The sequence below is a fragment of the Rhodococcus phenolicus genome (genome assembly GCF_001646785.1).
Taxonomy (GTDB): domain Bacteria; phylum Actinomycetota; class Actinomycetes; order Mycobacteriales; family Mycobacteriaceae; genus Rhodococcus; species Rhodococcus phenolicus.
In genome coordinates, this window is record NZ_LRRH01000058.1 from 1 (window position 1) to 56,273 (window position 56,273).

A 56,273-nucleotide genomic window follows, 5' to 3' on the forward strand; every position below is an offset into this window, starting at 1 on the left:
TTCGACGGCGACTGCATCACGAACTCCCGAGCGATGCGCCCGTCGCGCAGCAGATCCCGTCCCGGCTCGGACAGGTCGACGATGATCTGCCTGCCGTCGGTCGGATGCGGTGTCCGCTCCACCAGCACCGAGAGATCGTTGTAGCGCATGCGATGACGCGCGTCATCGACGGTGGCTGGACCTTCTCACGCGCTGCAAGTGCCCCGGGGGTCATCGCTCCTTCCTGACTCAGCGTCGACATGGCCGACAGCTGGGTCAGGGACACTCGCGAATCGGTGCGTCTCCCCCGCAAATGACGCGTCAGGCGCACGACGGCCAGGGCGAGATCGCCCGCCAGTGCGCGTGTTTCCGATGTCATGGCGAGCACAATACGTTATGGGATGGAAACTACCGACATATGTCTAGGTGAGAACACTGGTGATGGGATCCACCACGAAATATGCGGTGAACAGTGCTGCTACCACCCACATCAGCGGATGAAGCGTGCGGATCTTCCCGCTCGCCGCGTGCAGCACCACCCAGGTGATGAAGCCGACGCCGATGCCGTTGGCGATCGAATAGGTGAACGGCATCACCACGATCGTCAGGAATGCCGGCAGCGCGACCTCGAACTTGCTGAAATCGATGTCCCGGACCTGCCCGATCATCAGGGCGCCCACGACGATCAGGGCGGGGGCGGCAGCTTCGATCGGAACCATCTCGTACAGCGGTGTCAGGAACATCGCGGCGAGGAACAGCACACCGGTGACGACGTTCGCCAGGCCGGTGCGGGCGCCGTCGGCGATACCCGAGGCCGACTCCACGAACACGGTGTTCGACGACGAGGACGCTGCGCCACCGACGATGGCGCCGGTGCCCTCCACCACGAGCGCACGGCCCACGTTCGGCAGGTTGCCGTCCTTGTCGACGAGGCCGGCTTCCTTGCCCAGGCCGGTCATCGTGCCCATCGCGTCGAAGAAGTTGGCGAGCACCAGGGTGAAGACGAGCAGCGTCGCGGCGATCACGCCGATCCGGGTGAAGGCGCCGAACAGGTCGACGTTTCCGACCAGGCTCAGATCGGGCATGCCGGCGATCTGGCCGGGCACCTCGGGGGTGCTCAGGTTCCAGCCCTTCGGGTTGGTGCCCATCGACGGTCCGACATCCGTGATCGCCTGGACGATCGCGGCGACCACCGTGGTGATCACGATGCCGATGAGCAGGCCGCCGCGTACCTTGCGCACGACCAGCACACCCATCAGCAGGACACCGAAGACGAACACCGCGGTGGGCCACGACGCGATCGAGCCGTCGATGCCGAGACCGACGGGCACGGTGGTGCCGGCGGCGTCGGGGATGCGGCGGACGAAGCCGGCGTCGACGAGGCCGATGAACGCAATGAACGCGCCGATGCCCGCAGCGATGGCCGATTTCAGTTCCGGGGGAATCGCATTGAACACCGCGGTCCGGAATCCGGTGAGCGCCAGGATCACGATGATGATGCCGTCGATGACCACCAGGCCCATCGCCTCGGGCCAGGTGACCTGCGGCGCGATGGACACCGCGAGCAGGCTGTTGATGCCCAGGCCCGCCGCGAGCGCGAACGGATAGTTGGCGATGATGCCGAACACGATGCTCATCAGACCGGCGACCAGTGCCGTGACCGCGGCGACCTGGTTGATCGGCAGGATGTTGCCGAGCACATCGACCTTGGCGGTGGCGTCGTCGGCCGAGAAGCTACCGAGGATCAGCGGATTGAGCACCACGATGTAGGCCATCGCGACGAAGGTGACGACACCGCCGCGAACCTCCCGGGACACCGTCGAACCCCGTTCGGTGATCTTGAAATAGGTGTCCAGCAATCCGGTGCCTACGGCCATGTCGAATATCCGCTCCGAAGAAAGTCTGCTCGAGTCGCAACCGGGAGATTATTGCAAGGGGGAACTACTAGTCTGCAAATTGTGAAACACGCAGACGACGTCGCGGCGCAGGTCCGACGGCTCGCCGACCCCCGCCCCGCGCTCACCGTCGGCACCCTGGCGTGGGTCGTCGCGACGGTCGTCGTTCTCGTCGCCGGGGACCGATGGTCGGCCGCGCTGCCGGTGTGCGTGGCCGGAATCATCGTGGGGCTGCTGGGTTCTGCGCTCTTCCTCGTTCAGCGCCGCGCGGCACGCCGCGGTCACCGCGGGGCGCAGGTCGGCCTGAACTGACGGTCCCGGGCGCACGCTCTTCGCGTCAGCGACGGATCCGCACCCGCGTGACCAACCACACCCACAGGAGGGCCCACAGCGAGCCGAGGATCCAGCCGGCGACGACGTCGGTCAGCCAGTGCGCCGCGAGATAGACGCGGGACAGCCCGACGGCCACGGTGTAGCAGGCGAGACCGGCGTAGAGCACCGCGCGCCACGGGCCCTGCGGCCGCGTGGACCGGGCGAGTACGGCAGCGAGGGCGACCGCCAGGACCGCGGACATCATCGCGTGACCGGACGGGAACGAATGCGTCGACAGGTCCACCAGCCGCTCCGGCAGCGGCGGCCGGGCGCGGGCGAACAGCAGTTTGAGCAGACTCATGACCGGCCAGCCGGTGAGCACGGCACCGGCGACGAGCAACGCGTCCTGCGGCCGGGACGCGCGCAGCAACAGCAGTGTCGCGACGGTCGCGAGGATCGTGACTCCAGCGGTGCCGCCGGTGTGGGTGACGACGGTCACCGCGGTCGTGAGCGCGGGTTCACGGATGCCGAGCATCCAGTCGAGCACCGCGACGTCGACGGTCACGTCCCCGCCCCGCCGCTCGCGACAGCGGCGGTGAATCCGGCGGAAGTGCAGTGGGTGGTGCCCGATCGGTCCACCCACCACGGCACGTCCCGCTCCCCCGTCACCGCGCCCGAACAGCGCACGACGAGACGCTCGTGCACGGTGAGCGGCCCGCGCGGCAGCGGCACCCCCGCGGTCGCGGCGGCGAGCACGGCCAGCGGTTCCCGCGACCATTCGGTGACGCGGCCCGGACCGGTCGGGTCGGCGGACACCGAGTCGGACGCCGTTGCGAGGTCGAGCAGTTCGGCCAGGGCGCCCGCCGTGGCCGTGGAGCCGATCACGATCCGGTCCGCGGGGATCACCGCGGCGAACCAGGGACGGTCCGGAACCAGCGCGTCGGTCGCGTCGACGACGGTGCCGGCGATGCTGCGCACCGCGTCCGGCAGATCCAGTTCACCGGCGTCGAGGACCCCCGAGGCGTAGGCGCCGGCGAGGGCGCTGTGCGCGGAGGCGACCACCGCGGGCGCCGGATGACGGTCGGGGTCCGCGAGACGCTCGAGCAGCACCGCGGCCAGTGTCGTGCTGTCGACGACCGCGTCGGCCAGGCACGCGCGCAGGCGTTCGGAGTCGGGGTGCGGGCACGGGTCGAGCAGGCCGGCGAAGGTCACGTCGTCGGGCGCGCGCAACCGGCCCAGCGGCTGATCGTCGAGGACGGCGTAGGTGCGCAGCCACCACGCGGTGTAGCCGTCGCGGTCGGCGAGCGCCTCGGCGGTGTCGGGGTCGGCGGCGAGCAAGGCCAGGGCCTGCGGCCACCGGCTCTCGTCGACGAGGTCGAGGTCGCGGACCGCGACGAGGGTGTCCGGGTCGGTGTCGACCGTCGCCCACCACTGTTCCTCGTCGGGCAGGTCGTGGTCCGGTCCGGTGGGGAGTTCGGCGCGCAGCACGCTGAAACCCCAGCCGACGCCGATCGCCCGCAACGAGTCGGGTCCGTAGCGGTCCGCCAGTTCGGAATCCACTGTCCTGAAAGGTGATTCGTCCACCAGAACGGATGAGAGCGGCGCACCGGGCAGGAGCAGTTCGTCGGCCGGAACCAGCTCACCGTCGGTGTCGGGCAGCAGCAGCGCACCGAGATCACGGGGCACCGCACCACCCGGAACGTGCCCGGCCAGCCGCAGCACCGTGTCCGCGAGTTCGGCGGCGGCGTCGTGGTCGTCGGGGTCGACGCCCTCGACCGCGGCGGACAACGCGGGATCCGACAGCAGGTCGACAGCGGTGACGGTGCCCGCCCCGAGGCGCGCGAGCAACGGATGCGCGGCGTCCGGGTGCACCAACCGCACCCACGGCAGCACGAGCGGAGCGTCCACCCCGAGATCGGTCCCGAGCACGGTGGTGCGCGGACCGGTGACGAGACGCCCGTCCGACAGCGGCACCGGGATCGACGCGAGTTCCTCCGCGACCACCGAATCCACGACGAGCGGTTCCAGCGCGTCGTACAGCCGACGCCACCACTGCGGGTCGCGGTCCAGGCCGGTGAGCAGTTCGGCGACACGGGCCGGACCGATGCGGTGCACGTCCACGGCGCCGAGCGCGGCGGCATACCGCGGGCCGCACAGCGCGGGCGCGACGAGACCCGGCACCACGTCGGCGAGCGCCTCCGCCAGTTCGTCGGTGAGGCCGTCGAGCGCCGTCGCCCGTTCGGGCACCAGGTCGTCGCCGCCGTTCGCGGCGGGCAGCCACGGATGGGTGCGCAGCTCCGCGAGCACGGCCTCCCGGAGCAGCCCGTCGGTCTCGCTGCGCGCGAATCCGGGAACCGGGACCACCGCGATCCGCTGACCGGCAGGCAGCGCCGCGGCGAAGCCGGCGTAACCGTCGGCGATCCGGTCGAGCCGGGCGCCGGGCAGCAGCCGCCGCCGGTCGGGCTGCATCGGGACGTCGGCGACGACGAGGACCGGCAGCGACAGTTCTTCGTCGGATCGGGTGGGGGCACGCAGCACGTCGTCGCCGACGGGCGTGATCTCCCCGGTGCCGGCGACGGGAATCAACCATCGGGCATGCGGCCCTCCGCCTTCCCACCAGCGGCGACCGGCAGCGGTGATCTCGTGGAGACCGTTCCCGAGATCCGTGCGGGTGCGGGTGAGCTCGTCGTCGCCGATGGTGATCGAGCCGAGGGCAGGCAGTTCCAGGAGCAGGTCCGCGGCCTCGTCGCGGAAGCCGCCGAGCAGAGCCCGCGCGTCGACGTCGGGCCGCAATCGCACCACGATCTCGGTGTCGAAGCCCGGCAGCGGCGGTTCGGCGGCAGGCCACGCCAGCCGCAACACCGGCACCCCGGACCGCGGCGGCGCCAGAGCGTGCTCGCGCAGGACCGTGCGGGTGCGTTCACCGGAGAAGCGGATCGACCCGCTCCGGGACCGGATCTCGATGTCGTCGGAGACGGCGAGGACGGCGGTGAAGCCGACACCGAAGCGTCCGACCCCTCCGGTCTTCGCGGACGCCCGCAGCGCCGTCAGTGCCTGCACACCGGGTTCGTCCAGCGGGGCACCGGTGTTCGCGACGTGCAATCCGTCGTCACCGATCCACACCCGCATCGCACCGGTGGTGCCCGCGCGGGAAGCGGCGTCGGCGGCGTTCTGCGCGAGTTCGGTGAGGACGCGGTCGCGGTAACCGGCACGGACGAGATCCGATTCGGTGGCGGTGTCCTCCCGCAGCCGGGTCGGCGACGACTGCCACGCGAGCAGCGTCCCGTCCCGCAGCGCCGCGGTGCCGAACGGGTCCGCGGGGTCGGCCGGGGTCACGTCAGTCGGTCTGTTCCGGCCGGCCGGTCTCGTCGGTCGCCGGGGCGGCGGTCTCGTCCCCGGCCGGCTCCGGGCGGGTGACCGTGACGATCTCCACCGCCGCGTCGTCGTATGCGTCGAACCGGGGCGAGCCCGCACCGGTCGGAAGTGTCGTGTCCGAGTGGGCGCCGCAGCCGTACTGCGCGTGCACGACGTGCCCGTCCGCGGCGAATTCGTTTCCGCACACCCCGAACGCGGCGTGCAACGACCCCGAGAGCGGCAGATAGAAGCCACAGAGCAGACACGTCGACGGGGCGGCCTTGGCCATCTCGCTGTCCGGTCCGTATTCGTCGAACCAGCGCTGGGCCGCGTCGAGGCGACCCTCCAGGCTCATGACCTGCCGTCGGCCGAGACCGATCTCGAGCGCGGTGTCGTCGACCTCGGGGTCGCCGGACTCGACATATCCGGGCACCAGACGCGGATCGCCGGAGACGGGGGCCAGCAGGTCGCCCGGGCCGAGGTCGCCGGGACGGATCCGCTCGTTCCACGGAAGCCAGTCGGGTGCGATCAGCGCGTCGGGTCCGGGCAGCAGCACCAGTTCGCTGACCGTGACGTGATCCGATTCCGGTGCGGCCGCCACGACGACCGCCCACTGCCAGCCGCGATAGCCGGGCAGTTCGGCGACGAACCGGTGGGTGGCCGCGCAGTCGTCGTCGCCGGTCACGCCCAGATGCGCGCCGATCCCGCCTTCGCCGAGCTCGTCGAGAGCCGCGCGGGCGACATCGACCGCATCGGCGAGGACGGGTCGCACAGCCGCGGCGGCCGAGGATTCCGCGCTGGGGGCATCAGCAGAAGACACAGCACTCACGGTGCCCATTCTGCCGCACCCGGGCGGGAGCGTGGCCCTTGGCTGCCGAGACGGGGTCGGTCAACTGCGATGATGGCGTCCGTGCGAGTGCGACAGGACGGCAGACTCCCCCGACCGATCCGGCCGGCCGCGGTCCTCGCCACGACCGTCGCGGCGCTCACCACCGGGGTCCTCACCGCGTGCGCCGACCGGCCCGTCGCCGACCCCGGGCCACCCGCCGAGGAACTGCGCGTCGAGGTCGTCGCGACCCGGCCGCACGACCCGGCCGCGTTCACGCAGGGTCTCGAGATCTCCGACGGCGAACTGCTCGAGGGGACGGGCCGGGAGGGCCGGTCGTATCTGTCGGCGCGGGCGCTCGACACCGGCGCCGAGCGCACCCGGGTGCCGGTTCCCGACGAGATGTTCGGCGAGGGCATCACCGTCGCCGGAGACACCGTGTGGCAGTTGACCTGGAAGGACGGCGTGGCCATCGCCCGCGACCGCGACACGCTCGCGCCCCGCGACCTCGTCGACTACGACGGTCAGGGCTGGGGTCTGTGCGCGGACGGGAACCGCTTGGTCATGAGCGACGGTTCGTCGACCCTCACCTTCCGCGACCCGGTGACCTTCGACGTGCTCGGCACCGCGACCGTGCGCGCGAACGGTCGCGAGGTCGACAATCTCAACGAACTCGAATGCGCCGAGGACGGCTCCGTCTACGCGAACGTGTGGAAGACCGACCGGATCGTCCGCATCGACCCGGATTCGGGCCGGGTCACCGCGACCGTCGACGCCGGGGCGCTCCGCGACGAACTCACCGACGAGCAGCGCGAGGGCATCGACGTTCTCAACGGGATCGCGCAGGTGCCGGGAACCGACCGGTTCCTCGTCACCGGCAAGTACTGGCCGACGATGTTCGAGGTGCGTTTCGTACCGTGAGCACTTCGTGTCCCATCCCACGCGGGTACCTGTCTGCACCACCGGAGGCCCGTGGGGAAGAATCGAAGACGTGACCGATCCGGACGAGCGCCGACCCGCCGACCCGGCGCGCGGCCGTGCCGACGCCGACGGCGGCGACCGCCGCTCGGCTCCGCGCTCCTCGCGTTCCGCCCGGCACGACCCCGCCGCGGACCATCCCGGCTACCGCAACTATCCGCCCCCGCGGCACACCGCTGCCCGGCGCACACCGTTGCCGCCGCTGCACCCGCTCGACGGGAACCGCAAACCACGCGACGACGCACGCGCGGCCACGGAGTCCGATGCGCCGCGTGCCCCGCGGATGCCCCGGAAGCTGACCGTCACCCGGGTCGCGGCGCTGCGCAGCCGGGAACTGACGAACAAGGGCATCGCCACGTTCCGGCGGGCGGCCAACGCGGACGGTGCCGACAAGTCCGGTCTGACCGCGCTGATGTACGCGACGATGGCGAACTTCGCGAGCGACGCCGCGATCGCAGTGGCACTGGCGAACACCTTGTTCTTCTCGGCCGCGACCGGTGAGGACAAGACGAAGGTCGCGCTGTATCTGCTCATCACGATCGCACCGTTCGCGATCATCGCACCGCTGATCGGCCCGCTGCTGGACCGGCTGCAGCACGGCCGGCGGCTGGCGCTGGCGGCGTCGTTCGCGTTGCGGAGCGTCCTCGCGGTGGTGCTCGTGTTCAATTTCGACAGTTGGGGGCTGTATCCCGCCGCGCTGGCGATGATGGTGCTGAGCAAATCGTTCTCGGTGCTGAAATCGGCGGTGACGCCCCGGGTGCTGCCACCGGAGATCGATCTGGTGCGGGTCAATTCCCGCCTGACCGTGTTCGGCCTGGTCGGCGGCACGCTGGGTGCCGGTGCGGTCGCTGCTGCCGCGGCGTGGCTGTTCGGTTCGTCGGGTGCGTTGTGGTTGTGCGCCGGGATCACCGCGTTCGGCGCGTACCTGAGCATGCGGATCCCGGCGTGGGTGGAGGTCACCGAGGGCGAGGTCCCGGCGACGCTGTCGTATCACGGGTCCGAGGCGCGCACCGAGGCCATCGACACCCGGACCGAGGTGATCGCCACACCGGGCACGCGTCGCCGTCAGCCGCTGGGCCGCGCCGTCGTCACCGGATTGTGGGGCAACGGCACGATCCGGGTGCTCACCGGTTTCCTCACCTTGTTCATCGCGTTCGTCGCCAAGTCCAAGACCGAGCACGACCCGCTCGTGCAGGCGGCGATGCTGGGGCTCGTCGGGGCGGCCGCGGCGATCGGAAACTTCGCCGGCAACGCCACCGGAGCCCGGCTGGCGCTGGGCCGTCCCGCCCTCATCGTCGTCCGCTGTACCGCGGCGGTGGTGATCGTCTCGGCCATCGTCGCCGCGACCGACAACATCTTCGCAGCGGCCGCTGCGGCGCTGGTCGCGGCGTGTGCCAGCGCCCTGGCGAAGGTGTCGCTGGACGCGTCGCTGCAGCAGGACCTGCCGGAGGAATCGATCGCGTCCGGGTTCGGACGTTCGGAGACGGTGCTCCAGCTGAGCTGGGTGGTCGGCGGCGCGCTGGGCGTGCTGTTGCCGCCCGAGTACTGGATCGGCTTCGGCGTCGTCACGGTGGTACTGGTTCTGGGACTGACCCAGACGATCCTGACCTACCGTGGGAAGACGTTGTTGCCCGGACTCGGTGGCAAACGACCCGAGCACGCAGATCCAGAGACCACCGACCGGCGCACCTCGCGCGCCGGCGGACACACGAGCAGGAACGGAATTCAATGACGCTGCAGGCCCGGACGAAGAAGATCATCGCGCTCATCGCGGTGGTCCTGTTGCTCGTGGCGGGTGGTCTCGCCGCGGTGGTGTGGAAGCTCGTCGACTCGGCCGAGCCGAAGCTTCCGACGGTCACCGCGTTCGCACGCGGCACGAGCGTGACGGTCGAGCCGACCCAGCACTGCAACCTCTACCTGGAGGACTGCATCGAGAATCCGCTGGGCATGCTCGACGTTCCGGCCGGATACCCGCTGCAGTTGTCGTTGCCGTCCGAGATCGCCGATGCGCCCTGGCGCCTGATCGTCGTCTACGGCGATCCCAAGACGGGCGAGACGTTCGTGGACGGCCGCCTCTTCGCTCCCGGTGAGCAGCGCGCGGTCACCGTGCCGTCCGACCCGGAGATCCAGCTGCTCGGCGTCGAGATCCAGTTGCCGTCGGCCGTGCAGGACGAGACGGGCACCGCGATCGCCCACGCGGTCTGGGCCGTGCAGACGTACTGACCCCCATCCGCGACGAGGGCCTCCGGTGGATCACCGGAGGCCCTCGTCGCGGGTGCGGTGGCGAAAGTCAGGAATCGAGCTCGCGGGCGACGGCGCGCAGGACCTCGGAGATGCGCTGGGCTGCCTTGCGTTCCGGGTACCGTCCGCGCCGCAGGTCGGGCTGCACCGACGTGTCGAGCAGCGTGATCACGTCTTCGATCATGCTCGCCAGGTCCTCGGGATTGCGGCGCTCACGGTCCGGGGTGTGCTCGCGGCGGCCACCCTTCTGCCGCAGGGTGGGCTGTTCGAGCAGCTTCACGCTCAGGGCCTGCGGGCCGCGTCGGCCGACGGCCATGCCGAACTCGACTCGCTGCCCCGGCTTGAGGGCCTCCACTCCGTCCGGGAGCGCGGACGCCCGGACGTAGACGTCCTCGCCCTCCTCCTGGGACAGGAAGCCGAAGCCCTTCTCGACGTCGTACCACTTCACCTTGCCGCTTGGCACCGCGTTCACCTGCTCCTCGACAGCTGTACCCCACCGGGCACCCGTGGATATGCAAAACAACGCGCCCCGCAATCGGGTGCGGGACGCGTAGACGGCGCCAGTGTACCTCGATTCGGGGCCGGGCAGCCCGTGCGACCGTCCCGTACCGGCATCGACGCACTACCGTGGACGACGTGGGTACTTCCGATTCCTCTACGGGGCCGAGCAACGGCCTGCTCAAAGCTGCGCTGGTGTGCTTCGCCGTCGGTATCGTCGCAGTTGTCGCAATTTTCCTGACCCCGGTGGTCACGGACGGCAAACCCGGTCTGGTGCTGTACCTGCTGACCGCGGCCTGGCCGCTGGGCTTCCTGCTGGCGATCATGTTCGCGCTGCGGTCCGGCCGTCGCGCACGTGGAGGTGGATCGTGAGATTACTGCTCAACGTCATCTGGCTGATCTTCGGCGGGTTGTGGCTGGCCCTCGGGTATCTCGTCGCCGGCATCGTGTGCTGCGTGCTGATCGTGACGATTCCCTTCGGCATCGCCGCCTTCCGCATCGGCCTGTACGCACTCTGGCCGTTCGGCAAGACAGTGGTGGACAAGCCGACGGCCGGCGTCGGTTCGATGATCGGGAACGTGATCTGGGTGATCATCGCGGGAGTGTGGCTGGCGATCGGGCACATCGTGACCGCGGTCGCGATGGCCATCACGATCATCGGGATTCCGCTCGCCGTCGCGAACCTGAAGATGGTTCCGATCTCGCTGATGCCGCTCGGCAAGGACATCGTCCCCGTCGGTTCACACCCGTAACATCTGTGACGTTCGTCACATCACGACGCTATAACGTTCCGGCTTCGAACGGACTCGGTGCGACGAGACAGCGCGCTACCTGCGGGTTCGCGCAGACTCTCGCCGAGGTCACGGCATCGCCGTAAACGATCGCGCGTTATCAATTGGTGACACTCCGCCCCCCGACCCGTTACCGTCGAATCCGGTCGGACTGGTCCGGCCAACCCGGTTCCGCCGCGCCAAATCCTGTCCCGCGGAGCCGGAACCCCGACGAACGATCCAGGGGACAGGAAACGGGGGACCCACACGGTCTCCCAGGGAGCGGAAGTTCCCAGGAGGCACCCGGGCCGACGCACCAGCAACGGCCCTTGGGGTGAAGCCGAATCGCTCCCCAGCGGGAACGACGCGGCCGGGCTACCTCTTCAGCCCGAACCCGACAGCTGACCTCGTAGGCGCGTGCGGAGAGGAAACCGGAGCAATGAGCGGACGCCATCGCAAACCCACCAACACCGGCCGTACCGTCGCGAAGTTCGCGCTGACCAGCGCGGTTCTCGGCGTCACCGGTGTCGCTTTCAGCGGCACCGCCAACGCTGCCCCCGACTCCGACTGGGACCGCCTCGCGCAGTGCGAGTCCGGCGGCAACTGGGGCATCAACACCGGCAACGGCTACCAGGGTGGCCTGCAGTTCTCGCCGAGCACCTGGAACGCCTACGGCGGCCAGCAGTACGCACCGACCGCGCACCAGGCCAGCCGCGACCAGCAGATCGCCGTCGCCGAGCGCGTCCTCGAAGGCCAGGGATGGGGCGCATGGCCGTCCTGCTCCTCGAGCCTCGGTCTGAGCAGCGCACCGTCGCAGCGTTCGATGCCGACGTCCGGCACCCTCGCGGACACGGTCGAGACGCAGGAACAGGCCGTTCCCGAGGCAGCGCCGACGCTGCAGGAGAACATCCCGTTCCTTGCGCCGCAGAGCGCCAAGGCGGGCTTCGCTCAGGGCATCGACGCGCTCCGCGCCGCCGGTATCCCCGTCGATCAGGTCCTGGTCGACCAGGTCACGGCCATCCTGCCGAACTGACCCGAAACACAGAGAAGGGGCCCCGCACCGGATTCCGGTGCGGGGCCCCTTCTCTGTGTCGTCTCTGTGTCCCGGTTTCCCGGGATCCGAAGAATCAGCGGTTGATGATGGTGTGGGGGTGCGTGTACGGGAGGGAATCGACCGGAACCGGGAATTCCGTCTCCTCACCGTAGGGAGAGAGCGGACCCGAACGCGTGGAGGACAACTCGGTGACGGCGAGATCGCCGTCGACGAGCTCCGGCCACCCGCGATCAACGTACTGGTTCTTCGAAGTGTGAGCCATGCGCTCATTTTGGCAGGTGAGTTCGCGGTGGGCCACCTCAGGTCTCTAATCTGGGTCCGATGACCTCCACCACCTCATCCGGGCCGGACGCCGGGCCCCCGTCACTCGCCCGGTGGCTGGCCGGACGTCGCGATTCCGACCTCGCCGCGCTCCTGCGCGCCCGGCCGGACCTGGTGGTGCCGCCACCGGCCACCATGGCCGTCCTGGCCAACCGCGCCCAGCAACGGGCATCGGTCTTCCGGGCCGCCGACGAGCTGACCACCGGCGACTTCGGCGTGATCGAAGCGCTTGCCCGGCTCGGTGCCGCCGAGACACCCGTGACGCGTCGCGCGCTGCTGGACCTGCTCTCCGGACGCACCACCGCGAAGAACGTCGACCGCACCCTCGACCGGCTGCGCACCCTCCTGCTCGTGTGGGGTCCCGCCGACCGGCTGTCGCTCGTCCCGGCCGCCACCGAAACCGTGCCCTGGCGCATCGCCCGCAGCACCGCGTCGGATCTGCCGGACGACGCCGCGCTCGCGACGATGATCGACGACCTCGATGCCGCCCGCCGCGGCATCCTCGACACCCTGGCACGCACCTCCCCCGTCGGCCGCACCAAGGACGCCGCGGCGGACGCACCCGCCGACCGCCCGGTGCAGCAGCTGATCGCGTCCGGGCTGCTGATCCGGCTCGACGACGAGACCGTCGAACTGCCCCACCGGGTAGGCCAACACCTGCGCGGGGAGGCGCCGTTCGATCCGGCCGCGCTCGTGCCCCCGGCCCCGATACCGGCCACACACACCGTCGCCGACGTCAACGCGACCGCCGCGGGCGCCGCGCTCGAACTGCTGCGGCACGCCGAGGAACTGATCGACGCCCTCGGTTCCGTCCCGGCCCCTGCCCTCAAATCCGGGGGCCTCGGCGTCCGCGAACTGCGCCGGCTCGCCAAGACCGTCGGCATCGACGAAACCCACGCGGCACTGCTCGTGGAGGTGCTCGCCGCGGCCGGACTGATCGCGCGCGGCCTGCCCGACCCGCCGCCACCGACCGATGTCGACGACTACTGGGCACCGACGACATCCGCCGACGGCTGGTCGAAGGCCACCACGGGACACCGGTGGGCGGTCCTGGCCGGTGCGTGGCTCGACTCCCCCCGCAGGCCGTGGCTCGTCGGCCGGCGCGACCAGAACGACAAACCGATCGCCGCGCTGTCCGAGGAGGTGCAATCCCCGCCCGCCGTCCGCGACCGGCGGCTCCTGCTCGAACTGCTCGCCGAGACACCCGGTTCCTCACCCGATGCGGGACAGGCACGTGCGGCACTCGCGTGGCGGCGACCGCGGTGGGCGGGACGGCTCGGCTCCGACGCGGTCGCGGAGACGCTGCGGGAGGCAACCGCACTCGCCGTCGTCGCGCACGGGTCGATCGCCTCCCCCGGAAAGGCACTGCTGCACGGCGGGGACGCCGAAGCCGAGATGGCCGCCGTGTTGCCGCAGCCGGTGGACTACGTTCTGGTGCAGGCCGACCTGACCGTGGTCGCGCCCGGACCGCTGGTACCCGACCTCGCCGCTCGGGTCGCGCTCGTCGCCGACGTCGAGTCGGCGGGAGCGGCGACCGTGTACCGCATCGGGGAGGCCAGCGTGCGGCGGGCACTGGATGCCGGTGCCGGGGCCGGCGACCTGCACGCCCTGTTCGCCGCGCATTCGCGGACGCCGGTGCCGCAGTCCCTGACCTATCTCATCGACGACGTCGCGCGCCGGCACGGGCGGTTACGGACCGGCGTCGCATCGTCGTTCGTGCGGTCCGACGACCCGGCGCTGCTCGCCGAGGTCCTCGCCGCTCCGGTGGCCGAGCGGCTGGCGCTGCGGGCGCTGGCACCGACGGTCGCGATCTCCCAGGCCCCGCTCGCCGAGGTGCTGCAGGAGCTGCGCGCGGCGGGGTTCTCCCCCGCCGGCGAGGATTCGACGGGTGCGGTGCTCGACCTGCGGCCACCCGGCGCCCGGGTGGCGGTGCCCCGCGCCCGCGCCCGCTATGCCGGTCCGGTCGCGCCGTCCGGCGATCAGCTCGACACCCTGGTGCGCACCCTCCGCGCCGGTGACCGGGCCGCGACCGCGCCGGCGTCGACGTCGGTGCAGGCCGACGGCAGCCGGACCGGTGGCGCCGCCACGATGGCGCTGCTGCAACTCGCCGTGCACAGCAAACGCAGTGTCACCCTGGGGTACGTCGACGCCCAGGGCGTGGCCACCCGGCGCATCGTCGACCCGGTCGCGGTGAGCGGTGGCGCGCTCGAGGCGTTCGATCCAGCGGCGGGCACGGTGCGCAGCTTCGTGCTGCACCGGGTCACGTCCGTCGCACTGGTCGACTGACCCGGGTTCCCACGTCCTGGTCCGCGGACCGCTCGCTCCTCGCGGTCACGTTCACCATCGTCGCGTTCACGGCGGCATTGCCGGTGAAGGTGTCGGTGACCGCGGGGTCGTGCAGCAGGTTGACGTTGGCGCCGGGATGTGCGGCGGCTGTGGACCAGCCGACACCCTTCTCGTCGTGACCCCAACCGTGCGGGATCGCGACGGTGCCGGCCCGGATCTCGTCGCTGACCTCGACGGGCACCACGATGCTGCCGATCCGGGAGCGCACGGTCACCGGCTGGCCGTGGACGAGCGACCGGGCCGCGGCGTCGTCGGGATGCATCAGGACCGTGCACCGGTCGCGGCCCTTGACCATCGTCGGAATGTTGTGCAGCCACGAGTTGTTCGACCGCAGGTGGCGGCGTCCGATCAGGCGGAGGTCGAATTCGGTTTCCCGCGAGTCGTTCTCGGTCTCGGCGAGCAGGCGACGTGTCTCGTCGACGAACTCCGGCGGCGCCACGTGCACCCGGCCGTCCCGGGTGGCCACCAGGGACCGGAGGCGTGGCTGCAGCGGCCCGAGGTCGATTCCCCCGCGGGTGCGCCGGATGCGTCCGAGGGTCAACCCCCGGCGCCCGCGGCGCAGCACACCGTGCGGACCGGTCAGGACACCGAGCGCACCCAGCCGCAGTGGGCCGAGCCGATCGAACACGGCGCGGAGTGGACGAGTCAGCTGCGCCCGCAACGGAAGCGGAAGCACCTCCAGGGTCAGGCGCGAGAGGATCTGCCAGTCCTCGAGCGTGTCCGGCGGTGGCTCGAACACCCGGGCGTTGAACCGTGCGTTGTTGCGGACGGAGAAGACCGGGAACAGGAAGTCGAACTCCTCCCGCTCGAGGTGGGACACCGGCGGAAGAATCAGGTCGGCGTGCCGGGACGTCTCGGTGAGGTACATGTCGACCGCGACGAAGAAGTCGAGACTGTCGAGGGCCTCGTCGAGACGACCGCCCTGCGGGGTGGACAGCACCGGGTTCCCGGCGTAGGTGACCAATGCCCGGACAGGACCGGCGGAATCCGCTGCGTCACCGAGCATCTCGTCGGCCAACCCCACCACCGGCAGTTCCGTCCGGAACGAGGCGTGCTCGCCGGTGCGGCTCCTCCACCGGCCGTGCCCGGAGCCGAGCCGCCGTACGAGACGGGCCGCGTCGATCGGGGGCGTCGCATACATCTGGCCGCCCGGCCGGTCGAGATTTCCGGTCACGGCGTTGAGGGTGTTCACCAGCCAATGGGTGAGGGTGCCGGTGACCTGATGGCAGACACCGATACGGGCGTACGCGACCGCGGACCGTGCGGCGGCGTGGTCGCGGGCCAGGCGCACGATCGTGTCCGCGTCCACCCCGGCACGAGGCGCCATCGCCTCGGGCGTGCAGGGTGCGACCAGCTCGGCGAGTTCCTCCGTACCGGCCAGCGGCACAGTGCCCGCTGCCGGGCCGGTGCCGTCGGCAAGGATCGTGTGCAGCATGCCGAGCAGCAGGTACGGATCGCCGCCCGGACGCACCGCGACGTGCTCGTCCGCCAGCCGCGCCGTCTCGGTGCGCCGCGGGTCGACGACGACCACGGAGCCACCGCGGCGGCGGATCGCGGCGATGCGCCCGCGGGCGTCGGGCATCGTGGTGACCGAGCCGTTGGACACCGCCGGGTTGGCTCCGAGGATCAACAGACGGTCGGTGCGGTCGACGTCCGCGATCGGCATCAGCACGTTCGAACCGAACATCTTCCACGCCGCGAATTCCTGTGGGAACTGATCGATCGAGGACGCCGAGTAGAACTTCCGGGTGAGGAGGGCGACACGCAGCGCGATGCCGTAGACGACCGACGAGCTGTGCGCGGCCGGGTTGCCCAGGTACATCGCGATCGCGTCGCGACCGTGCCGTCGCCGGACGGCGCGCAGCCGGTTCCCGGCGAGCGCGAACGCCTCGTCCCAGCCGATCTCCTCGAAGCCGTCCCCGACGCGGCGCATCGGGCGACGCAGCCGGTCCGGGTCGTGGTGCAGGTCCGCGAGCGCCGTGGCCTTCGGGCAGATGTAGCCGTGCGAGAGCACGTCGTCCGGGTCACCCTCGATGCGGGTGACCCTGTCCCGGTCGACGGTGACGAGGATTCCGCAGTGCGCCTCACACAGAGTGCACTGACGGGCGACGGTACGTGTGGACACGGCGGCCCCCTCCGCGGTCATGTGCGAAACCTAGCACCGACTCGGGTCGCTCGTGAGCGATCGGCGCCGAGGACGCCCACATGACACTCGCGACCGAGCCGCGATCCGCCGACCGGCGATCCCGGAAGCGTCGCGACATCGATGCAGGTGGACGCGCCGCGGCCGCGAACCGGATGCGCATCCGGTCGACGGATCAGCCGAGGGCGGCGGCGGCCCGGGTCACGGCGTCGACGACGAACTGGTTCTCCGGCCGCGGCAGTCCGTAGTGACCGCGCAGCGTCGTCTCCGTGTAGTCGGTGCGCAGCAGACCGCGCTGTTGCAGGATCGGCACCACCAGATCGACGAACTTCTCGAGTCCCGACGGCAGGACGGCCGGCATGATGTTGAATCCGTCCGCGGCGCCGGAGCGGAACCAGTGTTCGATGGTGTCGGCGACCTGCACGGGCGTCCCCGCGAACGTGCGGTGTCCGCGGCCGCCGCCGAGCCTGGCGATGAGCTGCCGGACGGTGAGTCTCTCCCGGCGCGCGAGCTGCACGATCAGGGTGTACCGGCTCTTGGCGCCTTCGATCTCGTCCTCGGACGGCAGATCCTCGGGCAGTTCCGAATCGAGGTCGAGTTCGTCGACGGTGAGCCTGAACCGCTCGGCGAGCTGGCGGTGCGCGTACTCGGGTGAGATGAGCTGCGCCAGTTGGTCGTCGAGGGCACGGGCCTGCTCCTCTGTGTCTCCGATGACGGGAACGATGCCGGGCAGGATCAGCACCTTGTCCGGGTCGCGGCCGACCTTCGCGACGCGATCCTTGACATCGTCGTAGAAGGCTCGACCCTCCTTGAACGTCGGTTGCGCGGTGAAGATCGCCTCCGCGTACAGCGCGGCGAAGTCCTTGCCGTCCTCCGACGACCCCGCCTGTACGAGCAGCGGGTGGCCCTGCGGCGGACGCGGCACGTTCAGTGCGCCCTCCACCTTGAAGAACTCACCCTCGTGCCGGATCGGATGGACCTTCGACGAATCGGTGTGGATCGCCGCGTCCTTGTCCGCGACGATCGCGTCGTCCTCCCAGCTGTCCCACAGCTTCGTCGAGACCTCCACGAACTCGGCGGCGCGTTGGTACCGGGTCTTGTGCGCGGGCACCCCGTCGAGGCCGAAGTTGCGGGCGGCGTCGTCCCCCGCGGTGGTGACGATGTTCCACCCGGCCCGGCCTCCGCTGACGTAGTCGAGCGAGGCGAACCGTCGCGCCAGGTTGTAGGGATCGTTGTAGCTGGTCGACGCCGTGCCGATCAGGCCGATCCGCGAGGTGGCGGCGGCGATGGCGGTGAGGACGATCGTCGGTTCGAGTTTGGCGGACGGGCGACGTTCGGGGTTCGTGAACAGCACGGGGCTGTCGGCCAGGAACACCGAGTCGAACCTGCCGCGTTCGGCGATGCGGGCCAGTTCGATGTAGTGCCCGATGTCGAGGTTGGCGACCGGGTCGCTCTCCGGCAGCCGCCACGCCGCCTCGTGGTGACCGACGGGCATCAGGAATGCGTTGAGGTGCAGCTTCTTCGTCATGCAGGAACCTCCTGGTTCTCGAGAACACCGAGCGCCGCAAGCAGGCGATCACGATATTCGGGGACGTCGGGATGGCGCGTGGTGCGCGGATGCGGAAGGTCGATCGCGAGGTCGAGACCGATGCGGCCCTCGTCCAGGACGACGACGCGGTCGGCGAGGACGATCGCCTCGTCCACGTCGTGGGTCACCAGCAGCACGGTCGGCCGGTGGCGTTCGCACAGTTCGCGGAGCAGGCCGTGCATCTTGATGCGGGTGAGGGCGTCGAGGGCGCCGAACGGCTCGTCGGCGAGCAGCAGCTGGGGGTCCTTCACCAGTGAGCGAGCCAGTGCGGCACGCTGGGCTTCGCCTCCGGAAAGCTCTGCGGGCCACGCTCGTTCACGTCCGTTCAGTCCGACCTCCCGCAGCGCGAGCCGTCCGCGCGCCTTCGCGTCGATCGTCCGGTCGCCGAGAATCACGTTGTCGAGTATCCGTTTCCACGGCAGCAGCCGGGAGTCCTGGAACACCACGGAGATTCGTTCGGGCACGAGGATGTCACCGGACCCGTCGACGTCGTCGTCGAGATCCGCGACCGCGCGCAGAAGCGTGGACTTGCCGGAGCCGCTGCGGCCGAGCAGCGCGACGAACTGGCCGTCGGGGATCTCGAGGTCGAGCCGGTCCAGGACGACACGCTCTCCGAACCGCCGGACCAGACCGGAGATCCGCAGGCCCGATTCCACCGACCCGGGCACGCCTACTTGCTGAGTCCGCGTCGCCATGAGAGGGCCTTCCTTTCGAGTGTGCGGACGATGAGATCGGTGACGAAACCGAAGGTCGCGTAGATGAGCAGACCGACCATGATGACGTCGACCTGGCCGTAGTTCTGCGCCTGGTACATCATGTAGCCGAGGCCGCTCGTGGCGTTGATCTGCTCGAGGACCACGAGCGCGAGCCAGGAGATGTTGACGGACAGGCGAAGTCCCGTGAAGAACCCAGGGAGGGAGCCCGGGAACACGACCTCGCGGATGAACTGGAGTCGATTCAGCCCCGCGACCTGTGCCAGCTCGACGAATCTGTTGTCGATTCCCTGAAGGGCTGCAACGAGATTGATGTAGATCGGAACGAACACTCCGAGCGCGATCGTGACGACCTTGAAGCTCTCGCCGATCCCGAGCCACAGGATGAGCAGCGGGATGAGCCCGAGGGTCGGGATGGCGCGTTTGACCTGGACGGTACCGTCGATGAACGCGTCTCCGATGCGGGTCAGCCCGGCCAGCAACGCGAGGATCACCCCGACGACGAGGCCGACCGCGAATCCCGAGGCGGCCCGCGTGAGCGAGGTGACGATGTCGGCGGCGAGCGTGCCGTCGGTCCACAGCCGGACGAGGGTGCTCAGAACCGTCCACGGTGCGGGTAGCACCCGCGGATCGACGATGCCGGTCCCGGACACGACCGACCACACGGCGAGGACGGCGAGGGGTCCGACGAACGACGCGCCCCGGAATCGTCTGCCCGGTCCGAGCCGTCGGCGAGCGGTGGCGCGCGAGCGGACCTGCGGGGCCCGGGAAACCGCGGTGGGTACGATGCCCGGCGGTGTGGTGGTGGCGATGTCGACCATGGTCAGCTCCGGTAGGTTTCGGCGACGGCTGCGGCGGCGAGCGACTCGAAGCGCCGGTCGAACAGTGCGGAGACGTCGAGCGCGTCGACGAATCCGCCTTCGGCGAGGAGATCGGCGGTTTCCTGCTCCCACGCGATCGCCTCGTCCCAGCTCGCCGGGAAGTGCGGAAGGCCGGTGAGGTCGACGATCGCACGACCCTCCTCGGCGACGAGGTTCTGCGATTGGACGTAGTACTTCTGGACCCATTCCTCGGGGTTCTCCGAATACCAGACGGTCGACTGTGCCCAGAGCGGGATGTAGGCGGCGATCGCGGCGGCCTTGGCCGGGTCCTCGAGTACCTCCGTCGGCGCCCACAGCACGGTGAGCAGGTCGACGACATCGGTCTCGATCGCGCGGGCACCGTCGGCCGCGTACTGATCGAGATACTTGGGAACCTGCAGGGTGGTCAGCGGCGCGATGTCGACCTGGCCGGCCTGCAGCGAGGTGAGGAACTGCGGTGTGGTGAGCGGGACGAGTTCGACTTCGCCGTAGTCGATTCCGGCCTGCTTCAACTGGCGCAGCACGACCACGCCCTGGGCCTGACCTTGCGAGAAGGCGATCTTCTTGCCACGGAAATCCTCGACGGAGGCGATGTCGCTTCCGGGTTTCGTCGCGAATCGCAGTGTCGGCGTGTGCTTCTCCTGGACGGCGACGATCTTGGCGTCGTAGCCCTGGTAGGCGGCCTGGATCGGCGGGATCCCCGCGTTGGATGCGAGTTCGAGGGACTTCGCCCGGAACGCGTTGATCACGTCGGGACCGGCGCTGACGTTCGCCCACTCGGGCACCGTGAACGGCAGCCGGTCGATCAGTCCGGACAGTTCGAGCGCGAGCTTCTGCGCGCCGTTCGGTGCGGCGACCTTCAGTGCGGTGCCCGGTGGCACCTCGGTGGGGAGCGGGTCGGCCGCGGTCAGCACGGGTCCTGCGGAAGCACCGGGCGAGCATGCCGCCAGCGCGCCGAGAACCGCAGTGCCCAGCAGAGATTTGACGAACAGTCTCCGGTCGATGGTGGTGGACAATCTGTTTCCTTCGGGTCGTGTCGATGGTGGGGCGCCCACGATCGGTCCGATAGGTGTGGGCGATCTCGGGCGCGACGGCCGTGCCGGATCGGCGAATTCCCCTGCCCGCACCGGGGCGGTGCGAAGGGCAGCGGTTCGACGGCGAGAATGCACCGGACCGCGCTGCTACGTCAGCGACAACAACAACGGAACGCGAACACGTTGCGCTGCAGCACTCCTCGAACGGACTCGGCCTCGATGTCGATCACCCGTTCATACTTTCCGTCCGCCGGGGTCCGCGTCAACATTGCGTCGTCCCGAATTAAGTCGGGGCTCATGATCCGTGCCACACAACCGAATTCGGAGAGGCAGGCAGGAGGTCACACCGATGCTCCGGCCAGCTCCCGAACCGTCGCAACGGGATACCGATACAACTCGCCGAGGATCACCGCACCAGCCGATACCGGGAGGGAGAGACCGGGAAAACTGCTGGCCACCAATATTTCCGCGGTGCCCCGTGGTACCGACGACGATGCGGCGAAGCCGGCTCGTGCCGCATCCAGACAGCCCGGAACCTGGTTGACGCCGCGTTCGCACACCACGATCACCTCCGGGTCGAGCAGGTCCGCCAGTCGCGCGACCGCGCGACCGACCTGGAATGCGCGATGGATCAGCAGTTCACGGGCAGGCCCGTGCTCGGCGAGGGCGAGGCGCAGCAGATCGTCGAACACCGGGCGGTCCACGATGCCGCGGAGCATCGCTTCTCGCAGCACCGCGCGGTCGGACAGGGTCGCCTCGAAACATCCGACGCGTCCGCATCCGCAGACGACGTCGCTGTCGACCGGTTGGTGTGCGATGGCCCCGGCGGCGGCACGAGGACCTTGGTGCACGTCGTCGCCGGTTGCGAATGCCGCATCGACGACGTTGCCGACGAACAGCAGGGCAACACTGTCACGGGTGCGGCGTTCCCCGAACAACCGCTCGGCCTCGATGAGCGCGCGGGCGTGCGAGTCGATCCTCACCGCCAGGCCCGTGCGTCGTTCCAGTTCGTCGCGCACACGCACGCCGGCCCAGCCGGGCAGGGGGTGGTCGACGATCGTCCCGGACGCCGAATCGACCCACCCTCCGGCCGCGAATCCGACACCGAGCAGTCGGGCGCCACCGCGGTCGGCCGCCAGTGCCAGCAGCTGCACGGCCGCACGGTCGAGGACTGCGGCGGGGTCGCCGGTGTGCGCGAGGCGCGCGCGGGCTTCGACCTCGCCGCGCACATTGAGCAGCGCGACGGTGGTGTGGGTGTACGCGAGATGGATGCCGGCGACCAGGAACCTGCCGGTGTCCAGGTCGATCGGTACGTGGGGCCGGCCCAGCCCGGTCGGCCCCGCGACCTCCGGCAACTCCCGGATCAGCCCGCACTCGACCAGGTCCGTGCTCGCCGTGCTGACCGTGGCGGGCGACAGCCCGGTGCGCCGCGCGACGGTGCTCCGGGCGATCGGCCCGTCGTCGAGGACCGCGCGCAGCACGACACCGCCGCTGCCGGCGCGCCGAGCGGGATTCGGCACCGTCGCGGACCGCGTCATGGCTTTCCCTCCCCGTGCAGCCGGCCGTCTCGGGTGACGACGCTATCGATCCGTTCGGAACCGGACCACACATCGAACCCCTGTGAACTTAAGTCCGCGCTTGCCGGGGACGTCCGACCTTCCTGCCGCGTCGAGGTTTCCCGTTCCGGTGAATTCCGGCGATTTCGCAGCGACTGGCTTTTTCCTGCGAATCGGCTATGGTCGGGTCCTGTCGGGTTGTTCGAACCCCTTTTTCGAGAGGAAAAAAATGGCCGACAAGGGCAAGGCGCTGAAGAAGCCGACACAGTCCATCAAGGAAAGGCGCGCGGAAAAGCGCCGCAAGCAGACGAACGAGGGCGAATTCGTGACGAGGCGCAAGTCGAACTGACCCGCCGGGACACGCCGTGACCATCTCCGCCACGGAACTCCTCGACCGCCTGTACGAGCAGTTCACAGCCATGTCGAACGACGCGGGCGACGGCGGTTCGTCGTCCGCGTTCGTTCACGGCCGCCGGGCCGCCCTCGCCCACGCCCGGCTGTTCGTCCTCGACCAGCAGGCGGTCGAATCCACCACAACGGTGTGATTTCCGGAGAAACCCACCGAATTCGCGAACGATACGAAACAGGAAGCACACGTGAAAAGGACGCTGTCGGCACTGGATAAAATTCAGGACAGGCTCGAGAACGAATTGGATCGCTCCCCCGCAATGTCGGAAAAAGACGCGGGTTACCGGTCCGGAATTTCCGAGGCACTGGTGTGCGTGATGGAGGTGCGCCGCTCGCTCTCGGGCTGAGACGGATCACCGACGCCGGGCACAGAGGTACCGGGGCGGCGGCGCGCGGGTGGCGCGCCGCCGCCGGTGTCTGGAGAATGGGAGAGTTCTGCTGTTCCCGTGCTAGGAGGCGTCCGTGGCCGACGGACCGTTGATCGTCCAGTCCGACAAGACCTTGCTCCTCGAGGTCGATCACGAGCTTGCCGACGCGGCACGCCAGGCGATCGCGCCGTTCGCCGAGCTCGAGCGCGCTCCCGAGCACGTCCACACCTACCGGGTGACCCCGCTGGCGTTGTGGAACGCCCGCGCCGCCGGGCACGATGCCGAGCAGGTCGTCGACGCCCTCGTCACCTACTCGCGGTTCGCGGTGCCGCAGCCGCTGCTCGTCGACGTCGTCGACACCATGGCCCGCTACGGGCGCCTGCAGCTGGCGAAGAACCCCGCGCACGGGCTGACGTTGGCGAGCACGGACCGGGCGGTGCTCGAGGAGGTGCTGCGCAACAAGAAGATCGCCCCCATGCTCGGGGCGCGCATCGACGACGACACCGTGGTGGTGCATCCGAGCGAGCGCGGCCGGCTCAAGCAGATGCTGCTCAAGATCGGCTGGCCGGCCGAGGATCTGGCCGGGTACGTCGACGGCGAGGCACATCCGATCACGCTCGATTTCGACTCCGACCCGTGGCATCTGCGCGACTATCAGGAATTCGCCGCCGAATCGTTCTGGGCGGGTGGCTCCGGTGTGGTGGTGCTGCCGTGTGGCGCCGGCAAGACGATGGTCGGTGCCGCCGCGATGGCGAAGGCCGGTGCCACCACCCTGATCCTGGTGACCAACACCGTCGCCGGCCGCCAGTGGAAGCGGGAGCTGATCGCCCGCACGTCACTGACCGAGGACGAGATCGGCGAGTACTCGGGCGAGAAGAAGGAGATCCGTCCGGTGACGATCGCCACCTACCAGGTCATCACCCGCAAGTCGAAGGGCGAGTACCGCAACCTCGAGCTGTTCGATTCCCGCGACTGGGGGCTGATGATCTACGACGAGGTGCACCTGCTGCCGGCGCCGGTGTTCCGCATGACCGCCGACCTGCAGTCCCGGCGGCGGCTCGGCCTCACCGCGACGCTCGTCCGCGAGGACGGCAGGGAGGGCGACGTGTTCTCGCTGATCGGCCCGAAGCGGTACGACGCGCCGTGGAAGGACATCGAGGCACAGGGCTGGATCGCCCCGGCCGATTGCGTCGAGGTGCGGGTCACGCTCACCGACGCCGAACGGATGGCGTACGCGGTCGCCGAGCCGGAGGAACGGTACAAGCTGTGCTCGACGGCCCGCACCAAGATTCCGGTGGTGAAGTCGATCCTCGACCGGCACGGCGACGCCCCGACTCTGATCATCGGCGCGTACATCGATCAGCTCGACGAACTCGGCGAGGCCCTCGACGCCCCGGTGATCAAGGGCTCGACGCGCACGAAGGAACGCGAGGCGTTGTTCGACCGGTTCCGCGCCGGTGAGCTGAAGGTGCTGGTGGTCTCGAAGGTCGCCAACTTCTCCATCGACCTGCCGGAGGCGTCGGTGGCGGTGCAGGTGTCCGGCACGTTCGGGTCGCGGCAGGAGGAGGCACAGCGCCTCGGCCGGTTGCTGCGCCCCAAGCAGGACGGCGGCCAGGCGCACTTCTATTCGGTGGTCGCCCGCGACACCCTCGACGCCGAATACGCCGCGCACCGGCAGCGGTTCCTCGCCGAGCAGGGCTACGCGTACCGCATCACCGACGCCGACGACCTGCTCGGTCCCCAGATCGGCTGACGCCGCGCCGCGTCACACGGGGCGATACTCCTGTTCGGGACGGCCGGTGGTGCCGTACCTCAGTTGCATCCGCAGGTGGCCCTTCGCGACGAGGGCAGCGAGATAACGCTGCGCGGTCGCGCGCGACACCCCGATCACCACGGCGACCTCCCCGGCGGAGAGCGGATCCTCCGATTCCCGGAGTGCTTGCAGCACAAGCTCCTTGGTGAACGATCGTGGAGGCGCGGGACGAGCGGACGGGAGTGCGGGCCGTAGCGCCGACAGCGCCGTGTCGATCTCGGCCTGCGTGAGTTCCTCGCCGGCGACCACTCTGCGGTACTGCGCGTACGCCGCCAGGCGGCGCGCCAGTTCGGTGCTCGCGAACGGTTTGACGAGATACACCAGCGCGCCGGCGGCGAGCGCCGCCCGCACCGTCGCGCCCTCGCCGGCCGCGCCGAGCACGAAGCTGTCGCAGTCGAGTTGCCGGATCAGCTCGACACCGGACCCGTCCGGCAGATACACGTCCACGAGCGCCAGGTCGACGGGCACGTCCCGGACCGCGTCCCGGGCTGCTCCGGCGCTTCCCGCGACCGCCGCGACCTCGAATCCGGGCACACCGGCCACCACGGTCGCGTGCAGGTCCGCGACACGGAAGTCGTCGTCGACGACGAGCACCCTCAGATCCGTTCCGCCCATCCCGCATCTCCCTCGTCGAGCACCCCGGGCAGCGTCGCCAGGAACACGGCACCCCCGGTCGGATTGTCCGGGGTGCGCCGGCCCCCGCGGTCGGCGAGCACGACGTCGCCGCCGTGCAGCCGGGCGATCCGGCGCGCCAGCGCCAGGCCCATCCCCCGGCCGCCGGGCACGGTCGAGGCATCGCGGGTCGTCGCACCCTCGACGAACACGTCGGGGAGTCCGGCATCGACGCCATCTCCCGTGTCCGCGACGCTCACGTGCAGGTCGGGGCCGTTCTCCACCAGCTCGACCTCGACCTCGGCGGGCATGTGCCCGCTCACCCGGGCCGCCTCGATCGCGTTGTCGAGCAGGTTGCCCAGCACCGTCGTGACGTCGACCGGCACCCGCACGGTGGCGTGCACCCAGGTGTTCTCACCGAGGACGAGCGCCACTCCCTGCTCGCGCGCGTGCGCCGCTTTCGCGGTGAGAAAGGCGTGCAGATACGGGTCGGCGAGCGCATCGGCCCCCTCGAGCTGCTGGCCGAGCGGACCCGAGCCGAGAATCTGCTCGATGTACTCCAGGGCCTGTTCGGCCCGCCCCTGCCGGAGCAGGCCGTCGATCAGGTGGAGCCGGTTCGCGAACTCGTGACGCTGTGCCCGCAGCGCTGTGCTCAGCGACTTGACGGCGTCGAGCTCACGCGTGAGCGTCTCGATGTCGGTGCGGTCCCGCACCGACATCACCGTGCCCAGGTTGCGGCCGTCGCGCACGACGCGCCGCGACACTGCGACGACGACCCGGTCGCCGGTGGTCGCGGCGACCGGGGTGCCGTCCGCGGCGCGCAGCACATCGAGCAGCCGCGGTGTCATGCCGAGCGTGTCGACGCTGCGGCCGATCCCGTCGTCGAGGTCGAGCAGCCGCCGCGCCTCGGCGTTGACGACGGTGACGGCGCCGCGGGCATCGGTGCCGACGACACCGTCGGAGATCCCGTGCAGCACGGCTTCCTGTTCCCGGACCAGCTCGGTGAGCTGCTCGGGTTCGAGGCCCAAGGTCAGCCGTTTCCACCGGTTCGCGAGGAGCAGCGATCCGACGGCACCGCACGCGAGCGCCGCGAGCGCGATCAGGACGGCGTCGGCGAGGTCGCTGCGGAGATCGGACCGCACCCGCTCGGTGGAGATGCCCACACTGACCTCCCCGACGACCCTGCCCGTGGACGGGTCGGTCACCGGAACCTTCGCCCGCACCGAGTCACCGAGCGTGCCGCGCTGGCTGGTCACGACCTCGCGGCCAGCGAGAGCCTCCGCCGGATCGGTGCTCACCCTCAGTCCGAGCTGGTCCGTGTCGGGATGGGCGAGGCGCAGTCCCTGATCGTCGGTGATCACCACGAACAGCGCACCGGTCGCCGTGCGGACGGCCTCGGCGGCCTCCTGCACCGAACCCGACGCCAGTGCGGGGTTGTCCGGGGAGACCACGCCGTCGTCGGCGGCCGCGTAGCGCGCGACCTCGCTGCGGACGGTCCCGTCCGCGGACACGGCCCGGGCGATCGCGAGGGCACGTTGACCGTGCTCGTCGGTGACACGATCCTCGGTGGTGGTCGCGAACACCGTGAACCCGATGCCGAGCGCCACCGCCACCACTGCGGACTGCAGCAGCAGTACCTGGGTGCGAAGTTTCACGGCATCGTCCCTGTTCGTCCCATGTGCCCAGTGTCGCCCCGCCCGGTCTCATCCGAGCGGGATCTGCCCGAGGAGCACGCCGACGACGAGCATCACGATCGATACCACCGCGGCGCGCCACAGGACCTTCCGGTGGTGGTCCGCCAACGGCACCCCCGCGAGGGTCACCAGCAGCAGGATCGCCGGGACCAGCGGGCTCTGCATGTGCACCGGCTGCCCGGTGATCGACGCGCGCGCCATCTCGACCGGCTCGATGCCGTACTGCCCGGCCGTCTCCGCCAGCACCGGAAGCACCCCGAAGTAGAAGGCATCGTTGGTCATGAAGAACGTGAACGGAATGCTGAGAAGACCCGTGATGACCGCGAGGAAGGGCCCCAGCGAGTCGGGCACGATTCCGGTGAGCCACAGCGCCATGGACTCGACCATCCCGGTGCCCTGGAAGACACCGGTCAGGACCGCCGCGGCGAACACCATCGCGACGACCGAGACGATGCTCGACGAGTGCCGCGCGATCGCGGCGGACTGGTCGACGACCCGCGGGAAGTTCACCGCCAGCGCGAGTCCCGCGGCGATCATGAACAGCACGGGGATCGGCAGGACGTCCAGTCCCAGGACGACCAGCAGCGCCACCGTGAGGATCGCGTTGAACGGCAGGAGCCGCGGGCGGAGGGTCGGGCGGTCCGGGTCGAGACCGGCGGCGAGCTGCCCCACTTCGGGGTCGCTCGCGCCGGATCCCCCGCCGCTCGTCGTTCCCACCCCCGAGGGGCCGGCACCGAGCGGCGTCAACTCGGGTCGCCACACGAGACGGCCGATGCGGCGGCGTTCGGCGACGCCCAGGTGCGCAGCGAATCCGAGCACGATCACCAGGCCGACGACGAGCGACGGGATCATCGGGACGAACACGTCGGACGGTGACAGTCCGAGCGCGCTGGCCGCGCGGACCGTCGGACCACCCCACGGGATGATGTTCATGGTGGCGTTCGCCAGTCCCGCGACAACGGTGAGGACGACGGGACTGACCTTCAATTTCAGGTAGAGCGGCAGCAACGCGGACGTGGTGATGATGAACGTCGTGGATCCGTCTCCGTCGAGGGACACGACCATTGCCAGCACGGCGGTCCCCACCACCAGGCGTGCCGGGTCGTCGCGCACCAGCCGCAGGATGAGCCGGACCAGCGGGTCGAACAGCCCGACATCGATCATGATCCCGAAGAAGATGATCGCGAAGAACAGCAGTGCAGCGGTCGGGGCAAGGCTCTCGACGCCGTCGACGATCATGTCGCCGATGCCCGTGCCCGCTCCGGCGATCAGGCCGAACGCGACCGGGACCAGGATCAGGCCCACGACCGGCGTGGCCCGTTTCGACATGATGAGGAACATGAAGGTGGCGACCATGAGGAAGCCGAGGATGACGAGCATTGCGGTGCCCACTTTCTGACAGGGCCGGGGCCGAGCCGGGCACACGTCGGCCACGGGCCGCTGCGACGACCTGGGGTCTCGAGTGGAATCCGGCACCGGGAGCCGCCCCGGAGTGTGATCTCTGCTACATCAGAGTGTGGGACGGGGACCTGCGGGCAGTCACCGTTGAGCGCGATAGCGCCGTTGTGCGCATTCTGCTCGAGCACATCGCGATCGGTGCGCCGGAGCCGCTCCCATATGCTGGACGACGTGCGCCGATTCGAGTTTCCCGTCGACCTGCCCCACGCCAAGTCCGTGAACCAGACGCTCGCCGAAGTGCGAAGTCTGCGGCTCTCGGGGATCGTCGTCGCGCTGCTGTGCGCGGGCGGCGCCGCCTGGCTGCTCACCCTCGGCAGGCCGTGGGCGTACATCGTCGGCGCGGTCCTCGTCGTCGCCGCCCTCACGTCCGCGTGGGTTGCGCTGTGGGCACCCCGGAAGGTCGGATCGGTGCAGGACCTGTACCACGAGAGCCCGCTGGTACCCGCGGTGGTCTCCGAGGTCCGTCCGCGCGGTTTGACGTTGCTGGCGCTGGTGGACATCGCCAAACCCGGTACCGCCGACCGCCGCTATGCCCTGGTCACCCGCAATGTGCAGGCCGTGCCGGCGCATCAGAAGCGGGTCGGCGAGCGGGTGCCGTGTGTGGCGGTGCTGTCCGATCGCACGACCCGCAACACGACCGGCTCGTGGCAGATGGTCAGCCCGATGCCGATCGCGTGGGGTACGCGGGACGCCAAGGTGCTGCGTGAGGCGACCGACGCGATCGGCGACGCCGAGTGGACACTGCTGAAGAACAAGGTCGGTCTGTCCGAGAAGGTCAGCGCCACCGACGACCACCGGCTGGTGCTCGACCGCAGCGACCTGCCCGGCGAATTGCGCTGACATGCAGATCACGTCGCTGACGGACGGGCGGGTTCATCTGACCGTGCCCGGTCCACGCGATGTGGAGGCGATCACCGTCGCGTGCCGGGACCCGCAGATCACGGCGTGGACGACCGTGCCCGACCCGTACGCGAGGGCCGACGCGCTGCGTTTCGTGGGCGAAATCGTGCCCCGGGGCTGGGCCGGCGCCGCCCCGAACTGGGCGATCCGCACCTCCCCCGGCGGTGCGCTGCTCGGCGTCGTCGGATTCCTGCATCACGACCGCACCGCCCCCGAGATCGGGTATTGGATCGCGCCGGATGCGCGCGGCCACGGCCTGGCGACCGCCGCGGTGCATCTGGCATGCGATTTCGCGTTCGCCGCGGACGGGTTGGCGACCGCACGCATCGAGTGGCGCGCGTTCGCCGGCAACACCGCCTCGGCGGCCGTCGCGCGGCACGTCGGGTTCCGGTTCGAGGGGACGTTGCGTCGCGGCACCATCCATCGGGGTGTTCCGCGCGACACGTGGATCGCCGGCCTGTTGTCCGACGATCCACGCGTCCCGGCCGAGGGCTGGCCGGCCTGACGGCTCGCCGCGTCAGGCCAGGTGCGGCAGCACCTCCTTCTCGAGCAGTTCGATGCCCGAGGTGTCGTACGCCGCTTCAGGGAAGTAGAAGATCGCATAGCCGAGACCCTGCTTCTTCAGGGCGGTGAGGTTCTCGACGATCTGCTCGGGGGTGCCGACCGCGGGCATTCCCCGGAAGGCGTTGAGCGAAGCGTCCGCGGCGTCGGCCCCGACGAGCGGTTCGAGCCGCGCCCGCAGCGTCTCGAGGCGTTCCTGCACCTCCGCCTCGGTGCGGCCGATCGCGACGTTGTAGTTCGCTGACCGGACGATCGCGTCGAAGTCGGTACCGACAGCCGCGCAGTGCTCGCGCAGCAGGTCCGACTTGTGGGCGAATCCCTCGGGTGTGCCGTCGAAGTTGGTGTACTGCGCGTACTTCGCGGCGATCTTCAACGTGACCTTCTCGCCGCCGCCGGCGATCCACAGCGGGATGCCGCTCTCCTGCAACGGGAGCGGGCGGACGATCGCGCCGTCGACCCGGTAGTGCCTGCCGTGCAGGGTCGCGGAACCGGTGGCCCATGCCTGCCGGAAGATCTGCACCCCCTCGTCGAGACGGGCGAGCCGCTCGCCGGCGGACGGGAATCCGTATCCGTAGGCGCGCCACTCGTGCTCGTACCAGCCGCCGCCGATGCCCATTTCGATCCGGCCGCCGGAGATGATGTCCGCGGTCGCCGCGACCTTCGCCAGATAGGCGGGGTTGCGGTAGCTCATCGCGGTGCACATCTGGCCGATACGCACCCGCTCGGTGACGGCCGCGAACGCCGACACCAGCGACCACGCCTCGTGTGTCGCCTCGTCGGTGGCCGCGGGCACGGTGTGGAAGTGGTCGTACACCCAGATCGATTCCCAGGGGCCGTTGTCGGCGCGGACCGCGAGGTCGCGCATGACCCGCCACTGGTCGGCGGGGTCGATGCCGACGAGGTCCAGCCGCCAGCCCTGAGGAACGAAGAGTCCGAAACGCATTGGTGTCCTATCTGGTTCGGTTGGTCACCGTATCGACAAGATCCGTCCCGGAGTCCGGGACCGGCCCGGCCGGTTCGGTCGTTGCTGCCGACGTTACCGGTTGGAGCACCCGGCGCGGCCACGGCGAGTATCGCGGAACGAAGCGGAACATGCAGGCCGCACCGGCCATCGCGAGACCACCGATGGTGACGGCACCCGCCGCGAGCGAGACCGCCGCGACCGCGCCGACCAGGAACGGGCCCACGAACATGCCGCTGTCGTGCGTGAGGCGCCACGCGGCGAGGAACTCCGCCCGCGTCTCGGGTGGGGCGGTGTCGGCGCCGAGGGTCATGATCACGCCGTTGCCCAGGCCGTTCCCGATGCCCAGGACCACCGCGACGACGGTGAGCGAGACGACGTCGCCGGCGAACGGCAGCATCAGGAACGCCACGCCGATGATCACCAGCGACGGCACCGCGACGACCCGGCGACCGTAGCGGTCCATCAGGATCCCCGCCGGATACGAGAACAGCAGGTCGACGGCACCGCCGATCCCGAAGACGATGGACACGGTCACGGCGTCGAGTCCGATGTGGCTGGCCCACAACGGAAGTACCGCTTCGCGGGACGCGCGCGCCGCACCCATGAGCAGCGACCCGGCGCCGAGCGTACACAGCAGCACCCGGTGCCGGCTCAGCATCGCTCCCAGCCCGGCGGGAACGGCCGCCTCGGTCGCCGACGACGCGCGGCGGGTTTCCGGAGCCCGTGCCATGAGGATGCCCGCGAGCACCACACCGGTCACCTGCACCACCAGGCCCCCGCGCACGCCGACGAGGTGGATGGCCCCGGCTCCGACGAACGGCCCGAGGAAGTTGCCGAGCCGCCACATCGTGGCGAACATCGCCATGGCCCGTGCACGGGCCTCCATGGGTACCGCCTCGGCGAGGTAGCTCTGCCGCGCCAGCCCCCACACCGCGTTCGAGAATCCGGTGAGCAGCGCACCGACCGCCAGGACCACCGGATTCCAGGCGGCGATCGACACACCGACACCGACCGCCCCGAGCGCAGTGCCGCCGATGATCGCGCGCCGCTCCCCCAGGCGCGCGACGATGCGTCCGGCGGGCAGGTCACCGAGGACCGCACCGAACGCGACGAGCGCGACGATCAGCCCGGCCACGGGCAACGGTGCCCCGAGTTCCCGCGCGAGCAACGCGAGCACCGGGGCACCGGCGCCCTGCCCGATCCCGAAGATCGCGGAGGGCAGGAAGACCGTGGTGACGAGAGGTTTCAGGTCGAAGGCCGGTCTCATGCAGTGACGGCATCCGACTCGGCGACGGCGGCGTAACGGCTCACCGGCCGGTCCAGGCCGTAGTGGCCGCGCAGAGTCGTGGCGGTGTAGTCGGTGCGGAACAGTCCGCGCTCCTGAAGGATCGGCACGACCTTCGTGGTGAAGTCCTCGAGCCCACCGGGCAGGTACGGCGGCATGACGTTGAAACCGTCGGCGGCGCCCTGTTCGAACCACAACTGCAGTTCGTCGGCGATCTGCTCCGGTGTGCCGGCGAACGTGCGGTGCCCACGACCGCCGCCGAGCTTGCCGATGAGCTGACGCACCGTCAGTCCCTCGTTCTCGGCGAGGTCCTTGACGAGCTGGTAGCGGCTCTTGTTGCCCTGGATCCGCTCGATCGGGGGCAGCGGGGGCAGCGGTGCGTCGAGGGCGTGCTCGGTGAGGTCGACGCCGAGCATCGTGGACAGCTGCCGCAGCGAGTAGGCCGGTGAGATCAGGTCGGTGAACTCCTGCTCCAGAGCCTTGGCTTCCTCCTCGGTCTCCCCGATGAACGGCACGATGCCGGGCAGCACCCTCAGCGACCGGGGGTCGCGTCCGGCCTTGACGACACGGGCCTCGAGATCGCGGTAGAACGCCTGGCCCTCGGCGAGGGTGCGTTGCGCGGTGAACACCGCCTCGGCGTAGCGTGCCGCGAAATCCTTGCCGCTCTCCGACGATCCGGCCTGGACGAGCACCGGACGGCCCTGGGGGCTGCGCGGCGAGTTCAGCGGACCCCGCACCCGGAACCGGGCTCCGTCGTGGTCGACGGAATGCACCTTGCCCGGGTCGGCGAACCGCCCGGTCTCCTCGTCCAGCTCGATCGCGTCGTCTTCCCAGCTGTCCCACAGCGACACCGCGACATCGACGAACTCCGCCGCGCGGTCGTAGCGGCCCGCATGGTCCGGGGTGTCGTCGTAGCCGAAGTTGCGGGCTTCGTCGGCGCCACCGGAGGTGACGATGTTCCAGCCGGCGCGGCCCCCGCTGATGTGGTCGAGCGAAGCGAACTTGCGGGCCAGGTTGAACGGCTCGTTGTAACCGGTCGACGCGGTCGCGATGAGACCGACGTTCTCGGTGACCACCGCCATCGCCGACAGCAGGGTGACCGGCTCGAAGATCGCCTGCGTGTTGTGCTCGACGCGCGGGCCGACCGCGAGGCCGTCGGCGAAGAACACCGAGTCGAGCTTGCCGCGCTCGGCGATCTGTGCGAGTTCCTGGAAGTGCCTCACATCGAGGACGCGGTGCGCTTCGGTGCGCGGGTGACGCCAGGCCGCCTCGTGGTGGCCGACACCCATGAGGAAGGCGTTGAGATGAAACTGCTTGGACGACTGTGACATTCTTCTGATTTCCTGCACTTTCCGGGATGTCAGCGTTCGGGACGCCAACGCGAGAGTCGCCGTTCGATCGTGACGAGGATGCCGTTGAACGTCAGTCCGACGAGGGAGATCGCGATGATGCCGGCGTACATGGCGGGGATCTGGAAGTTGAGCTGCGAGGCGGTGATCAGATAGCCGAGACCCGCCTTCGCGCCGACCATCTCGGCGGCGATCAGCACCAGCACCGACGAGGCCGCGGCCATGCGGATACCGGTGAAGATCGTGGGAACCGCGGCCGGGAGGATCACCTTCTGGAAAAGCCGGTACGACGGGAGCCCCAGCGACCGCGCGGACTTCACGAGCAACGGATCCACGGTTCGCACACCGGAAATGGTGTTGAGCAGGATCGGGAAGGTGCTCGCGTAGATCACCAGGGCGATCTTGGAGGTCTCCCCGATACCGAGGATGAGCACGAACACCGGCAGCAACGCGAGAGCCGCCGTGTTGCGGAACAGTTCGAGGATCGGATTGAGCACTTCGGCGACGGGCCGGTACCAGCCGATCGCGACGCCGAGCGGGATCGCGACGAGCAGCGCGATCGAGAACCCGACGAGCGCCCGGGAGAGGCTCGCGCCGAGATGGTCGGCGAGCTGCCCGCTCGTGATCAGATCGACCAGCGACCCGAGCACGGTCGACAGGGGCGGCAGGAAGACCTCGTCGACGAGACCGAGCCGCGGGGCGATCTCCCACAGCACGAGGAACACCGCGATCGCGACGGTCGGCTTGGTCACCTTCCAGGCCAGCGACCCGGCATACTGGGCGGCGCGCCGATACTTCGCCGGATCCGTTGTGACGACGCTCTTTTCGACGACGACCGATTCGGTGTCGGCGGGCCGGGTCAGGGTTGCGCTCGGGCTAGACATGCTCCACCTCTTCCGTTGCGGCGCCGAGCTCGAGGTCGCGGGCACGCTCGACCTCCGAATGCAGCAGCGACCAGATCTCGTGCCGGTACTTGCGGAACGCCTCACCGGACCGGACGTCCTCGACGTTCCGGTCGATGTCGATGTCGACGATCGTCTTGATCCGCCCGGGGCGGGACGTGAGCACGGCGACGCGTTGCCCCAGATAGATGGCCTCGTCGATGCCGTGGGTGATGAACAGGATGGTCTTGCCGGTTTCACGCCAGATCCGCAGCAGTTCGTCCTGCAACGATTCGCGGGTCTGGGCGTCGAGTGCCGCGAACGGCTCGTCCATGAGCAGGACCTCGGGATCGAACGCCAGGCTGCGGGCGATCGCGACGCGCTGCTTCATGCCGCCGGACAACTCGTGTGGATAGCGGTCGCCGAAGCCGGCCAGGCCGACGAGTTCGAGGTAGTGGTCGGCGAGCGCGCGGCGCTGCTTCTTGGGCAGGCCCTTGGCTTCGAGGCCGAACTCGATGTTGGCCCGCGCCGTGCGCCACGGCAGCAGCGCGTACTGCTGGAACACGATTCCTCGGTCCAGACCGGGACCCGAGATGGGCCTGCCGTCCAGCAGGATCCGGCCCGACGTCGGTTCGCTCAGCCCGCCGAGCAGATCGAGCAGGGTCGACTTGCCGCAACCGCTGGGGCCGACGAGGACCAGGAATTCCCCGGCGGCGAGGTCGATACCGACGTCGTCGAGTGCGGTGAAGGTGTCGGCGCTCCCGCGCACCGCGAACTGCTTGGTCACGTGCTCCAGGCGGAGCTTCGGGGTGGTGCTCACTTCGCCGCCTCCTCGACCGGTTCACCATCGGGCCCGGCGGCCGGGTCGTAGGTGCCGTTGGCGTAGGGATTGAATTCGTTGGTGTAGATGTCCGAGGTCGTGAACTTCCCGTCCTCGAGCTCACCGTTGCGGGTCAGCCAGTCCAGCCAGGTCTGGATCTCCTGATCGGTGATGACACCGCCGGGACCGGCGACACCGGCGCTCTTCCAGTACTCGACGAGGTCGGTGTTCTCGTTACGGCCGCGGGCGTTGATGATCTCCTTGTACTTGGCGATCACCTCGTCGCGCGGTGTGGTCTGCGCCCACCGGATCGCACGGGCCGTGCCCTGCACGAAATCGGCCACCGCATCCCGGTTCTCGGCGATGAAGTCGTCGCGGAACACCTGGGTCCCGTAGGTGAAGGCACCGAACAGGGACTCGTCGGTGAACAGCGGGCGGATGCCGCCCCGCTCGACCGCGGTCTCGCGGAACACACTGCCGAGGGTGCCCACGTCGATCTGGCCTTCCCGCAGCGCCTGCTCGGTGTTCACCGGCGGCACCACGATCAGTTCGACCTGCTTGATCTCCTCGGGCGTGAGCCCTTCCTGCGCAAGCCATTCCCGCACCAGGAACTCGTGGTGCGCACCGAGGGTGTTCATCCCGACCTTCTTGCCGATCAGGTCCCGCGCAGTGCGGATCGGGCTGTCCTCGAGGACGTAGTACCCGTTGAACGTCTCCTTGTCGGAACCGTAGTAGCCGAGCACCGAAGTGATCGGCGAGTTCGCTGCCTGGAGCTTGATCACGGCGCCGTTGAACGCGCCACCGAAATCGGTCTGCCCCGTCGCGGTGTTCTGGATGGACTGCGGACCGCTGGTGTTGTCCCCGATCCACTCGAGCTGAATCTTGTCGAAGTACCCGAAGGCCTCGGCGAGCTCCGGATAGGTGACCTGCGAGGCCGTCCCCTCGTACCGCAGGACGGTCCGGCCGTCCTCGGTCTTCGTGACGTCCGAACCCGACGAGCACGCCGTCGCGACGGACGTGACGGTGAGCAGTGCTGCAACGACGGCGACCGACCGGGTGATTCGGGCGCGCAGCGTGGAATGCGACATCGTGAAAGCTGTTCCTTGCGTTGGAAGGAGGCCCCGAGGGCTCGGGCCGGGCGGGCGGCGCTACCGCGGGCAGCAATCGTCGATACGCGTGCGACATTGCGCGGAAAGGAACGAGTGCGGTGCGATACAGCCGGAAGATCTCAGCGACGGACGGTCCTCGGACCGGCACGTCGACGGTCGCTGGGTCAGCGACAACACTCCGAACACTCGTACACGGCGATCTCCTAAGCGGCGATGTGACTTCATCAAGACTGCAGTTCGGACGCGACGCGTTCAACGATTCTGCGCAGCATGATCCGAAGTCCGGGCTTCGTGCCCCTAAGCTCGGTCCGACGATCGACGAGACGGGAGCACAGGTGGGCGCAAGTGACGACCCGGTGTGGAACCGCCGGCGGTTCCTGGCCGGGGTGGCCGGTACCGCGGCGGCTCTGATGGGGGTGACCTGCCTGTTCTCCGCCGACGCGGCGGCGGAACCGGCGGCCGGCAGCCCCCCGCCCGTCCGCGACACGATCAACGGGATTCTTGCGTTCGTCGTCCCCGGAAACGACCCGTACTCGCGTCGTCAGGGGATGTCCACCGATCGGACCGGCGGCGTCACCGACGGTTCCGCCGCGTCGCTCGAGCACACCTTCGACCACGCCTCCCCGATGCCGCTGCTGGGGCGCACCACAGGGAATCTGCCCGGCGCCGCCGCGGTCGCCGCCCTGGTCAACCTGTACGCGGTCACCGTGGACGCGAGGTCGGCGGTCGGCCCGTTCGCCGCGCCGTTCGCGAACCTGGACCACGCCGCGAAGGCGCGCGTCTTCGAGCTGCTGGACACCGACCCGCAGTTCTCCGGAACCATGCTCACCTACGTGGTCAACGCGATCCCCACGCTGGCGGCGTTCGCCGCGTATTCGGAGGTGTCCGCGTTCGATCCCGTCCGGCGTGTCCTCACCGGACGGCCCGCCGGCTGGGAACTGACCCGCTACGACGGTGTCGGCGAGGGCTGGGACGAGTTCGCCGGCTACTACCGCGGCGTCGACCGGATCGAGCGGTGACGTGACCGGGGCCCGGGATGTGATCGTGATCGGTTGCGGTGGTGGCGGACCGGTCGTCGCGAAGGAGTTGGCCGGCCGAGGGCTGGATGTCCTCGTCGTCGAGGCCGGGCCGCGGTTCGCGGACCCCGAGCGGGAGTGGACGCATTTCGAGGATGCGAACAACCCCGTCACCGGGTTCCTCCGCCAGGGGCCGGGCGACCGGTCGCGCACCCCGTGGCTGCGCGACCTCCCGCAGAACTCGTACGTGTGGCAGGTCGCCGGGGTCGGCGGTACGACGCTGCACTACTTCGGCAACTCGCCGCGCGCGATGCCCGGAGTGTTCGCCGGCTACGACGGCGCGGACCGGAACATGTACGACACGGACCACCTGTTCCCGTTCACCTACGACGAGATGCGCCCGTACTACGAGTGGGTCGAGGCGACCCTGCCGGTGCAGACCGCTCCGATGGGCACGAAGGAAACGATCTTCCTGCGCGGTGCGGCTGCGCTCGGCCTGCCGCACCAGACCACACACGACACGACCGGCCCGTCGCATCGGGCGCAGCAGAACGCGGTGCTGCAGCCGGGCGGAACCGCCGGACGCACCCGCGACCCGCTGCGCCTGCGGCACCCCGAGGCGCGAGGCTGCACGATGTGCGGGCACTGCTATCAGGGGTGTTTCCTTCCGGCGGGCGCGCCCCGCAACCTGAAGGCGAAACGCTCGACGGACAACTCGTACGTCCCGATGATGCTCACCGCGCAGGCGTGGTCGTCGCACGGGCGCGATGCGACGCTGGTGACCGACGCGACGGTGACGAAGATCCTCGTCGAGGACATCGGCGGTGAGACGACCGCGCGCGGGGTGCGGTTCCGCACGGCCGACGGTGAGGACCACGAGGAGCGCGCGCGGGTGGTGGTGCTCGCGGCGGGCGCGATCGAATCACCGCGTTTGTGGTTGGCGTCGGAGTTGCCGAACCCGAACGACTGGGTGGGACGCGGCCTGACCGATCACCACATGGATGCGGTGTTCGGGGTGTTCGACGAGGACACCGGCCAGAGCAAGGGCGCCGGCTCCAATGCACGGGTCGACCTGCCCGGCTACGGCGGTATCGAACAGGTCGGGATGCCTCCTGCACTGCAGGCGTACTCGCTGGCGTTCAGCGACTCCGGCATCCATGGTTACGGCCGGGCGGGCGGGGTCGTCGGCGATGCCGGGGCCGACAGTCTCGGCCGGCTGGTGGGCCGGGACCTGCTCGGCACCCTCGACGACGCGAACCGGACCCTGGCGGCGCTGGTGATCACCGACGACGATGTCGAGCCGGGCAACCGCGTCACCCGGTCGACGATGTTGACTCCGGACGAGGGCGGGCTCGTGCCGAAGGTGACGATGCGGCACCGGCAGCGGTCCGAGCGTACGCGGCGGAACCGGGAGTACTGCACCCGCAGGGCCGTGGAACTGATGCGGGCCGCGGGCGCGAGATCCGTGCACCGCTGCGACTGGCCGCCGCTGATCCTGCATGCGCAGTCGAGCATGCGGATGGGAGCGAGCCCGGACGATTCGGTGCTGGATGCGACAGGCGAGGCGCGATGGGTGAAACGGCTTTTCGTCGCGGACAATTCGGCGCTCGCGAACTCGCTGGGCGGTCCGAATCCGACGTTGACGACGCAGGCGCTGGCGACCCGCACGTCCGAGGCGATCTTCCGCACCTACTTCGGCGGTGACGGATGGGTCGGGAGCGAGGACCCGGTGTCCTCGATCGACGACCGTGTCACCGCGGCGGTGACAGCCGGCGGTCTGTGAGCCGCATCGGTGCGCACCTCGGCCGGACGCCCGGCCCGCGACTACTTCTCCGCGATGATCTGGATGAGGTTGCCGCACGTGTCGTCGAAGACGGCGACGATGGCGGTGCCGATGTCGGTCGGCGGCATCGTGAACACCACGCCCTCCCCGACGAGCCTGGCATGTTCGGCCTCGACATCGTCGACGGCGAACTGCGCCAGCGGGATTCCGTCCTCGCGCAGCGCATCCCGGTACGGCTTGACCGCCGGGTGCCCCGCCGGCTCGAGCAGTAGCTGCGGCCCGTCCGGCGCGTCGGGCGAGACGACGGTCAGCCAGGAGGCGTCGCCGATCGGAATGTCGTGGTGCTTCACGAAACCGAGCACATCGGTGTAGAAGGCGAGGGCGGCTCGCTGGTCGTCGACGAACACGCTCGTCAGGTCGATCCTCATCGGTCTGTCCTTTCGCGGGCGGGCCACCGCTCGGTGATCTCGGCGAGCGGGGCGGGGTCGAAGTAGTGGAACTTGGATCGTCCACGTCGCTCCGTGACCACCAGCCCGGCGGCCTCGAGCACCCCGAGATGCTGCGAGATCGCCTGGCGGGTGAGGTCCACGCCGTGACGCATCGTGAGCAGGGAACAGATCTCGAAGAGTGTGCGGCCGTCGCCGGCCGCGAGTTCGTCGAGGATGATGCGTCGCGTCCGGTCGTCGAGCGCGTGGAAGACGTCGGCCACAGCACCCACTATAGGCAAGTCGACGCTTGCCTATCAAGGGGAGGGCGATCCTCCCCTCACACCGCCCGTCGTCGTACGATCGGACGCATGCGCGCTGCGTCGCTCGTCGACTCGTTCGAGGAACACCGGCCCCACCTGCTGTCGGTCGCGTACCGGCTCACCGGCAGCGTCGCCGACGCCGAAGACGCCGTCCAGGATGCCTGGCTACGGTTGGACGGCGCGGACGCCGATCGCATCGAAGACCTCCGCGCCTGGCTGACCACCGTGGTCGGCCGGCTGTGCCTGGACCGGCTGCAGTCCGCGGCGGCGCGACGCGAACGCTACGTCGGCCAGTGGCTGCCCGAGCCGATCGTGACCCCGCTGTCCGGTTCCGCTCCGCCCGACCCGCTCGAGCAGGTGGTCCGCTTCGAGGACAACCGGCTGGCCGCGCTCGTCGTGCTCGACACCCTCACGCCCGCGCAGCGCGTCGCGTTCGTCCTGCACGACGCGTTCGCGGTGCCGTTCGACGAGATAGCCGCGATCCTCGGCGTGGAGACGCCCGCGGCACGCCAGCTCGCGTCCCGGGCCCGCCGCACCGCGAGCAGCGCGCCCCCTCCGGTGCCCGACGACGAGCACAACGCCGCCGTCCAGCGGCTCCTCGTAGCCCTCGCCGCCGGTGACCTCGCCGCGGTCGTCGCGTCGCTGCACCCCGACGCCCGCATGATCGGGGATGCGAACGGGACCACCCGCACGGCCGTCAACGTCATCGTCGGGCCGGACAAGGCCGCCCGCTTCTTCCTCGGCCTGGTCCAGCGGTACGGCCCGGAGGCGCTGCTCACCTACACGCCGGTCCTGGTCAACGGGCAACTCGGCTTCGTCACCCCCGGCTCCCCCGGCGACGCCACCCACCGGGCCTACGCGGCCCGGGTACTCGGGTGCACGGTCCGCGACGGGTACGTGTGGGCGGCATACGACATGGCCAATCCCGACAAGCTGCGGCGCGTGAAGGTGCCATCCCCATGGACGAGCGACTCCGAGAGGAAGTGACGTGGATCAACGCCTGAGCTTCGTGACCCTGGCCGTGGCCGACGTCGCCCGCAGCCGCACGTTCTACGTCGACGGGCTCGGCTGGACACCGACCGTCGACATCGCGGGCGACGTACTGATGTTCCAGGTCGGCGAGCACGTCGTGCTGTCCCTCTGGGATCGGGCGGCATTCGAAGCCGAGGTCGGCGGGCCGATCGCGAGCGGCGGCACCGCACCGGTGACCCTCGCGCACAACGTCGCGGCCCGCGACGAGGTCGACCGCGTGCTCGCCGCCGCCCGGACCGCCGGCGCCGAACGGATCACCGGCGGCACGGACCGCGAATGGGGCGGTTACACAGGCTATTTCGCCGACCCGGACGGATTCTTCTGGGAGGTCGCCTGGAATCCGGGACCGGTCGGGGAAGTCGTGCTTCCCTGAGCGGACGCCGCGTCCGCCCACGGGACACGGCACGCGTCGGTGCTGAAACCCTGGTCGTGAATGCCCAGCGCCGAATTCATGCGGGCCCGCATGTTCTCCAGTGCGATCTGATAGGTCAGTTCGACCAGTCCGGCCCGCCCGAAACGGCGCTCGAGGTCGGCGACCTGCTCGTCGGTGACATCGTCACGGACGTTGCCGGTCATCGCGTCCGCGTACTCGATGGCGGCGCGCTCGTCGTCGCTGTACAGATCCGAGGTCTTGTAGTCGGCGATGTGTTCGAGCCGCTCTGTGTCGAGGCCGTCGAGACGCTGCAACATCGTGCCGAAGTCGACGCACCACGAGCAACCGATGTTCCAGGCCGTGCGGTACACGGCGATCTCCCGCACGTTCTTCGGCAGCACCTTCGACACACGCTGCGCGAGCATCTCGTGCACGCCGTTGCTGCGCATCAGGCCCGGATGGTGGGCGAGCACCGTGAACGGTTCGGGCACCTCCCCGAACATGCGCGCCGCCATCTTGTACGCAACCCTGGTAGTGGGGCCGGCCTGCTCGGGGGTCACCACGGGAATGCGAGCCATGATCGTCTCCGTTCGTCACCGGCCCCGTACGGGCCGCTCACTCCCTTGGACGAGGTAGCCTTCCGGAATGTGACACCACTGCCCGATCGAACTCACCGCGCCCCCGCTACGCTGGCGAAATGGCAGCGATGACGTCTCCGCGACCGGTCCGCACGGTCACCCGACTCCGGCCGTTCGCGTCCACGATCTTCGCCGAGATGACGGCCCTGGCCGTGCAGCACGACGCAGTGAACCTCGGGCAGGGCTTCCCCGACACCGACGGTCCCGCGGCGATGCTCGAGGTCGCACGCAAGGCCATCGCCGACGGCGTCAACCAGTACCCGCCGGGCCCGGGAATGCCGGAACTGCGGCGCGCGATCACCGCTGATCGCGCCGCCCGGTACGGACTCGAATACGACCCGGACAGCGAAGTGCTGGTCACGGTCGGAGCGACCGAGGCGATCAGCGCCGCGATCCTCGGGCTCGTCGAACCCGGTGACGAGGTGCTGCTGACCGAGCCGTACTACGACTCGTACGCCGCGTCGGTGGCGCTGGCCGGCGCGACCCGGCGTGCGGTTCCGCTGGAACGGTCCGGATCCGGTTTCGTCCTCGACGTCGACGCGCTGCGCGCCGCGATCGGCGACCGCACACGCATGCTGGTGGTCAACACCCCGCACAACCCGACGGGCACCGTCTACGACGCGACGACGCTGACCGCCCTCGCCGAACTCGCATGCGAACGCGACCTGCTGGTGCTGTCCGACGAGGTGTACGAGCACCTGGTGTTCGACGGCCGCCGTCACATTCCGCTCGCGTCGCTGCCCGGCATGGCCGAACGCACCGTCACCGTCTCGAGCGCGGCGAAGACGTTCAACGTGACCGGATGGAAGACCGGCTGGGCACTCGGACCGCGTGAGCTGATCGACGCGGTCCGCACCGCCAAGCAGTACATGTCGTTCGTCGCGGGGGCGCCGTTCCAGCCGGCGGTCGCGTACGCGCTGAACCACGAGCAGGCGTGGGTCGCCGCACAACGTGAGGACCTGCAACGCCGACGGGACCTGCTGTCCGCGGCCCTCACCGACGCCGGATTCGGTGTTCTCTCCTCGGCGGGAACGTATTTCGTGTGCGCGGACATCACGCCGATCGGCGCCGGCGACAGCATCGAGTTCTGCCGCGACCTGCCCGGCCGGATCGGTGTGGCAGCGGTCCCGGTGAGCGTGTTCACCGATCATCCCGAACGGTGGAACCACCTCGTGCGGTTCGCGTTCTGCAAACGCGACGACATTCTGACCGAGGGCGCCCGGCGGTTGCGGACCCTGCGGGAGGAGCGCTGACGTGTCGGCTCCGACGATTCCGTCCGACTTCGTGAGCCGGGCGGTTCAGCTCGCCGCCGCCGACGGCATCGACCTGGCCCCGGCGCTGGATGCGGCGCGGATCAGCCGGGCGGTGCTGGCGCAGCCGCACGCGCGGCTCACACCCGAACAGGTCAGCCGGTTCACGCAGGTGACCTGGCAGATCACCGACGACGAACTGTTCGGACTCGGTTCGGGTCCGGTCCCGCGCGGCTCCTTCCGGGTCATGTGCCTGACGCTGATCCACTGCCCGGACCTGGCACATGCGCTCACCCGCATGGTCGAGGTCAACCGGGTGATGCGGACCCTGCCGTCCCTCACTCTGACACCCGGCGCCGCAACGACTTTTCTGGATGTGGCACTGCCCGACGTGGTGACCGAGAAGACCCGGGTGACGGTCGACTTCCTTCTGATCCTGCTGCATCGCTTTGCGGCGTGGCTGGTCGGCGGGCGGGTGCGCCTGGAATCGGTGGTGCTGCCGTACCCGCAGCCGGACCCGGTCCTCGCCCGCAGCTACGACGCGATCTTCGGCGTCCCCGTCACGTTCGGGGCCGATCGCGCGGCACTCGAGATCGACAATTCCGCGTTGCGGTCCCCGCTGGTGCAGTCCGAGAGCAGCCTCGAAGAGTATCTGCGCGAATCACCCAATCTCATGCTGTCCGAACGTGAATACGAGTCGACCGCGTCGGCGCAGGTGCGCCGCATCTTCGAATCGGGCATCAAAGGACGCACCGCCAGCGCGGAGGACATCGCCGACACACTGTCGGTGAGTCCCCCGCACCTGCGCCGCCTCCTGCGCCAGGAGGGCACCTCCCTCGGACACCTGCGGGAAGAGGTGCTGCGCGACACGGCGATCGCCGGCCTGCGCCGCGGCGAATCGGTGGACGAATTGTCCGCGCGGCTCGGATTCTCCGAACCGAGCGCGTTCCGCCGTGCGTTCAAACGGTGGACCGGGTCCACACCGCGCAGCTTCCGGTGAACCGCTGTCCGGTCAGGCCACGCAGAATTCGTTCCCTTCCGGATCGGTCATCGTGACCCAGCTGTACGGGCCCTGACTCTCCCGGTACAGGACGGTCGCGCCGGCGGCGACGAGCTTGTCGACGAGCGCATCTCGGTCGTCGCCGGCCCGGATGTCGAAGTGCATCCGGTTCTTCACCGTCTTGCCCTCCGGCACGAGCTGGAACAGCACCCGCGGCCGGGCCGGTGTGTCCGGATCGGAGATCGCAGCACCGATCTTCCATACGAGGGTGCCCTCGAAGATCTCGGTGTCGTCCTCGCTGGCATGGCCCGCGGCGATGAGACCGCGAATGAAATTCTCGTCGCTCGGCTCGACCCGCCATCCCAGCGCTTCCGCCCACCATTTGGCCTGCGTGTGCGGGGTGTTCGAATCGACGGTCACCTGAAATTCGTATCCCATGTGGTGACGGTACTGCTCGCCACCGACAGGTCAGGGGCGGACGAGGATCCGGATCGGGTTGCCGACGTGGCTGTGCAGCTTCTCGATCCCCTCGGCGACGTTCTCGAGCGGAACGATCTCGCTGATCGAACGGGACAGGTCCAGCCGGCCGCGCGAGACGAGTTCGGCGAGGACCTCGATGTCGACGTTCTTGTACCCCAGATGACCGAGCACCTGTTTCTGCGACAACCCGAAGGTCGCGATGGGTCCCAGGGATGCCTCCTGCCCGCTGAGCCCGACCACCACCACCCGGCCGCCGCGACGCACCGCCGCGAGCGCCTGATCGAACGTGACCTTCAGACCGGCGGAGTCGAACGCGACGTCGAGGCCCTTACCGCCGGTGGCCTCGGCGATCCTGGCGGGCAGGTCGGGATCGCGGGTGTCGAAGGCGTGGTCGGCGCCGAGTTCGAGCGCCCGCTCCAGGACCGCCGGGTCGATGTCGAGGGCGATGACGGGAACGGCGCCGACCAGCCGTGCCAGTTGCACGATGTGGGTGCCGACGCCACCGACACCCCACACACCGACCGCCTCGCCGACCCGGACCTGTCCGGTCCGGACGACCGCGCCGTAGGGGGTCGACACCGCGTCGGCGAGGATCGCAGCCTGCTCGAACGAGACGTTGTCGGGAATCCGGGTGAGACCACCGGCCTGCGCGACGGTGTACTCCGCCCAAGCGCCGTCGTAGGCGAACGCCATCAGCTGAATGTTCTCGCAGTTCGTCAGATCACCGCGCCTGCAGCTTCGGCATCGGAAACACGGACGCCCGGCGGACGGGATCACGCGATCGCCGACCTCCCACCCGGCCACCCCCGCACCGAGGGCGGTGATGGTTCCGGAAGCTTCGTGACCCTGCGTGACGACGGGCAGCATCGCCGGGAAGGTACCGTCGAGCAGGCTCAGGTCGGAATGGCAGATGCCGCAGAACTCGACCTTGACGAGCACTTCGCCGGGCCCCGCCGTGGGGATCGGAACATCTTCCAGCACATTGGTTTTGGTGTCGGCGTGAAAGCGTGCTGCGCGCATCGTCTCGGTCATCGTCCCTCATCCGTTCGGCAACCGTGTCCGGCTGCGACCATACCTCCGCAGCCGGGGACACGACGGCCGAACGGAAGCCGTCGGGTTGCATTCGTGAACGTCCGGTGAGAGCGTCGGAACGAACCGTCATCGATTCACGAGAGGGTGATAAGCGCAATGCGCACGACCGCCGTCGACACCTACGCGACCCGGAACCGCACGACCGACACCACCACTGTGGCCCGCCCCGATCCCGTCGTCTGGGGTCCGGCGACGGACGGCCCGCTGGAGGTGACCGCGGTCGAGGAGTACGACCGGCGCGGCTTCCACACCGTCGACGCACTGCTCGAGGCGCACGACGTGGCGGCGTTGCTCGCGGAGACCACGCGACTGGGACACGAACTGGTCGGCGACCCGCGGGTGGTGCGTGAGGGCGGAAACGGCGACGTCCGGTCCGTGTTCGATGTCCACCGGCTCAGCGGAGTCGTCAGCGAGATCGTCCGTCGACCCGAAATCGGGGGTATTGCACGGCAACTCCTCGGATCCGAGGTGTACATCCACCAATCCCGGCTGAACCTCAAGCCCGGGTTCCACGGCGGCCCGTTCTACTGGCACTCGGATTTCGAGACGTGGCACGCCGAGGACGGCATGCCACGTCCACGCGCGCTGAGCATCTCGATCGCGCTCACCGAGAACTACGGGTACAACGGCGGTCTGATGATCATGCCGGGATCGCACCGCACCTTCGTCTCGTGCGCCGGGGAGACCCCCGAGAACTACCATCAGCAGTCGCTCGTGACGCACGTTCCGCCGACCGGGTCGCCGGACGAGGACACCCTGACCAGGATGGCGGCCGAGCACGGCATCGCCACCTTCCTCGGATCCGCGGGATCGGCAACGATTTTCGACTCGAATTGCATGCACGGTTCGAACGGCAACATCACCCCCTTCCCGCGGTCGAATCTGTTCGTGGTGTTCAACAGCGTGGAGAACACACTCGTCGAGCCGTTCGCGGCGCCGAAGCCGCGCCCCGAGCACCTCGGCAGCCGGGACTTCACCCCGCTGCGGTGAACCCGGAACCGCTCCGCGTCGCCGCGAGTGCGGCGCGGAGCACGGCAGGATCGTCGACGTGCAACGCCAGACGTTCGACGCGGCCTGGGACACGCCGGCGCTCGAGCAGACGGGGCAGTTTCACTTCGGCGGGGTCGCGCAGCAGTACCTCGACGTTGGTGCCGTCCGGGCCGGGCAGATACAGTACGCCGTTCTCGACGGCCGGTGAGGTGATCCGGAACTGCCTGTGCACCAGCACTTCACCGATGTCGTCGCATCGGACGGTCGCGACGACCTGGCGGCCGGAGCGGAGGGTGAACCGGGTGCCGTCGAGCAGGTGCGGGTGCACCACGCGTGCGGCGAGGATGCCGCACAGGGGCACGAACCCGTACACCGAGACGAACAACAGGGTGGTCCGCAGCCACGGCCACGGTACGAGCAGGTGGATGGCGACGGTTTCGACGATGCACGCGACGAGGAACGCGATGGGCACACCCATCGTGCCTCGCGTGTAGCCGATCGCGACCACACCGTCGCGTATGCCGTCGCGGCGGCGCCGGGCGAGCAGCCACAACGAGCGGTAGGCCCGCAGTTCCCCGCGGATCAGTCCGGCGACGGCGGGACCAGCAAGCGCGTCGAGTGCGTCGGTCCAGGTCGCGCCGGACCGGCGCAAGGCCCGGACCCGCACGACGGTGAGGACCGCGACGAGGACGAGCAGCGGAATTTCGACGGCGAGCCACAGCACGACCGCAGTACCGGGCGTGATGACGCCGAAGGCGGCGAGCAGCGCGTTCGTCGCTGCAGTCAGGATCGTCACCAGCAGGGCGACGCGGTGGATCCGTTGCGCGGTCACGGCTTTTCCGCTCTGGCGGCGATCGTGGCGATGACCCGGACGGCGACAGCGCGCTGCGCCGGGTCGGGCAGGATCTCGGCCATGTGCGGGCTCCCGGCCATGTCGGCGGCGGTCGTCGCCCAGCCGGCGAACAGCCCGTCCGGGTCACCGAGGTCGCGAAAGTACGCGGCGAACGCGCCGGCGATCTGCTCGATTTCGGTCGTTGCCGTGGCAGGGTCGCGGCCGGTGAGCGCCCCGAACCGCCGGTAGAGGGCGACGATCTCGCGGCGACGGTCCGGGTTGCTGAGCGCGGCGGTCGCGGCGTCGACGAACGGCTGCGGCGTCCGCCCGGACAGCGCGAGGAGTTCCCAGGCGTCGCGTTCACGAACGAACAATTCCCTCAGCCGGGGATCCTCCTCGCCGTCGACGAGTTCGGTGAACGCCTGCGCGAGCGGGCCGGCGAGCGGCGAGAGCGGTTCGCCGCGCCGGTGCAGGTCGAGCATCGCCGCGAGCGAATCCCGTTTGACCTGAAGGATCCGTTGTTGTTCCTCGACCGCGCCGAGGAGCGCCTCGAGGTCGGCTCCGAGGTCGTCGGTGTCGTCGGCGGCGCCGAGCACCGCGGCGACGGATCCGAGTGGCACCCCGGATCGGGCGAGCCAGCGGATACGCATCAGCCGGACCAGGTCCTCCAACGCGTACACGCGGTACCCGTTGGAGGACCTCGGCGGTTCCGGCAGCAATCCGAGCCGGTGATAGTGCCGGACCGTCCGGACGGTGGTCTCGGCGGCCTGCGCGAGCTCGCTGATCTTCATGCTCCCAGCATCAACCCTGACGTCGCGTCATGGTCAACTCTCCCGCCCCTCCGGGTGGTGGGAACCTTCAGTCGGTCAGACCGAATATTGGTTCCCCTCACCCGAGGAGAGTGGGCGTGCGGGTGGGCAGGAGGATGGGGTGAGCGAGCGCGGGGTCAGGCGCGGCGGGCGCGCACGGCCTCGGCGAGACGGTCCAGCTGGTCGGCGGTGGTCGCCCAGTCGATGCACGCGTCGGTGATGGACTTGCCGTACTCGAGCTCGTCGGCCTTGCCGAGGGTCAGGTCCTGACGACCCGCCTCGATGAAGCTCTCGAGCATCAAGCCGACGATGCCCTTCTCGCCCGCAACCATCCGCTCGGCGATGTCGGTGACGACGTCGACCTGCTTCTCGTGGTTCTTGCTGCTGTTGCCGTGACTGGCATCGACGACGACCCGCTCGGGCAGACCCGACTTGCGCAACCGGGCAAGGGTGTCCGCGACGGTCTCGGCGTCGTAGTTCGGTCCGGCGCTGCCACCACGCAGGATGACGTGGCAGTCGGGGTTGCCGGCCGTCTCGATCAGCGCGGTGTTGCCGTCGAGGTCGGTGCCGGGGAACACGTGGCTCGCGGCGGCAGCACGGGTCCCGTCGACCGCGACCTGCACATCGCCTTCGGTGGAGTTCTTGATGCCGACGGGCATGGACAGCGCCGAGCACAGCTGGCGGTGCACCTGGCTGGCGGCGGTGCGGGCACCGATCGCGCCGTAGGTGACCAGGTCCGCGTAGTACTGCGGCAGGATCGGATCGAGGAACTCGCAACCCACCGGCAGACCCAGGCTCGACACGTCGAGCAGCAGCTTGCGGCCGATACGGAGGCCGGTGTTGATGTCGTAGGTGCCGTCGAGGTGCGGGTCGTTAAGCAGGCCCTTCCAGCCCAGCGTGGTACGCGGCTTCTCGAAGTAGACACGCATGACGACATGCAGGTCGTCGCGCAGTTCGTCGGCCTTCGCGGCGAGCCGGCGGGCGTAGTCCATCGCGGCGGCAGGATCGTGCACCGAGCACGGGCCGACGACGACGAGCAGTCGGTCGTCGGTGCCGTCGAGGATGGCGACGGTGTCGGCGCGACCCGAACGCACGGTCGCGGCGGCGACCTCGTCGGGGGCGTGCTCGGCGCGCACCACCGAGGGAGCCACGAGAGGGCTAGTGCGCACGGTGCGCTGCTCGTCGAGATTCGAAGTCGAGATTCTGTCGATCTGGGTGCTCATAGGGTTCGGTTCCTGTTCTCAGGCCGACCCTCAAGAAGATGAGATCCCAGGAGCCGGTCCGTTGTCCGGCTCGTAGGTGGTGAAGTCAGCGCTCGGTTACGCCGACCGACCCACCCCGGGCCGGCCTGCTAAACCAGAAATATGCGCGCTGCATGCGGACCAGGGTAACAGACGCCTCGGCAGCCGCTGTGAACGGACGGTATGGGTGGCCAATGGTCAGGAGAGTCGGCCAGCTCGTCAACATTGTCTGTTCGACGAACGCCTTTCGAGTCGGTCAGTGCCCGTTACCGGCGCGCAGTCCGGGCTCGCGGTCACTTCCCGACCGAGCAGGCCGCCCTCAAATGCCTCCACCTTGCCACCCGGGCACTGAACCCCAGGGGCAAGGGAAGAGCACGATGGGCGATGGGGTGGATGCCGGCACCGAATGCCTTCGCGATTACTTTCGAAGGCCGTATTACACCGAGTGGAATCCGACTGACGCCAAGGCGGATCCACCGTTCATCGGACACTCCCACCCACGCCCACTGACTGGCCGTTTCAGAATGAGTTCGGCGTGGCAGATGGCGCACCGGCAGCGTTTTCGGCGGGGTGCACCGAGCGTCTGTCGATCTTGTTCCTGATGATTTGTGGGATCGGGTGGCTCCGCTGCCCCCACCCGGATCTGCCCGGCGGTATAGATTCCCAGGGCGTAAGCCGGTCGAGGATCGGGTTGCGCTGGGTGGCATCATTTTCGTGCTCCGGACCAACTACGACAAGTACCGCAACCTCCTCCGTGAAAGAGGGATCACGCCGATGATCGCCCGCCGAGGTGCCACTCACGATCACCGCCGAGCGCATCATCTCCCACTACGCCAAAACCAGCAGCAGGCGGAGGCGGCGCCGGTAAAATGTGCCGATGACTGATCGCGAGTTCGATCTGGTCCTGTACGGCGCAACCGGATTCTCCGGCGGCCTGACCGCACACCATCTGGCGACCGCAGCCCCGGCCGGCGCGCGGATCGCACTCGCCGGCCGATCGCTCGACAAACTGGAGACTGTCCGGGCCGCGCTACCAGCCGGCGCACACCGATGGCCGCTACTGCACGCCGACTCCACGGACCCAGCATCATTGAATGCACTCGCCGCCCGCACCAAGGTCGTGGCCACCACCGTCGGACCCTACATACACCACGGAGCGGCACTGGTGCAGGCATGCGCACACGCCGGCACCCACTACACCGACCTCACGGGCGAACCCTTGTTCGTCCGCAACTGCATCGACCAGTTCCACGATCTCGCCACCGAAACCGGAGCGAAGATCGTCCACTCCTGCGGATTCGACTCGATCCCCTCCGACCTGAGCGTCTACCAGCTCCACCGCCGCGCCATCGCCGACAACGCCGGGGAACTCACCGACACCACACTCGTGGCCTCCCTCAAAGGCAGCATGAGCGGCGGAACCATCGCCTCCCTGCGCGCGATGCTCGAAGCCGCCGCCGACCCCGCCAGCGCCCAAGTGCTCTCACACCCCTACTCCCTGACCCCGGACAAGACACGCGACCCGACCGTCGGCCGCCAGAACGACCACACCCTCCAACGCGCCTCGACGATCGACACGAGCCTGCACGGATGGGTCGCGACGTTCCCGATGGCACAACACAACACCAAGATCGTCCGACGCAGCAACGCCCTGTTGGGCTGGGAATACGGCGAGAAGTTCCGCTACCGCGAGGTCATGAGCATGGGCACCTCCAGGCTGTCGCCGGTATACGCGGCCGCCGCATCCGGCGGCGTCGCGGCCCTCACCGCAGCCGGCACCCTCCTCTCCCGAATCAAAACGGGACGGCGGCTACTGGACCGCGCCCTGCCCAAACCCGGCACCGGCCCCAGCGAAACCGCCCTTCGCGCAGGCTGGTTCACCATGAAGACCTTCGCCGACACCACCACCGGCACACGGTACAAAGCCACCTTCGCCGCGGCAGGCGACCCCTACCACGGCACCGCAATCATGCTCGGCGAAGCTGCCCTCACCCTCGCCTTCGACACCCTGCCCACACAATCCGGAATCCTCACCCCCGCCGCCGCGATGGGCGACGCCCTCACCACACGGCTACACAACGCCGACGGCTTCACCATCCAAATAACGCCGACCACCGCGTGACACCTGCTCACCCGGGCACACAGAAACACAGCGGTCACCGGTCCGGTGCACGATCGGGCACACGCACACACACTTTCGGTCGGGTCGCAGCGTCGGCGCAGTCAGTGCTCCCCGAACGACAACACCACCGAGGCATACAGTTTCTCGCCGACAACCACCACCGAATGTGAAATCGACTCCAATGTCTGCCCCTCACTCTGGTTCGCGGCAGGTCACCACCGATCGGGGACGCTGCCCACTAGGCTCGAGGCCGTGAGCGTGCGTGCAGGAATCATCGTGACCGGAACCGAGGTACTCACCGGACGGATCGCCGACCGGAACGGACCATGGTTGTCCCATCAGCTCCTGGCACTCGGCGTCGACGTCGCCCACCTCATGATCTGCGGCGACCGGCCCGCCGACCTGACCGCCCAACTGCGTTTCCTCACCGATCAGGGCGTCGACCTCATCGTCACCAGCGGTGGGCTCGGCCCCACCGCCGACGACCTCACCGTCCCCACCGTCGCCGAGTTCTGCAATCGCGAGCTCCTGCTCGACCCCGAACTCGAAGAACACATCGCGGGCATCATCCGCCGCTACCGCCCGGACACCCCGGACCTCGACACAGGGCCGACGCGTATCGGGATCCGCAAGCAGGCACAGGTTCCCACCGGTGCCACCGCCCTGCCGCCGACCGGTACAGCGCCGGGCGTGGTCATCCCCGTAGTAGCCGGTGACCGGCCGATCCCGACCATCGTCATCCTCCCCGGCCCGCCCGGTGAGCTGCAGGCGATGTGGCCCAGCGCGATCACCTCACCCGCGGTCGCCGAGGTACTGTCCCGAGCCGACGACCTACAGCAGGAAACCCTGCGCGCCTACGGATTGCACGAGGCACAACTCGCCGAGACACTGCGCCGGGCCGAAACCGAGATCGCCGACCTCGACCGACTCGAGATCACCACATGCCTGCGACACGGTGAACTCGACATGGTGACCCGATTCGCCTCCGCCGACGCCAACGTCTACCGCCGCCTCCTCGACGTCCTCACCGAACACCACGGACACCAGATCTTCTCCACCGACGGCTCCACCATCGACGACCAACTGATCGACGCCCTCGACGGCCGATCGATCGCGACCGCGGAATCGTGCACCGGCGGACTCATCGCCGCGCGGCTCACCAGCCGCCCCGGATCGTCGGCCTATGTCCTGGGCGGCGTCGTGTCGTACTCCAACGACGCCAAGTCCGACCTGATCGACGTACCCGCCGAGACGATTGCCGCCCACGGGGCGGTCAGCGAACAGGTCGCCGCAGCGATGGCCGAAGGCGCCCGACGTCGTCTCGAGGCCGACATCGCGGTCTCCACCACCGGGATCGCCGGCCCCGACGGTGGCACAGAGACCAAACCGGTGGGCACAGTCTGCTTCGGCGTCGCGATCAACGGACGACCGACCTACACCATCACCCGCCGCTTCCCCGGGGGCCGCGAACGGGTCCGAACTCTCACCACCACTGCCGCACTGCATCTGGTTGTCACACAACTCGAACGAGGTTGAGCCTTTACCAGCGCCCCCTCTACCGAGGCCAGGGAAGCAGGGCGCCTCGTTGCGGTTGCGGGATGCCACTGCCGGACGCGGGTGATGTCGTTGAGCTGACCTCGTGCGGGAGATCAGCTGTCCGCGCGCAGGGACATGGCTTGTCCACCTGCAGGGACGCCCTCGAGTCCCTTGACATCTCCAGCCATCGTTCGTTCGCGGTCATCGCTTGCACCCTCGGCCGGGTGGCAGGGATGACCCGCGCACGACCTGTCAGTTATGCGCGGGCCTTACATTTCGGCCGTCGCTAGCCGGGACGGGGCGGGAAGCCGGTTCGCTGCCCACGCCAGTGCCGTACCGAGAACCATCGCGATCACCAACGACCCGAACGCCAGACCGACGGTGTTCCACAGGATCTGGCCGATGCGGGGCAGACCGAATACACGCCCGAAGCCGGCGGCTCCGTCCTCGAAGGCCGTCGCCTGCAACCGCATTACCGGAAGCACGACGAAATAGCAGAGCAGCGCCACGAAGGCGACGACACCCAGGCGGCGCGCCGCCACGCTTACCGCCTCGTTCCCGAGTCCGCAGGGAACGCCCTCGGAGGTTGTGCCGGCCTCACCGGGCAGCAGGTCGACGACATCGGTCACGAGACGCACCTTCTCCGGGCGCAGGCGCAGGCGCAGGACGAACGAGCCCACCGAGGCCGGGGTCCGGGGCTGCATACCGTGGATCTCGGTGCCGAGCGCGTACAACCGGCCGTCGACGTACTCACAGGGCACACGATTCGACATGCCGGTGATCCCCGCAACATACTCGTCGACCGACCCTACTGGCGGCGGACCCCCGGACGAGGAGATCGCCCGGGCGTGCCACGCCACAGCTGTCGACGACTTCCTGGAACTCCCGGGCCTGATCGGGCAGTTCCAGGATCTGGGCTACGACGTCGTGGAAATGATGCTCGCCGACCAGGACAGCTGGGATCGGTACACCACCGCCCAGTGGCTCAACATGCGCCGCTGGCTCGACCGGAACCCGGACGACGAACTGGTACCCGAGGTACGGGGCGAACTCGCCGCCGAACCCGCCCGCTACACGCGCTACCTGCGTGAGTATCTCGGGTGGGGGGTCTTCGCGCTGATGGAGCCCTGACGGGCAGGCCCGCGCGGGATTTCGGACGGCGCCTTCGGATCATCCCCCCGGCGCCGTCCGTTTCTCGGTCAGGCGAACTTGCGACGGTAGATCGCGACGGCGGCGGCGTAGGAGACGACGAGAATCCCGGTACACCAGGCGAGGGCGATCCAGATGTCGGAGTCCACCGGTTGTCCCGCGAGCAGGTCGCGGATCGCGTTCACGATCGAGGTGACCGGCTGGTTGTCTGCGAACGCCTGTACCGGTCCGGGCATGGACTCGGTCGGGACGAATGCCGAGCTGACGAACGGCAGGAAGATCAGCGGGTAGGCGAACGCACCCGCGCCGTCCACCGAGTTCGCGGAGAGTCCTGCGATCACGGCGAGCCAGGTCAGCGCCAGCGTGAACAGAATGAGGATGCCGGCAACCGCAAGCCATTCGAACACGTTCGCACCGGAGCGGAATCCCATGAGAAGGGCGACTCCCACGACGATCACGAGTGCGGTCACGTTGGCGACCAGCGAGGTCAGCACGTGCGACCAGAGCACCGACGACCGGGCGATCGGCATCGACTGGAATCGTTCGACGATCCCGCCCTGCAGGTCGTTGAACAGTCGCACCGACGTGTACGCGACTCCCGAGGCGATCGTGATGAGCAGGATGCCGGGAAGCAGGTAGCCCACGTACGATTCGGAGCCGGTGTCGATGGCGCCGCCGAGTACGAACACGAACAGCAGCATGATCGCGATGGGGGTGACCGCGGTCGTGATGATGGTGTCCGGACTGCGGGTGATGTGGCGTAGGGAACGCCCTGTGAGTGCGGCGGTGTCGCCGACGACGTGCGTGGTCATCGAGGATCCTTTCGGTCGGCGCCTGCCAGCGCGTCGGCACCGACGATGCTGAGGAATACTTCTTCGAGGGTCGGCTGCTTCTCGACGTACTCCACCTTCGCGGGCGGAAGCAGCTGTTTGAGTTCGGCGAGGGTGCCGTCGACGATGATCCGTCCCTCGTGGAGGATGGCGATGCGATCGGCGAGTTGCTCGGCCTCCTCCAGGTACTGGGTGGTGAGCAGCACCGTTGTGCCGCCCGCGGCGAGCTCCTTCACGGCTTGCCACACCTCGAGCCGGGCCTGGGGATCTAGTCCCGTGGTCGGTTCGTCGAGGAAGACGACCGGCGGGTTCCCGATGAGGCTCATCGCAATGTCGAGTCGCCGGCGCATTCCGCCCGAGTACGTGGAGACCTTGCGGTTCCCGGCGTCGGTCAGGGAAAAGCGCGTGAGCAACTCGTCCGCGATCTGCCCGGGGTTCTTCAGGTGACGAAGCCTGGCCACCAGGGCGAGATTCTCTCTTCCGCTGAGGATCTCGTCTACTGCAGCGAACTGACCTGTGAGACTGATCGATTCGCGCACATTCGCGGCCTCGGTCGTGACTTCGAAGCCGTCGACCGATGCCGTGCCGGCGTCCGGCTTCAGCAGCGTGGCAAGGATCTTCACGAGTGTGGTCTTGCCCGCTCCGTTCGAGCCGAGCAGCGC

The 56,273-nt window shown here is 69.2% G+C and carries 56 protein-coding genes, 2 pseudogenes and 1 riboswitch (1 of these 59 running past the window's edge); of the genes and pseudogenes, 25 read left to right on the forward strand and 33 right to left on the reverse strand.

Annotated features, from left to right (window positions below; all coding sequences use genetic code 11):
• Both A8G15_RS16330 and A8G15_RS16335 read right to left on the reverse strand, forming a co-directional pair.
• Positions 1-358: pseudogene (locus A8G15_RS16330) on the reverse strand (MarR family winged helix-turn-helix transcriptional regulator); the annotation flags it as partial.
• A 43-nt stretch (positions 359-401) separates the two neighbouring features.
• Entirely contained in the window at positions 402-1,856 is a 1,455-nt protein-coding gene (locus A8G15_RS16335; RefSeq protein WP_068161611.1) for an NCS2 family permease, read from the reverse strand.
• Between the two features lie 81 nt (positions 1,857-1,937).
• Here A8G15_RS16335 and A8G15_RS16340 point away from each other — a divergent pair, with 81 nt between their 5' ends.
• Positions 1,938-2,186: a DUF2530 domain-containing protein gene (locus A8G15_RS16340; protein WP_068161613.1), complete on the forward strand. Its 249-nt coding sequence runs from the start codon at positions 1,938-1,940 to the stop codon at positions 2,184-2,186.
• 25 nt (positions 2,187-2,211) lie between these two features.
• Here the strand turns inward: A8G15_RS16340 and A8G15_RS16345 are convergent, their stop codons facing one another.
• The 3 genes from A8G15_RS16345 to A8G15_RS16355 are packed head-to-tail and all read right to left on the reverse strand — an operon-like array spanning position 2,212 to position 6,360.
• A complete protein-coding gene (locus tag A8G15_RS16345) occupies positions 2,212-2,751 on the reverse strand; it encodes a phosphatase PAP2 family protein (protein WP_068161616.1) in 540 nt (179 codons plus the stop codon).
• Complete coding sequence (locus tag A8G15_RS16350) at positions 2,748-5,522, reverse strand: sacsin N-terminal ATP-binding-like domain-containing protein (RefSeq protein ID WP_068161619.1); 2,775 nt, start codon at positions 5,520-5,522, stop codon at positions 2,748-2,750. The genes A8G15_RS16345 and A8G15_RS16350 overlap by 4 nt, the downstream gene beginning before the upstream one ends.
• Before the next feature lies 1 nt (position 5,523).
• Positions 5,524-6,360 carry a DUF3027 domain-containing protein gene (locus A8G15_RS16355; RefSeq protein ID WP_425415097.1) on the reverse strand — a complete coding sequence of 279 codons (837 nt, stop codon included), beginning with the start codon at positions 6,358-6,360 and terminating at the stop codon, positions 5,524-5,526.
• Between the two features lie 90 nt (positions 6,361-6,450).
• Here A8G15_RS16355 and A8G15_RS16360 point away from each other — a divergent pair, with 90 nt between their 5' ends.
• The 3 genes from A8G15_RS16360 to A8G15_RS16370 all read left to right on the forward strand — a co-directional run bounded on the left by A8G15_RS16360 (position 6,451) and on the right by A8G15_RS16370 (position 9,567).
• Positions 6,451-7,287, forward strand: a complete 837-nt coding sequence (locus A8G15_RS16360; protein ID WP_245687869.1) for a glutaminyl-peptide cyclotransferase — start codon at positions 6,451-6,453, stop codon at positions 7,285-7,287.
• Between the two features lie 70 nt (positions 7,288-7,357).
• Entirely contained in the window at positions 7,358-9,076 is a 1,719-nt protein-coding gene (locus A8G15_RS16365) for an MFS transporter (RefSeq protein ID WP_068161627.1), read from the forward strand.
• Between the two features lie 2 nt (positions 9,077-9,078).
• A complete protein-coding gene (locus A8G15_RS16370) occupies positions 9,079-9,567 on the forward strand; it encodes a DUF2771 domain-containing protein (protein ID WP_082899958.1) in 489 nt (162 codons plus the stop codon).
• Between the two features lie 67 nt (positions 9,568-9,634).
• On the opposite strand, the gene A8G15_RS32240 is transcribed toward A8G15_RS16370, so the two are convergent.
• Entirely contained in the window at positions 9,635-10,048 is a 414-nt protein-coding gene (locus tag A8G15_RS32240; RefSeq protein ID WP_211270186.1) for a cold-shock protein, read from the reverse strand.
• A gap of 164 nt (positions 10,049-10,212) precedes the next feature.
• On the opposite strand from A8G15_RS32240, the gene A8G15_RS16380 reads away from it, so the two are divergent.
• The 3 genes from A8G15_RS16380 (at position 10,213) to A8G15_RS16390 (ending at position 11,886) form a co-directional block, all read left to right on the forward strand.
• Positions 10,213-10,455 (forward strand): hypothetical protein, encoded by a 243-nt coding sequence (locus A8G15_RS16380; RefSeq protein WP_068161635.1) that lies wholly within the window; start codon positions 10,213-10,215, stop codon positions 10,453-10,455.
• Complete coding sequence (locus A8G15_RS16385; protein ID WP_068161639.1) at positions 10,452-10,835, forward strand: YccF domain-containing protein; 384 nt, start codon at positions 10,452-10,454, stop codon at positions 10,833-10,835. The genes A8G15_RS16380 and A8G15_RS16385 overlap by 4 nt, the downstream gene beginning before the upstream one ends.
• A 226-nt stretch (positions 10,836-11,061) precedes the next feature.
• Positions 11,062-11,285, forward strand: a riboswitch (cyclic di-AMP (ydaO/yuaA leader).
• Between the two features lie 7 nt (positions 11,286-11,292).
• On the forward strand, positions 11,293-11,886 hold the full coding sequence (locus tag A8G15_RS16390) for a transglycosylase family protein (protein WP_068161641.1): 594 nt from the start codon (positions 11,293-11,295) through the stop codon (positions 11,884-11,886).
• Positions 11,887-11,980: 94 nt separating this feature from the next.
• Here A8G15_RS16390 and A8G15_RS16395 read toward each other — a convergent pair whose 3' ends face one another.
• Entirely contained in the window at positions 11,981-12,169 is a 189-nt protein-coding gene (locus A8G15_RS16395) for a hypothetical protein (protein WP_068161937.1), read from the reverse strand.
• A gap of 59 nt (positions 12,170-12,228) precedes the next feature.
• Here A8G15_RS16395 and A8G15_RS16400 point away from each other — a divergent pair, with 59 nt between their 5' ends.
• Positions 12,229-14,514, forward strand: coding sequence for a helicase-associated domain-containing protein (locus A8G15_RS16400; protein ID WP_068161643.1), 2,286 nt, complete (start codon positions 12,229-12,231; stop codon positions 14,512-14,514).
• On the opposite strand, the gene A8G15_RS16405 is transcribed toward A8G15_RS16400, so the two are convergent.
• The 6 genes from A8G15_RS16405 to A8G15_RS16430 all read right to left on the reverse strand — a co-directional run bounded on the left by A8G15_RS16405 (position 14,489) and on the right by A8G15_RS16430 (position 22,450).
• Positions 14,489-16,720, reverse strand: a complete 2,232-nt coding sequence (locus tag A8G15_RS16405) for a molybdopterin-dependent oxidoreductase (RefSeq protein ID WP_068161646.1) — start codon at positions 16,718-16,720, stop codon at positions 14,489-14,491. The genes A8G15_RS16400 and A8G15_RS16405 overlap by 26 nt on opposite strands.
• A gap of 172 nt (positions 16,721-16,892) precedes the next feature.
• On the reverse strand, positions 16,893-18,245 hold the full coding sequence (locus A8G15_RS16410) for an LLM class flavin-dependent oxidoreductase (protein ID WP_068161648.1): 1,353 nt from the start codon (positions 18,243-18,245) through the stop codon (positions 16,893-16,895).
• On the reverse strand, positions 18,242-19,000 hold the full coding sequence (locus tag A8G15_RS16415; RefSeq protein ID WP_068161651.1) for an ABC transporter ATP-binding protein: 759 nt from the start codon (positions 18,998-19,000) through the stop codon (positions 18,242-18,244). Before A8G15_RS16415 ends, A8G15_RS16410 begins: the two co-directional genes overlap by 4 nt.
• The gene (locus A8G15_RS16420) at positions 18,976-19,839 is read right to left on the reverse strand and encodes an ABC transporter permease (protein ID WP_068161654.1); all 864 of its coding nucleotides are present in this window, start codon (positions 19,837-19,839) and stop codon (positions 18,976-18,978) included. Before A8G15_RS16420 ends, A8G15_RS16415 begins: the two co-directional genes overlap by 25 nt.
• Positions 19,840-19,841: 2 nt before the next feature.
• Positions 19,842-20,894 (reverse strand): ABC transporter substrate-binding protein, encoded by a 1,053-nt coding sequence (locus A8G15_RS16425; RefSeq protein ID WP_068161657.1) that lies wholly within the window; start codon positions 20,892-20,894, stop codon positions 19,842-19,844.
• A 359-nt stretch (positions 20,895-21,253) separates the two neighbouring features.
• On the reverse strand, positions 21,254-22,450 hold the full coding sequence (locus A8G15_RS16430; RefSeq protein ID WP_068161659.1) for an ROK family transcriptional regulator: 1,197 nt from the start codon (positions 22,448-22,450) through the stop codon (positions 21,254-21,256).
• A gap of 148 nt (positions 22,451-22,598) precedes the next feature.
• Here A8G15_RS16430 and A8G15_RS30700 point away from each other — a divergent pair, with 148 nt between their 5' ends.
• From A8G15_RS30700 to A8G15_RS16440, 4 genes are all read left to right on the forward strand, one after another.
• A complete protein-coding gene (locus A8G15_RS30700; RefSeq protein ID WP_156665431.1) occupies positions 22,599-22,817 on the forward strand; it encodes a hypothetical protein in 219 nt (72 codons plus the stop codon).
• Between the two features lie 16 nt (positions 22,818-22,833).
• The gene (locus A8G15_RS16435; RefSeq protein ID WP_068161662.1) at positions 22,834-23,013 is read left to right on the forward strand and encodes a hypothetical protein; all 180 of its coding nucleotides are present in this window, start codon (positions 22,834-22,836) and stop codon (positions 23,011-23,013) included.
• Between the two features lie 51 nt (positions 23,014-23,064).
• Positions 23,065-23,223 carry a hypothetical protein gene (locus A8G15_RS31125; protein WP_169833905.1) on the forward strand — a complete coding sequence of 53 codons (159 nt, stop codon included), beginning with the start codon at positions 23,065-23,067 and terminating at the stop codon, positions 23,221-23,223.
• A gap of 115 nt (positions 23,224-23,338) precedes the next feature.
• Entirely contained in the window at positions 23,339-24,997 is a 1,659-nt protein-coding gene (locus A8G15_RS16440) for a DNA repair helicase XPB (RefSeq protein WP_068161664.1), read from the forward strand.
• Between the two features lie 12 nt (positions 24,998-25,009).
• Here A8G15_RS16440 and A8G15_RS16445 read toward each other — a convergent pair whose 3' ends face one another.
• The 3 genes from A8G15_RS16445 to A8G15_RS16455 are packed head-to-tail and all read right to left on the reverse strand — an operon-like array spanning position 25,010 to position 28,743.
• Positions 25,010-25,672 (reverse strand): response regulator, encoded by a 663-nt coding sequence (locus A8G15_RS16445; protein WP_068161667.1) that lies wholly within the window; start codon positions 25,670-25,672, stop codon positions 25,010-25,012.
• Positions 25,654-27,324, reverse strand: a complete 1,671-nt coding sequence (locus A8G15_RS16450) for an ATP-binding protein (RefSeq protein ID WP_068161671.1) — start codon at positions 27,322-27,324, stop codon at positions 25,654-25,656. Before A8G15_RS16450 ends, A8G15_RS16445 begins: the two co-directional genes overlap by 19 nt.
• A gap of 48 nt (positions 27,325-27,372) precedes the next feature.
• Entirely contained in the window at positions 27,373-28,743 is a 1,371-nt protein-coding gene (locus A8G15_RS16455) for a CitMHS family transporter (RefSeq protein WP_068161939.1), read from the reverse strand.
• 249 nt (positions 28,744-28,992) lie between these two features.
• Here A8G15_RS16455 and A8G15_RS16460 point away from each other — a divergent pair, with 249 nt between their 5' ends.
• Both A8G15_RS16460 and A8G15_RS16465 read left to right on the forward strand, forming a co-directional pair.
• Entirely contained in the window at positions 28,993-29,661 is a 669-nt protein-coding gene (locus tag A8G15_RS16460; protein ID WP_068161944.1) for a DUF3239 domain-containing protein, read from the forward strand.
• A 1-nt stretch (position 29,662) separates the two neighbouring features.
• The gene (locus A8G15_RS16465) at positions 29,663-30,226 is read left to right on the forward strand and encodes a GNAT family N-acetyltransferase (RefSeq protein ID WP_068161674.1); all 564 of its coding nucleotides are present in this window, start codon (positions 29,663-29,665) and stop codon (positions 30,224-30,226) included.
• 12 nt (positions 30,227-30,238) lie between these two features.
• Here the strand turns inward: A8G15_RS16465 and A8G15_RS16470 are convergent, their stop codons facing one another.
• Genes A8G15_RS16470 through A8G15_RS16495 form a run of 6 tightly spaced genes read right to left on the reverse strand, consistent with a single transcriptional unit; the run spans position 30,239 to position 36,669 of the window.
• Positions 30,239-31,225, reverse strand: coding sequence for an LLM class F420-dependent oxidoreductase (locus A8G15_RS16470; protein WP_068161676.1), 987 nt, complete (start codon positions 31,223-31,225; stop codon positions 30,239-30,241).
• A gap of 7 nt (positions 31,226-31,232) precedes the next feature.
• Positions 31,233-32,513 carry an MFS transporter gene (locus tag A8G15_RS16475; RefSeq protein WP_068161679.1) on the reverse strand — a complete coding sequence of 427 codons (1,281 nt, stop codon included), beginning with the start codon at positions 32,511-32,513 and terminating at the stop codon, positions 31,233-31,235.
• Positions 32,510-33,862, reverse strand: a complete 1,353-nt coding sequence (locus tag A8G15_RS16480) for an LLM class flavin-dependent oxidoreductase (protein WP_068161682.1) — start codon at positions 33,860-33,862, stop codon at positions 32,510-32,512. Before A8G15_RS16480 ends, A8G15_RS16475 begins: the two co-directional genes overlap by 4 nt.
• 29 nt (positions 33,863-33,891) lie before the next feature.
• Positions 33,892-34,764, reverse strand: a complete 873-nt coding sequence (locus tag A8G15_RS16485) for an ABC transporter permease (RefSeq protein WP_068161684.1) — start codon at positions 34,762-34,764, stop codon at positions 33,892-33,894.
• Positions 34,757-35,581: an ABC transporter ATP-binding protein gene (locus A8G15_RS16490; RefSeq protein ID WP_068161686.1), complete on the reverse strand. Its 825-nt coding sequence runs from the start codon at positions 35,579-35,581 to the stop codon at positions 34,757-34,759. The genes A8G15_RS16485 and A8G15_RS16490 overlap by 8 nt, the downstream gene beginning before the upstream one ends.
• Positions 35,578-36,669, reverse strand: coding sequence for an ABC transporter substrate-binding protein (locus A8G15_RS16495; protein ID WP_068161689.1), 1,092 nt, complete (start codon positions 36,667-36,669; stop codon positions 35,578-35,580). The genes A8G15_RS16490 and A8G15_RS16495 overlap by 4 nt, the downstream gene beginning before the upstream one ends.
• Before the next feature lie 356 nt (positions 36,670-37,025).
• Between A8G15_RS16495 and A8G15_RS16500 the strand changes: the two genes are divergently transcribed.
• A complete protein-coding gene (locus A8G15_RS16500) occupies positions 37,026-37,709 on the forward strand; it encodes a hypothetical protein (protein WP_068161693.1) in 684 nt (227 codons plus the stop codon).
• Position 37,710: 1 nt separating this feature from the next.
• On the forward strand, positions 37,711-39,489 hold the full coding sequence (locus A8G15_RS16505) for a GMC family oxidoreductase N-terminal domain-containing protein (RefSeq protein ID WP_068161696.1): 1,779 nt from the start codon (positions 37,711-37,713) through the stop codon (positions 39,487-39,489).
• 41 nt (positions 39,490-39,530) lie between these two features.
• Here A8G15_RS16505 and A8G15_RS16510 read toward each other — a convergent pair whose 3' ends face one another.
• Positions 39,531-39,917, reverse strand: coding sequence for a VOC family protein (locus A8G15_RS16510; RefSeq protein ID WP_068161697.1), 387 nt, complete (start codon positions 39,915-39,917; stop codon positions 39,531-39,533).
• Complete coding sequence (locus tag A8G15_RS16515) at positions 39,914-40,198, reverse strand: ArsR/SmtB family transcription factor (protein ID WP_068161699.1); 285 nt, start codon at positions 40,196-40,198, stop codon at positions 39,914-39,916. Before A8G15_RS16515 ends, A8G15_RS16510 begins: the two co-directional genes overlap by 4 nt.
• A gap of 87 nt (positions 40,199-40,285) precedes the next feature.
• Between A8G15_RS16515 and A8G15_RS16520 the strand changes: the two genes are divergently transcribed.
• Together A8G15_RS16520 and A8G15_RS16525 are read left to right on the forward strand one after the other, a co-directional pair.
• On the forward strand, positions 40,286-41,224 hold the full coding sequence (locus A8G15_RS16520) for a sigma-70 family RNA polymerase sigma factor (protein ID WP_068161704.1): 939 nt from the start codon (positions 40,286-40,288) through the stop codon (positions 41,222-41,224).
• Between the two features lies 1 nt (position 41,225).
• The gene (locus A8G15_RS16525; protein ID WP_068161708.1) at positions 41,226-41,642 is read left to right on the forward strand and encodes a VOC family protein; all 417 of its coding nucleotides are present in this window, start codon (positions 41,226-41,228) and stop codon (positions 41,640-41,642) included.
• Here A8G15_RS16525 and A8G15_RS16530 read toward each other — a convergent pair.
• On the reverse strand, positions 41,564-42,220 hold the full coding sequence (locus tag A8G15_RS16530) for a carboxymuconolactone decarboxylase family protein (RefSeq protein ID WP_156665432.1): 657 nt from the start codon (positions 42,218-42,220) through the stop codon (positions 41,564-41,566). The two genes, A8G15_RS16525 and A8G15_RS16530, sit on opposite strands and share 79 nt — an antisense overlap.
• A 128-nt stretch (positions 42,221-42,348) precedes the next feature.
• On the opposite strand from A8G15_RS16530, the gene A8G15_RS16535 reads away from it, so the two are divergent.
• Together A8G15_RS16535 and A8G15_RS16540 are read left to right on the forward strand one after the other, a co-directional pair.
• Complete coding sequence (locus tag A8G15_RS16535) at positions 42,349-43,533, forward strand: pyridoxal phosphate-dependent aminotransferase (protein ID WP_068161947.1); 1,185 nt, start codon at positions 42,349-42,351, stop codon at positions 43,531-43,533.
• 1 nt (position 43,534) lies between these two features.
• Positions 43,535-44,530, forward strand: coding sequence for an AraC family transcriptional regulator (locus A8G15_RS16540; protein ID WP_068161714.1), 996 nt, complete (start codon positions 43,535-43,537; stop codon positions 44,528-44,530).
• A 12-nt stretch (positions 44,531-44,542) separates the two neighbouring features.
• Here A8G15_RS16540 and A8G15_RS16545 read toward each other — a convergent pair whose 3' ends face one another.
• The gene (locus A8G15_RS16545) at positions 44,543-44,968 is read right to left on the reverse strand and encodes a VOC family protein (protein WP_068161717.1); all 426 of its coding nucleotides are present in this window, start codon (positions 44,966-44,968) and stop codon (positions 44,543-44,545) included.
• Between the two features lie 30 nt (positions 44,969-44,998).
• The gene (locus tag A8G15_RS16550) at positions 44,999-46,042 is read right to left on the reverse strand and encodes a zinc-binding dehydrogenase (protein ID WP_068161720.1); all 1,044 of its coding nucleotides are present in this window, start codon (positions 46,040-46,042) and stop codon (positions 44,999-45,001) included.
• Positions 46,043-46,198: 156 nt separating this feature from the next.
• On the opposite strand from A8G15_RS16550, the gene thpD reads away from it, so the two are divergent.
• Positions 46,199-47,092: an ectoine hydroxylase gene (thpD, locus tag A8G15_RS16555; RefSeq protein ID WP_068161723.1), complete on the forward strand. Its 894-nt coding sequence runs from the start codon at positions 46,199-46,201 to the stop codon at positions 47,090-47,092.
• Here thpD and A8G15_RS16560 read toward each other — a convergent pair.
• The 3 genes from A8G15_RS16560 to A8G15_RS16570 form a co-directional block, all read right to left on the reverse strand.
• The gene (locus A8G15_RS16560) at positions 47,076-47,924 is read right to left on the reverse strand and encodes a hypothetical protein (RefSeq protein WP_068161726.1); all 849 of its coding nucleotides are present in this window, start codon (positions 47,922-47,924) and stop codon (positions 47,076-47,078) included. The two genes, thpD and A8G15_RS16560, sit on opposite strands and share 17 nt — an antisense overlap.
• Positions 47,921-48,715: a MerR family transcriptional regulator gene (locus tag A8G15_RS16565; RefSeq protein WP_068161728.1), complete on the reverse strand. Its 795-nt coding sequence runs from the start codon at positions 48,713-48,715 to the stop codon at positions 47,921-47,923. The genes A8G15_RS16560 and A8G15_RS16565 overlap by 4 nt, the downstream gene beginning before the upstream one ends.
• 155 nt (positions 48,716-48,870) lie before the next feature.
• The gene (locus A8G15_RS16570; RefSeq protein WP_068161730.1) at positions 48,871-49,956 is read right to left on the reverse strand and encodes a 3-deoxy-7-phosphoheptulonate synthase; all 1,086 of its coding nucleotides are present in this window, start codon (positions 49,954-49,956) and stop codon (positions 48,871-48,873) included.
• Between the two features lie 245 nt (positions 49,957-50,201).
• Between A8G15_RS16570 and A8G15_RS31885 the strand changes: the two are divergent.
• The 3 genes and pseudogenes from A8G15_RS31885 to A8G15_RS16580 form a co-directional block, all read left to right on the forward strand.
• Positions 50,202-50,484, forward strand: a pseudogene (locus tag A8G15_RS31885) (transposase); the annotation flags it as partial.
• Positions 50,485-50,851: 367 nt separating this feature from the next.
• On the forward strand, positions 50,852-52,096 hold the full coding sequence (locus A8G15_RS16575; protein ID WP_068161733.1) for a saccharopine dehydrogenase family protein: 1,245 nt from the start codon (positions 50,852-50,854) through the stop codon (positions 52,094-52,096).
• 252 nt (positions 52,097-52,348) lie between these two features.
• Positions 52,349-53,632, forward strand: a complete 1,284-nt coding sequence (locus A8G15_RS16580) for a competence/damage-inducible protein A (protein ID WP_068161737.1) — start codon at positions 52,349-52,351, stop codon at positions 53,630-53,632.
• A gap of 269 nt (positions 53,633-53,901) precedes the next feature.
• On the opposite strand, the gene A8G15_RS31895 is transcribed toward A8G15_RS16580, so the two are convergent.
• Positions 53,902-54,405, reverse strand: coding sequence for a hypothetical protein (locus tag A8G15_RS31895; RefSeq protein ID WP_245687870.1), 504 nt, complete (start codon positions 54,403-54,405; stop codon positions 53,902-53,904).
• On the opposite strand from A8G15_RS31895, the gene A8G15_RS31900 reads away from it, so the two are divergent.
• Complete coding sequence (locus A8G15_RS31900; RefSeq protein ID WP_245687871.1) at positions 54,404-54,763, forward strand: hypothetical protein; 360 nt, start codon at positions 54,404-54,406, stop codon at positions 54,761-54,763. The two genes, A8G15_RS31895 and A8G15_RS31900, sit on opposite strands and share 2 nt — an antisense overlap.
• 68 nt (positions 54,764-54,831) lie before the next feature.
• Here the strand turns inward: A8G15_RS31900 and A8G15_RS16595 are convergent, their stop codons facing one another.
• Positions 54,832-55,593 carry an ABC transporter permease gene (locus A8G15_RS16595; RefSeq protein ID WP_068161744.1) on the reverse strand — a complete coding sequence of 254 codons (762 nt, stop codon included), beginning with the start codon at positions 55,591-55,593 and terminating at the stop codon, positions 54,832-54,834.
• Positions 55,590-56,273: the 3' portion of an ABC transporter ATP-binding protein gene (locus tag A8G15_RS16600; protein WP_068161747.1), read on the reverse strand. Its footprint extends 105 nt past the window's final position; the window shows 684 of its 789 coding nt (coding positions 106-789); the start codon falls outside the window, past its right edge; the stop codon is at positions 55,590-55,592. Before A8G15_RS16600 ends, A8G15_RS16595 begins: the two co-directional genes overlap by 4 nt.

Coding starts and splice junctions, on each gene's coding strand:
- A8G15_RS16570 (WP_068161730.1), bottom strand. CDS start 49,956: ATGAGCACCCAGATCGACAGAATCTCGACTTCGAATCTCGACGAGCAG.
- A8G15_RS16405 (WP_068161646.1), bottom strand. CDS start 16,720: ATGACCGCGGAGGGGGCCGCCGTGTCCACACGTACCGTCGCCCGTCAG.
- A8G15_RS16415 (WP_068161651.1), bottom strand. CDS start 19,000: ATGGCGACGCGGACTCAGCAAGTAGGCGTGCCCGGGTCGGTGGAATCG.
- A8G15_RS16510 (WP_068161697.1), bottom strand. CDS start 39,917: ATGAGGATCGACCTGACGAGCGTGTTCGTCGACGACCAGCGAGCCGCC.
- A8G15_RS16470 (WP_068161676.1), bottom strand. CDS start 31,225: ATGCGTTTCGGACTCTTCGTTCCTCAGGGCTGGCGGCTGGACCTCGTC.
- A8G15_RS16565 (WP_068161728.1), bottom strand. CDS start 48,715: ATGAAGATCAGCGAGCTCGCGCAGGCCGCCGAGACCACCGTCCGGACG.
- A8G15_RS16530 (WP_156665432.1), bottom strand. CDS start 42,220: ATGGCTCGCATTCCCGTGGTGACCCCCGAGCAGGCCGGCCCCACTACC.
- A8G15_RS16595 (WP_068161744.1), bottom strand. CDS start 55,593: ATGACCACGCACGTCGTCGGCGACACCGCCGCACTCACAGGGCGTTCC.
- A8G15_RS16495 (WP_068161689.1), bottom strand. CDS start 36,669: ATGTCGCATTCCACGCTGCGCGCCCGAATCACCCGGTCGGTCGCCGTC.
- A8G15_RS31895 (WP_245687870.1), bottom strand. CDS start 54,405: ATGTCGAATCGTGTGCCCTGTGAGTACGTCGACGGCCGGTTGTACGCG.
- A8G15_RS16485 (WP_068161684.1), bottom strand. CDS start 34,764: ATGTCTAGCCCGAGCGCAACCCTGACCCGGCCCGCCGACACCGAATCG.
- A8G15_RS16550 (WP_068161720.1), bottom strand. CDS start 46,042: ATGACCGAGACGATGCGCGCAGCACGCTTTCACGCCGACACCAAAACC.
- thpD (WP_068161723.1), top strand. CDS start 46,199: ATGCGCACGACCGCCGTCGACACCTACGCGACCCGGAACCGCACGACC.
- A8G15_RS16465 (WP_068161674.1), top strand. CDS start 29,663: ATGCAGATCACGTCGCTGACGGACGGGCGGGTTCATCTGACCGTGCCC.
- A8G15_RS16575 (WP_068161733.1), top strand. CDS start 50,852: ATGACTGATCGCGAGTTCGATCTGGTCCTGTACGGCGCAACCGGATTC.
- A8G15_RS16420 (WP_068161654.1), bottom strand. CDS start 19,839: ATGGTCGACATCGCCACCACCACACCGCCGGGCATCGTACCCACCGCG.
- A8G15_RS16520 (WP_068161704.1), top strand. CDS start 40,286: ATGCGCGCTGCGTCGCTCGTCGACTCGTTCGAGGAACACCGGCCCCAC.
- A8G15_RS16535 (WP_068161947.1), top strand. CDS start 42,349: ATGACGTCTCCGCGACCGGTCCGCACGGTCACCCGACTCCGGCCGTTC.
- A8G15_RS16390 (WP_068161641.1), top strand. CDS start 11,293: ATGAGCGGACGCCATCGCAAACCCACCAACACCGGCCGTACCGTCGCG.
- A8G15_RS16335 (WP_068161611.1), bottom strand. CDS start 1,856: ATGGCCGTAGGCACCGGATTGCTGGACACCTATTTCAAGATCACCGAA.
- A8G15_RS16400 (WP_068161643.1), top strand. CDS start 12,229: ATGACCTCCACCACCTCATCCGGGCCGGACGCCGGGCCCCCGTCACTC.
- A8G15_RS16430 (WP_068161659.1), bottom strand. CDS start 22,450: ATGACGCGGTCCGCGACGGTGCCGAATCCCGCTCGGCGCGCCGGCAGC.
- A8G15_RS16545 (WP_068161717.1), bottom strand. CDS start 44,968: ATGGGATACGAATTTCAGGTGACCGTCGATTCGAACACCCCGCACACG.
- A8G15_RS31900 (WP_245687871.1), top strand. CDS start 54,404: ATGCCGGTGATCCCCGCAACATACTCGTCGACCGACCCTACTGGCGGC.
- A8G15_RS16395 (WP_068161937.1), bottom strand. CDS start 12,169: ATGGCTCACACTTCGAAGAACCAGTACGTTGATCGCGGGTGGCCGGAG.
- A8G15_RS16475 (WP_068161679.1), bottom strand. CDS start 32,513: ATGAGACCGGCCTTCGACCTGAAACCTCTCGTCACCACGGTCTTCCTG.
- A8G15_RS16445 (WP_068161667.1), bottom strand. CDS start 25,672: ATGGGCGGAACGGATCTGAGGGTGCTCGTCGTCGACGACGACTTCCGT.
- A8G15_RS16410 (WP_068161648.1), bottom strand. CDS start 18,245: ATGACGAAGAAGCTGCACCTCAACGCATTCCTGATGCCCGTCGGTCAC.
- A8G15_RS16480 (WP_068161682.1), bottom strand. CDS start 33,862: ATGTCACAGTCGTCCAAGCAGTTTCATCTCAACGCCTTCCTCATGGGT.
- A8G15_RS16455 (WP_068161939.1), bottom strand. CDS start 28,743: ATGCTCGTCATCCTCGGCTTCCTCATGGTCGCCACCTTCATGTTCCTC.